Origin of the sequence: Cyanobium sp. Cruz CV13-4-11, from assembly GCF_024346055.1 — a bacterium.
Lineage (GTDB): Bacteria > Cyanobacteriota > Cyanobacteriia > PCC-6307 > Cyanobiaceae > Cyanobium.
In genome coordinates, this window is the sequence record NZ_JAGQCH010000020.1 from 1 (window position 1) to 55,297 (window position 55,297).

The 55,297-nt window shown below is 63.5% G+C and carries 62 protein-coding genes (1 of these 62 cut by a window edge); 37 read left to right on the forward strand and 25 right to left on the reverse strand.

Annotated features, from left to right (window positions below; translation table 11 throughout):
- From KBZ12_RS13845 to KBZ12_RS13860, 4 genes are all read right to left on the reverse strand, one after another.
- Positions 1-469: DUF6444 domain-containing protein (locus KBZ12_RS13845; RefSeq protein ID WP_254958570.1), on the reverse strand; the 469-nt coding region annotated here is incomplete at its 3' end.
- Positions 470-503: 34 nt separating this feature from the next.
- Positions 504-1,037: a DapH/DapD/GlmU-related protein gene (locus KBZ12_RS13850; RefSeq protein ID WP_254958571.1), complete on the reverse strand. Its 534-nt coding sequence runs from the start codon at positions 1,035-1,037 to the stop codon at positions 504-506.
- Positions 1,038-1,254: 217 nt separating this feature from the next.
- The gene (locus KBZ12_RS13855) at positions 1,255-2,229 is read right to left on the reverse strand and encodes a hypothetical protein (RefSeq protein ID WP_254958572.1); all 975 of its coding nucleotides are present in this window, start codon (positions 2,227-2,229) and stop codon (positions 1,255-1,257) included.
- A 180-nt stretch (positions 2,230-2,409) separates the two neighbouring features.
- Entirely contained in the window at positions 2,410-3,351 is a 942-nt protein-coding gene (locus tag KBZ12_RS13860) for an FkbM family methyltransferase (protein ID WP_254958573.1), read from the reverse strand.
- Positions 3,352-3,701: 350 nt separating this feature from the next.
- On the opposite strand from KBZ12_RS13860, the gene KBZ12_RS13865 reads away from it, so the two are divergent.
- From KBZ12_RS13865 to KBZ12_RS18550, 3 genes are all read left to right on the forward strand, one after another.
- Positions 3,702-3,854, forward strand: coding sequence for a transposase (locus KBZ12_RS13865; protein ID WP_254958574.1), 153 nt, complete (start codon positions 3,702-3,704; stop codon positions 3,852-3,854).
- On the forward strand, positions 3,851-4,063 hold the full coding sequence (locus tag KBZ12_RS13870) for a hypothetical protein (protein WP_254958575.1): 213 nt from the start codon (positions 3,851-3,853) through the stop codon (positions 4,061-4,063). Before KBZ12_RS13865 ends, KBZ12_RS13870 begins: the two co-directional genes overlap by 4 nt.
- A gap of 94 nt (positions 4,064-4,157) precedes the next feature.
- Positions 4,158-4,337: an IS3 family transposase gene (locus KBZ12_RS18550; protein WP_315859429.1), complete on the forward strand. Its 180-nt coding sequence runs from the start codon at positions 4,158-4,160 to the stop codon at positions 4,335-4,337.
- Here KBZ12_RS18550 and KBZ12_RS13875 read toward each other — a convergent pair.
- The 13 genes from KBZ12_RS13875 to tig all read right to left on the reverse strand — a co-directional run bounded on the left by KBZ12_RS13875 (position 4,270) and on the right by tig (position 13,431).
- Positions 4,270-5,058: a DegT/DnrJ/EryC1/StrS family aminotransferase gene (locus tag KBZ12_RS13875; RefSeq protein WP_254958576.1), complete on the reverse strand. Its 789-nt coding sequence runs from the start codon at positions 5,056-5,058 to the stop codon at positions 4,270-4,272. The genes KBZ12_RS18550 and KBZ12_RS13875 overlap by 68 nt on opposite strands.
- Entirely contained in the window at positions 5,055-5,261 is a 207-nt protein-coding gene (locus tag KBZ12_RS13880; RefSeq protein ID WP_254958578.1) for a hypothetical protein, read from the reverse strand. The genes KBZ12_RS13875 and KBZ12_RS13880 overlap by 4 nt, the downstream gene beginning before the upstream one ends.
- Before the next feature lie 646 nt (positions 5,262-5,907).
- Positions 5,908-6,138 (reverse strand): FitA-like ribbon-helix-helix domain-containing protein, encoded by a 231-nt coding sequence (locus KBZ12_RS18720; RefSeq protein WP_396101259.1) that lies wholly within the window; start codon positions 6,136-6,138, stop codon positions 5,908-5,910.
- 21 nt (positions 6,139-6,159) lie between these two features.
- Positions 6,160-6,498, reverse strand: a complete 339-nt coding sequence (locus KBZ12_RS13885) for a hypothetical protein (RefSeq protein ID WP_254958644.1) — start codon at positions 6,496-6,498, stop codon at positions 6,160-6,162.
- On the reverse strand, positions 6,471-6,662 hold the full coding sequence (locus KBZ12_RS13890; RefSeq protein WP_315859428.1) for a type II toxin-antitoxin system YhaV family toxin: 192 nt from the start codon (positions 6,660-6,662) through the stop codon (positions 6,471-6,473). Before KBZ12_RS13890 ends, KBZ12_RS13885 begins: the two co-directional genes overlap by 28 nt.
- 152 nt (positions 6,663-6,814) lie before the next feature.
- Positions 6,815-7,717: a DUF2887 domain-containing protein gene (locus KBZ12_RS13895; RefSeq protein WP_254958580.1), complete on the reverse strand. Its 903-nt coding sequence runs from the start codon at positions 7,715-7,717 to the stop codon at positions 6,815-6,817.
- Between the two features lie 144 nt (positions 7,718-7,861).
- Positions 7,862-8,155 carry a FitA-like ribbon-helix-helix domain-containing protein gene (locus tag KBZ12_RS18725; protein WP_396101262.1) on the reverse strand — a complete coding sequence of 98 codons (294 nt, stop codon included), beginning with the start codon at positions 8,153-8,155 and terminating at the stop codon, positions 7,862-7,864.
- 70 nt (positions 8,156-8,225) lie between these two features.
- Positions 8,226-8,348, reverse strand: coding sequence for a hypothetical protein (locus KBZ12_RS13905; protein WP_254958583.1), 123 nt, complete (start codon positions 8,346-8,348; stop codon positions 8,226-8,228).
- Between the two features lie 6 nt (positions 8,349-8,354).
- Entirely contained in the window at positions 8,355-8,693 is a 339-nt protein-coding gene (locus KBZ12_RS13910; RefSeq protein ID WP_254958584.1) for a hypothetical protein, read from the reverse strand.
- Positions 8,694-8,894: 201 nt separating this feature from the next.
- Positions 8,895-9,629: a lecithin retinol acyltransferase family protein gene (locus KBZ12_RS13915; RefSeq protein WP_254958585.1), complete on the reverse strand. Its 735-nt coding sequence runs from the start codon at positions 9,627-9,629 to the stop codon at positions 8,895-8,897.
- Positions 9,630-9,730: 101 nt separating this feature from the next.
- Positions 9,731-11,104, reverse strand: coding sequence for an ATP-dependent protease ATP-binding subunit ClpX (gene clpX, locus KBZ12_RS13920; protein ID WP_254958586.1), 1,374 nt, complete (start codon positions 11,102-11,104; stop codon positions 9,731-9,733).
- Between the two features lie 62 nt (positions 11,105-11,166).
- The gene (gene clpP, locus KBZ12_RS13925) at positions 11,167-11,793 is read right to left on the reverse strand and encodes an ATP-dependent Clp endopeptidase proteolytic subunit ClpP (protein ID WP_254958641.1); all 627 of its coding nucleotides are present in this window, start codon (positions 11,791-11,793) and stop codon (positions 11,167-11,169) included.
- Positions 11,794-11,949: 156 nt separating this feature from the next.
- Positions 11,950-13,431, reverse strand: coding sequence for a trigger factor (gene tig, locus KBZ12_RS13930; RefSeq protein WP_254958587.1), 1,482 nt, complete (start codon positions 13,429-13,431; stop codon positions 11,950-11,952).
- 205 nt (positions 13,432-13,636) lie between these two features.
- Here tig and KBZ12_RS13935 point away from each other — a divergent pair, with 205 nt between their 5' ends.
- The 3 genes from KBZ12_RS13935 (at position 13,637) to KBZ12_RS13945 (ending at position 17,735) form a co-directional block, all read left to right on the forward strand.
- Positions 13,637-14,719 (forward strand): aspartate-semialdehyde dehydrogenase, encoded by a 1,083-nt coding sequence (locus KBZ12_RS13935; RefSeq protein WP_254958588.1) that lies wholly within the window; start codon positions 13,637-13,639, stop codon positions 14,717-14,719.
- Complete coding sequence (gene dapA / locus KBZ12_RS13940; protein ID WP_396101266.1) at positions 14,716-15,645, forward strand: 4-hydroxy-tetrahydrodipicolinate synthase; 930 nt, start codon at positions 14,716-14,718, stop codon at positions 15,643-15,645. The genes KBZ12_RS13935 and dapA overlap by 4 nt, the downstream gene beginning before the upstream one ends.
- A 77-nt stretch (positions 15,646-15,722) precedes the next feature.
- Positions 15,723-17,735, forward strand: coding sequence for a ribonuclease J (locus KBZ12_RS13945; RefSeq protein WP_254958589.1), 2,013 nt, complete (start codon positions 15,723-15,725; stop codon positions 17,733-17,735).
- A 60-nt stretch (positions 17,736-17,795) separates the two neighbouring features.
- Here KBZ12_RS13945 and KBZ12_RS13950 read toward each other — a convergent pair whose 3' ends face one another.
- Positions 17,796-18,482 carry a hypothetical protein gene (locus KBZ12_RS13950; protein WP_254958590.1) on the reverse strand — a complete coding sequence of 229 codons (687 nt, stop codon included), beginning with the start codon at positions 18,480-18,482 and terminating at the stop codon, positions 17,796-17,798.
- Positions 18,475-19,506, reverse strand: a complete 1,032-nt coding sequence (tilS, locus tag KBZ12_RS13955) for a tRNA lysidine(34) synthetase TilS (RefSeq protein WP_254958591.1) — start codon at positions 19,504-19,506, stop codon at positions 18,475-18,477. The genes KBZ12_RS13950 and tilS overlap by 8 nt, the downstream gene beginning before the upstream one ends.
- Positions 19,507-19,529: 23 nt before the next feature.
- Here tilS and KBZ12_RS13960 point away from each other — a divergent pair, with 23 nt between their 5' ends.
- From KBZ12_RS13960 to uvrB, 3 genes are read left to right on the forward strand one after another with little or no spacing between them, the layout of a single operon-like run.
- The gene (locus KBZ12_RS13960; RefSeq protein WP_254958592.1) at positions 19,530-20,300 is read left to right on the forward strand and encodes a DUF561 domain-containing protein; all 771 of its coding nucleotides are present in this window, start codon (positions 19,530-19,532) and stop codon (positions 20,298-20,300) included.
- Positions 20,301-20,327: 27 nt separating this feature from the next.
- Entirely contained in the window at positions 20,328-20,750 is a 423-nt protein-coding gene (locus tag KBZ12_RS13965) for a phage holin family protein (RefSeq protein WP_254958593.1), read from the forward strand.
- Between the two features lie 51 nt (positions 20,751-20,801).
- Positions 20,802-22,811 (forward strand): excinuclease ABC subunit UvrB, encoded by a 2,010-nt coding sequence (uvrB, locus tag KBZ12_RS13970; protein ID WP_254958594.1) that lies wholly within the window; start codon positions 20,802-20,804, stop codon positions 22,809-22,811.
- Here the strand turns inward: uvrB and mscL are convergent.
- From mscL to KBZ12_RS13995, 5 genes are read right to left on the reverse strand one after another with little or no spacing between them, the layout of a single operon-like run.
- Positions 22,808-23,209: a large conductance mechanosensitive channel protein MscL gene (gene mscL / locus KBZ12_RS13975; protein WP_396101283.1), complete on the reverse strand. Its 402-nt coding sequence runs from the start codon at positions 23,207-23,209 to the stop codon at positions 22,808-22,810. The two genes, uvrB and mscL, sit on opposite strands and share 4 nt — an antisense overlap.
- 23 nt (positions 23,210-23,232) lie before the next feature.
- Entirely contained in the window at positions 23,233-25,044 is a 1,812-nt protein-coding gene (locus tag KBZ12_RS13980; protein WP_254958597.1) for an MBL fold metallo-hydrolase, read from the reverse strand.
- Between the two features lie 26 nt (positions 25,045-25,070).
- Complete coding sequence (locus tag KBZ12_RS13985) at positions 25,071-26,882, reverse strand: aspartate kinase (RefSeq protein ID WP_254958598.1); 1,812 nt, start codon at positions 26,880-26,882, stop codon at positions 25,071-25,073.
- Between the two features lie 28 nt (positions 26,883-26,910).
- Positions 26,911-27,921, reverse strand: a complete 1,011-nt coding sequence (holA, locus tag KBZ12_RS13990; RefSeq protein ID WP_254958599.1) for a DNA polymerase III subunit delta — start codon at positions 27,919-27,921, stop codon at positions 26,911-26,913.
- Positions 27,921-28,577, reverse strand: coding sequence for a type II toxin-antitoxin system prevent-host-death family antitoxin (locus KBZ12_RS13995; protein WP_254958600.1), 657 nt, complete (start codon positions 28,575-28,577; stop codon positions 27,921-27,923). The genes holA and KBZ12_RS13995 overlap by 1 nt, the downstream gene beginning before the upstream one ends.
- Positions 28,578-28,702: 125 nt before the next feature.
- Between KBZ12_RS13995 and KBZ12_RS14000 the strand changes: the two genes are divergently transcribed.
- Positions 28,703-29,380: a precorrin-8X methylmutase gene (locus tag KBZ12_RS14000; RefSeq protein ID WP_254958601.1), complete on the forward strand. Its 678-nt coding sequence runs from the start codon at positions 28,703-28,705 to the stop codon at positions 29,378-29,380.
- On the opposite strand, the gene mutS is transcribed toward KBZ12_RS14000, so the two are convergent.
- Positions 29,356-32,088, reverse strand: a complete 2,733-nt coding sequence (gene mutS, locus KBZ12_RS14005) for a DNA mismatch repair protein MutS (protein WP_254958602.1) — start codon at positions 32,086-32,088, stop codon at positions 29,356-29,358. The genes KBZ12_RS14000 and mutS overlap by 25 nt on opposite strands.
- A gap of 120 nt (positions 32,089-32,208) precedes the next feature.
- Here mutS and ribH point away from each other — a divergent pair, with 120 nt between their 5' ends.
- The 27 genes from ribH to KBZ12_RS14140 all read left to right on the forward strand — a co-directional run.
- Complete coding sequence (gene ribH / locus KBZ12_RS14010; protein WP_254958603.1) at positions 32,209-32,697, forward strand: 6,7-dimethyl-8-ribityllumazine synthase; 489 nt, start codon at positions 32,209-32,211, stop codon at positions 32,695-32,697.
- Positions 32,694-33,602, forward strand: coding sequence for a glucose-1-phosphate thymidylyltransferase RfbA (rfbA, locus tag KBZ12_RS14015; RefSeq protein WP_254958605.1), 909 nt, complete (start codon positions 32,694-32,696; stop codon positions 33,600-33,602). The genes ribH and rfbA overlap by 4 nt, the downstream gene beginning before the upstream one ends.
- On the forward strand, positions 33,599-34,198 hold the full coding sequence (gene rfbC / locus KBZ12_RS14020) for a dTDP-4-dehydrorhamnose 3,5-epimerase (RefSeq protein ID WP_254958606.1): 600 nt from the start codon (positions 33,599-33,601) through the stop codon (positions 34,196-34,198). Before rfbA ends, rfbC begins: the two co-directional genes overlap by 4 nt.
- A gap of 86 nt (positions 34,199-34,284) precedes the next feature.
- A complete protein-coding gene (gene psbZ / locus KBZ12_RS14025) occupies positions 34,285-34,473 on the forward strand; it encodes a photosystem II reaction center protein PsbZ (protein ID WP_094584244.1) in 189 nt (62 codons plus the stop codon).
- Between the two features lie 53 nt (positions 34,474-34,526).
- Positions 34,527-34,718, forward strand: coding sequence for a hypothetical protein (locus tag KBZ12_RS14030; RefSeq protein ID WP_254958607.1), 192 nt, complete (start codon positions 34,527-34,529; stop codon positions 34,716-34,718).
- Positions 34,718-35,041, forward strand: coding sequence for an ABC transporter permease (locus KBZ12_RS14035; protein WP_254958608.1), 324 nt, complete (start codon positions 34,718-34,720; stop codon positions 35,039-35,041). Before KBZ12_RS14030 ends, KBZ12_RS14035 begins: the two co-directional genes overlap by 1 nt.
- Positions 35,042-35,146: 105 nt before the next feature.
- On the forward strand, positions 35,147-35,536 hold the full coding sequence (locus KBZ12_RS14040; RefSeq protein ID WP_396101274.1) for an ABC transporter ATP-binding protein: 390 nt from the start codon (positions 35,147-35,149) through the stop codon (positions 35,534-35,536).
- A gap of 15 nt (positions 35,537-35,551) precedes the next feature.
- Positions 35,552-36,193 (forward strand): hypothetical protein, encoded by a 642-nt coding sequence (locus KBZ12_RS14045; protein ID WP_254958611.1) that lies wholly within the window; start codon positions 35,552-35,554, stop codon positions 36,191-36,193.
- Between the two features lie 64 nt (positions 36,194-36,257).
- A complete protein-coding gene (locus KBZ12_RS14050) occupies positions 36,258-37,244 on the forward strand; it encodes a class I SAM-dependent methyltransferase (protein ID WP_254958613.1) in 987 nt (328 codons plus the stop codon).
- Between the two features lie 39 nt (positions 37,245-37,283).
- Positions 37,284-37,718 (forward strand): dTDP-4-dehydrorhamnose 3,5-epimerase family protein, encoded by a 435-nt coding sequence (locus KBZ12_RS14055; protein WP_254958614.1) that lies wholly within the window; start codon positions 37,284-37,286, stop codon positions 37,716-37,718.
- Positions 37,719-38,096: 378 nt separating this feature from the next.
- Positions 38,097-38,375 (forward strand): hypothetical protein, encoded by a 279-nt coding sequence (locus KBZ12_RS14060; protein ID WP_254958616.1) that lies wholly within the window; start codon positions 38,097-38,099, stop codon positions 38,373-38,375.
- A gap of 563 nt (positions 38,376-38,938) precedes the next feature.
- Positions 38,939-39,748, forward strand: coding sequence for an ABC transporter permease (locus KBZ12_RS14065; RefSeq protein ID WP_254958617.1), 810 nt, complete (start codon positions 38,939-38,941; stop codon positions 39,746-39,748).
- A 1-nt stretch (position 39,749) separates the two neighbouring features.
- The gene (locus KBZ12_RS14070) at positions 39,750-41,153 is read left to right on the forward strand and encodes an ABC transporter ATP-binding protein (protein WP_254958619.1); all 1,404 of its coding nucleotides are present in this window, start codon (positions 39,750-39,752) and stop codon (positions 41,151-41,153) included.
- Between the two features lie 133 nt (positions 41,154-41,286).
- Positions 41,287-42,039 (forward strand): class I SAM-dependent methyltransferase, encoded by a 753-nt coding sequence (locus KBZ12_RS14075; protein WP_254958621.1) that lies wholly within the window; start codon positions 41,287-41,289, stop codon positions 42,037-42,039.
- 8 nt (positions 42,040-42,047) lie between these two features.
- On the forward strand, positions 42,048-42,989 hold the full coding sequence (locus tag KBZ12_RS14080; protein ID WP_254958643.1) for a Gfo/Idh/MocA family oxidoreductase: 942 nt from the start codon (positions 42,048-42,050) through the stop codon (positions 42,987-42,989).
- Positions 42,990-42,996: 7 nt separating this feature from the next.
- Positions 42,997-44,121: an SGNH/GDSL hydrolase family protein gene (locus tag KBZ12_RS14085; RefSeq protein ID WP_254958622.1), complete on the forward strand. Its 1,125-nt coding sequence runs from the start codon at positions 42,997-42,999 to the stop codon at positions 44,119-44,121.
- Positions 44,118-46,112 carry a hypothetical protein gene (locus KBZ12_RS14090; RefSeq protein WP_254958623.1) on the forward strand — a complete coding sequence of 665 codons (1,995 nt, stop codon included), beginning with the start codon at positions 44,118-44,120 and terminating at the stop codon, positions 46,110-46,112. Before KBZ12_RS14085 ends, KBZ12_RS14090 begins: the two co-directional genes overlap by 4 nt.
- A 9-nt stretch (positions 46,113-46,121) precedes the next feature.
- Positions 46,122-47,084, forward strand: coding sequence for a Gfo/Idh/MocA family protein (locus tag KBZ12_RS14095; RefSeq protein WP_254958624.1), 963 nt, complete (start codon positions 46,122-46,124; stop codon positions 47,082-47,084).
- Between the two features lie 108 nt (positions 47,085-47,192).
- Complete coding sequence (locus KBZ12_RS14100) at positions 47,193-47,909, forward strand: sugar phosphate nucleotidyltransferase (protein WP_254958625.1); 717 nt, start codon at positions 47,193-47,195, stop codon at positions 47,907-47,909.
- Complete coding sequence (locus tag KBZ12_RS14105; RefSeq protein ID WP_254958626.1) at positions 47,906-49,288, forward strand: CBS domain-containing protein; 1,383 nt, start codon at positions 47,906-47,908, stop codon at positions 49,286-49,288. Before KBZ12_RS14100 ends, KBZ12_RS14105 begins: the two co-directional genes overlap by 4 nt.
- The gene (locus KBZ12_RS14110; protein ID WP_254958627.1) at positions 49,285-51,171 is read left to right on the forward strand and encodes an N-acetylneuraminate synthase family protein; all 1,887 of its coding nucleotides are present in this window, start codon (positions 49,285-49,287) and stop codon (positions 51,169-51,171) included. The genes KBZ12_RS14105 and KBZ12_RS14110 overlap by 4 nt, the downstream gene beginning before the upstream one ends.
- Positions 51,168-51,758, forward strand: a complete 591-nt coding sequence (locus KBZ12_RS14115) for an SIS domain-containing protein (RefSeq protein ID WP_254958628.1) — start codon at positions 51,168-51,170, stop codon at positions 51,756-51,758. Before KBZ12_RS14110 ends, KBZ12_RS14115 begins: the two co-directional genes overlap by 4 nt.
- Before the next feature lie 5 nt (positions 51,759-51,763).
- Positions 51,764-52,489: a cytidylyltransferase domain-containing protein gene (locus KBZ12_RS14120; RefSeq protein ID WP_254958629.1), complete on the forward strand. Its 726-nt coding sequence runs from the start codon at positions 51,764-51,766 to the stop codon at positions 52,487-52,489.
- Positions 52,490-52,542: 53 nt separating this feature from the next.
- Positions 52,543-53,874 carry an aminotransferase class III-fold pyridoxal phosphate-dependent enzyme gene (locus KBZ12_RS14125; protein ID WP_254958630.1) on the forward strand — a complete coding sequence of 444 codons (1,332 nt, stop codon included), beginning with the start codon at positions 52,543-52,545 and terminating at the stop codon, positions 53,872-53,874.
- A complete protein-coding gene (locus KBZ12_RS14130) occupies positions 53,871-54,308 on the forward strand; it encodes a VOC family protein (RefSeq protein ID WP_254958632.1) in 438 nt (145 codons plus the stop codon). Before KBZ12_RS14125 ends, KBZ12_RS14130 begins: the two co-directional genes overlap by 4 nt.
- Positions 54,305-54,994, forward strand: a complete 690-nt coding sequence (locus KBZ12_RS14135; protein WP_254958634.1) for a class I SAM-dependent methyltransferase — start codon at positions 54,305-54,307, stop codon at positions 54,992-54,994. Before KBZ12_RS14130 ends, KBZ12_RS14135 begins: the two co-directional genes overlap by 4 nt.
- A 58-nt stretch (positions 54,995-55,052) precedes the next feature.
- On the forward strand, positions 55,053-55,297 hold the 5' portion of the coding sequence (locus KBZ12_RS14140; protein ID WP_254958635.1) for a sugar phosphate isomerase/epimerase. The gene runs 544 nt beyond the window's last position; the window shows 245 of its 789 coding nt (coding positions 1-245); it begins with the start codon at positions 55,053-55,055; its stop codon lies beyond the right edge, outside the window.

A 55,297-nucleotide genomic window follows, 5' to 3' on the forward strand; every position in this document is an offset into this window, starting at 1 on the left:
GGCGATGCAGACGGTGCTCGATCACCAGCGGCGTGATCGGCGGGATCTCGATCACCTGATGGCGCACGGGCGCTGGATCCTCTCCCTGCAGCAGGGTTCCGCAGCGGCGGCAGGCCTCCGGGTGGTGTTCCACCACCTCATCCACCCGCTCGATCGGCAGCAGCTCCGGCCCTGATCCAGGATGACCCGGCTGGCCGCCGAGCTTGCGGCCACTGCCCTTCCGCCGCACGGGTGGTTTAAAGCCAGGCCCATCACTGGAGGGCGGTTTGGAGGAGTTGCGCGAGCTGCGGCCGATCCGCTCCCGCAGGCTGGCCAGTTCGCTGGCCAGGGCGGTGAGTTGGCTGCGGAGCTCATCGTTCTCCTGTCTGAGAGCCTGAATCTCTTGCTGTTGAGCGAGGATCAGCGTTCTGACGCTGGCTGGTGTTGCCAGCCAATCCGCTTCTGGTATCCCGGAAGGAGGGGTGCTCATCACAGGCGGTCTCTGCCTGAGATGCAACCGGGAATCAAGCTCCCGTCAAGGGTTCAGCAGGGCTGAAGTTCGCAATGAGCCGTCCCGACCCCTGAACGGTTACGCTGATCCATACATCGTCCTCAATAATCACTGGTGCGCTGCGAACCCCGGGGAGATCCGCCCATGTTTGCGGGTGACCTGTTTCCAAAATCGCCTTGTAATGGGCAGCTCTCTTCTCTGGATCCAAGCTGTGGGCCGTTCCATCGTGGATTTGGCAGTCATGGCTGATCAGCACACGGTCTCCGATGATCACGGAGTCCATCGACCAAATGTCACTGCGATGACCTAAGTAACAGTTGTCGCCAATCACGATTTTACCGCCGTGGCGGTAGACGAGTAATTTGCCCTTAATAAAGCTGTTTTTTCCAATATCGATGGCTTCAGGATTTGATGAGAGGTTTTCAATGCAACCCTCAGCTGATATTTTTGCATTATTAGCCATGATGCAGCATTGTTCAGGCGCCACGCGTGGAACAGCCTTCTTGGGGCCGTATTTGTTGCGAATTTTTAGATACAAACTAATCATGCTCCAATTTAAGAATGGGTTTTGCAGTTGTGAATAAATCTACCACATTTTCATAGGGACAAGCCGTTGTCGTGAATTGCAAATGACGGCTAAGGCTGGCGCCAAATGAGCATAACTGAGCGCATTGCGCGCGCAAGCAACAAGTGTTAAATAGTGCTCAGCCCATGTTCGTTTTGCGTTGGCGTGTAGTTGGAACTAATGTGACCTAATCTTATGATCAGCCAAAGATGCCTTGGCTTGCCCTCTGAGCAATGCCCATAAATGTAAAATATGTTTTGAGCCAGAATTTTCTTGGAATGCTGATGGGGGTCTGGGATTCCGCGTATACTCTGGAAAATAATTTATGATCTGCTTGGCGATCTTGCAAAATGTATGATGGATGTTTGATTTCTTGGCCAATATCTTGAGTGGGAATATTGGCCATCGGTGAGTCTTGATTAAGTGTATGCACTCCTCCTTCTCCAAAGCCTATATTTTCAACTAAATTAGACTTGGGCAGGATTGCTAGTCCGCCGTTGAGAATGCAGGCATACATCCATTGGTAGGCCCACGCCGTCACGGAGTGATCAATAGAAACCTCATCCCAGCGTTTGCTCCAGTAGTTCCATTCTTCTTCAGATGCAAATACTTCCTTCAGCAGATGACCATTCTTCATTAGAGGCCAACTTTGCATTTCTGGATCGTACTGATTCCAGCAGCGCCGCCAAGAAGCCCATCCCCAGATAAATGTGAACTTACTAAAAAAGTAGCTGTAATCAGACGGCGATTCATCGCCAAGAAAGTTGTTGCCGCTGATGTGCCAAATGCGCTGATCATCTCTATAGCGTTCAAGTAAATTTTCGCAATAGCCAAAGAAGCTCGGGTGCGGCAGGCAATCATCTTCAAGGATGATTCCCTCTTCCACATGGCTGAAAAACCAGGTGATGGCGTTGGCAGGTCCGTACTTGCAGCCTTGGTTGCTATCGCTGTATCGCTTCGTTATTTCGCATGGCCAATCGATTGTTTGTTCTGCTAATAAGCGTGCTTGGGCAACTTGCTCAGCTTCTAAGCTGTTGCCTTCCCTTGGACCATCAGATGCCAAAAATATTTGGACTGGTGCGATCACGCGTAAGCTGTCCAGCACTATCTTGAGGCTGGTGCTTCGCCGCCAAAAGATAATTAATATTGGAGTGTCGAAATTATTTTTACTCATCAATGGCGCCCCCTGGCTTGACCCAGTAATCTTAGGCGATTTTTATGAAATGTCAACAAAAGTTCACCGCTCTAGAGCGCTATTCGTCTCTAGTTGCCAGATATCTTGGACCCTGCCAGAAGCTTGAGCATCTGATGAGTTTATGACTAAGTCACTTTGTTGAGATTTGTCTAGTCCTGCTTAGGCATCCCGTAAAACCGAGGTTTCACGACGCATAAAAGCTATATTCTGGAATGCATAAATTTCGGTTTCCACGATCGGTAGGCTTTTGAGTGGCAGAAGATCTCCGCCTGGCAGCAAGCGAAATGGTTCATAATCAGGGCCAATCTCGCGAGATATATTGTAAAAGGATGAGCCTGAGACTGCATTCATTTCATTGAATTCAATGAGAATGGCTTTTGGCTTGTGTCTGCGGATTGTTTCCCTTGAGCCTTGAAGCGCGCTTAATTCATGCCCTTCTATGTCTATCTTAATTAAAGTTACTTCGGAGTTAGTGCTTGCTAGTTCAGTGTCGATTGTCGTTTGGTAGATTCTGATTGCTTTGGCATCAGCACCGTGGATGTTTTCTAGAACTTCTTTGTATAAGCTTGCATGGGAGCTTCCGGATTCTTCGGCATAATCCCAGATAACTGCTTCTTTGCATTCATTCCCGACTGCCTTCTCAATCAAAGACCATCGTTCTCTGTAATCGCGCAAGTTGGTTCGGCATTCAACACACGCAGATGGATTTGGCTCAAATGAAATTACTTTTGAATATTTTGTAGAGCTAAGGGCCCATAAAGAAAAATTTCCTATATTTGCTCCGGCGTCAATGATTAAGTGGTTTTCAGCGTCATTGCCTTCCATCAGCGTTTTAATAAAGCCTAGCTCGCCAGAGTCTTCGGGGTTTTTGTAGTTGAGTATTCCCAGTCCTCTTAAGCTTGTTATGAGTAAAAAGCGGTGTTTGTTGGCGTTGCGGAGTCCGCCATATTTTCTGGCGTAACGATCAAAGCCATCATCCCCATTCCCTATGCTTAAAAATGCAAGCCTGACAAAAAATGGCATCGCTCTTAATGCTTTTATGTAGAATGATATTTGTTGCATCAATTTTAACTGCTTTTTGGTGTTTGTTTTGGCAATCATTTTAAGACCTAGGGCTAGGAAATGAGATTTTTTTGGCCGTGAAGTTATGTCGAAAGCGTGTGCAAAATCGCATTAGCATTTCTAAATTGACTGGCGACGAAGTCTCGGTGTTCATGAAGGTCATGATCTGTTTTAAATTGTGGAATTTTTGCATTGCGCACCTACGCAATGCAAGCGGGTGAGGAATCCGCTTCAAGTTGCGTGCAGTGCTTTGGTAGATTTTTCAATTCTATTATGATTTTACAAGATTGGTGCCCAGTGTCAACTACACGAGGTGGTCTGGCTTTTCTGGACAGCCCCCATCGTTAACCTCTGAGGCGGGGCACCGTCCCTGAAAGGGGCTCCCACCGATGAGCAAGCGCCGCACCCACAGTCCCGTGTTCAAGGCCAGGGTCGCCATGGAGGCGATCAGTGGCCGCAAGACGATCCAGGAGATCGCCGCCGACCATGCCATCGGGGTTGCGCAATGCAGCGCACCTTCCGGTGCGACCCAATCCAGGTGAGCCAGTGGAAGCGGCAGCTGCTCGATGGAGCCAGCGAGCTGTTCATCAGGGGCAAGCAAACTAAGGACAAGGACGCGGGGCAGGCCAAGGAGGCTGAGCTGTTCCAGCAGATCGGCCGGCTCCAGATTGAGCTGGAGTGGCTCAAAAAAAGTCTCAGCTGCTCTGATGCCCGTGAACCTGCGCAAGCTGGTCGATCACGACCACCCTGATCTCAGCGTCAGCCGCCAATGCGTGTTGCTGGGTCTGGCTCGATCCACGCTGTACTACCGGCCCATACCGGTGCGGGAATACACACTGCAGATCATGGCAAGAATCGATGTTCTCTACCTGAAATATCCCTGCAGCGGCAGCCGCCGGATGGTGGACTATCTGGCCATAGATGGGATCCCGATCAGCCGTGACCGAGTGCGAAACCTCATGCAGCGCATGGGTTTACGGACGATCTACCAGAAACCGCGCACCACGGTCCCTGGTCATCCATGAACATCGGCACCGCGCCCACCTGCACGATCGGCGCCACGGTGGTGGGGAAGCCTGCCGCCACCGTGATCACCTCATCGCCGGGCCGGATCCGCTTGGCTTCCGGCAGCTTTGGCGAGGTGAGTGCCGAGATCGCCACCAGGTTGGCGCTGGAGCCGGAATTCACCAACAGGCTGTGGCGCACCCCCAGGAAGGCGGCCAGCTCCTTCTCCATGGCGGCACCTTCGGAGCCGAGGGTGAGCCAGAAATCGAGAGTGGCGGACACCGCTGCCTCCACCTCCTCTTCGCCGAAAACCCGTCCGGCATAAGGGATGGTGCTGCCCTCCTGCCACGAAGTCCGTGCCGGATCGGCGGCGGGGCGGAAGGAGCCATGGCGCAGCCTGGAAAACTGGCGTGTGTTGGCCAGGGCCAAGGCTCTGTGCACCTCCGCCAGCTTGTGCGTGGACAGACGTACCCCCACAGGCCTCAACAGCGACTCATGGATCATCAGGCTGTGCCCGAGACGCAAATAAGAGGTTGTCTTGAGCTGGCCTTCTGAAAGATCGGCCGACGTAACGGAAACCGCCAACTCGGAAGGGCCGCGGCTGGTGACCTTCAGAACACGGAGATCACCCTGAGCATCTGGCTCCTGCAGCACCAGAGCTGGCCGGCGCTTGCTGCTCGAGCGGTCGGTAAACGGCCAGTCGATCACCACGAACTGACCGCTCCAGGCGGGGGAACTCATAGGTGGAACAGTTCCTCTGCGTCTTCGTCCTCGGCGCCGCGCAGGAAGGAAGGCATCTGCAGATCCACCTCCTCACGGCGCTCGCGATCCAGATTGATCAGATCTGAGGCAGTGAACAGCACGATCTCCTCACCCTCAGGCAGGGAGCTCGCGCCCTGCAGCACCTCCACGGCTTCGCCAACGCGCTTCACAGTGACACTCATGGGGTAGGAATCTTCTGGTAGAGGGCCAAGTCTGCCTCGCACCATTCAAGGGCAAAACTCGCCCCCTCCTGCACCTGCCTGTACCAGCCCACGGTGCGTTCCACGGTGGTGGCGAAACCCTAGCGGGGGGATCCAGCCCAGTTGGTGGTGGGCCTTGTCGACCACCAGGTTGAGCAGGCTGGCCTCGTGGGGGGGGCAACTTTCCTGCGCCTCCCCCTGCCATCTCAGCGGGCACGGTCCTCACGGATCAGCTCCTCAGGGCTTGGATCGAAGACAGTGGCGCCCGCCGCAATGGCATGTGCCTGAAGATCGGCGAGGGCCTGCCGGCGACGCTCGTGGCCATCGCCGCCATCGGAAGGAGCAAACTCCCTCCCACCAGATTGAATGAATGCGGCCGATGCGGCCCTCTCGGCGTAGGGCGGCGGGATCGGTCATGGACACAGCTTGAGGGATTCTTTGCTTCGGCGGCAGGGATGGCCGATGCAATCAGCCAATCAATCTTGGCTCTGCCAGACAGCCAAGCAACGCGGCTGCCTTGGCGAGTTGCTTGGCTGCAGTGATCAACCGAGCACCATGCTTTAGCGCGAGAGCAAGGTAACTTGCGTCATACACACTCACCGACAGGACCAGGGCTTGATCAAGCGCTTCAGCGGTTGCGGACGCCCTGAATGTCGTCAGCTAGATCAGAAAAATTGCGCCCGGCAAGGACTGAGCGCCATTGCCGGGCCCGCTCTACAGCACCCACCTGGGAGTAACGCACCTCCCGCTCAATCAGGAGCCTCACCTGCTCTTGCATGCTGCGGTGGTTGCGGATGGCGAGCTGCCGCAAGCCCTCATAGACCTGATCCGACAGCCCTCGAAGGCTCAGTGATGGCATGCAGCTCCTATTGGACTGATCTCAGTATGCCATCGAAAAACAGGATGGGCCGGTACCCGGGTGGGGTGCTACGGCCGGTTGATTCAGGCCCGCAGCCTCTGGCCGGCAGCGCGGTGGCTGTGGGCGAACCTGCGGCAACGCTGCAGGGTGCGCCTGATTGTGTTCAGGCTGAAATCGTGCAGGCGATCCATTGGAGTGAGGGGTCGGACATGCAGGAGTGGTGGGCTGCGGGGGCAGGTAGAAGAGTTCTTCCGCGTCTTCGTCTTCATCACCACGGATGAAGGTCGGCATCTGTAGATCCAGCATGGTGCGGCGCTCCTGATTGTCTTCCTTCAGCTCATCGCTGGATAACATCTGCATCCCCCTTCTGCTTCAAACGGCCGGAAGAACAGGCGGTAGCGATTCGGCAGCCCCATGCCCTTCAGGCGCCCACAACGTCGCAGGGGTCCGCTGAGAGCAAATCGGCTGGCATAAGGATCAACGGCGATCGTCTCCTTGCTGCGGGCGGGAGCGGCGCTCACCACCGCGACCGGTGAGATGACACGGTTGGCGGCAGGAGGCTGAGCGGCTCGTTCGGGCTGGAGCTATTGGCGGCTCAGGTCCAAGTCAGTCGTGTTGCCTCAGGCCATTGTTCGCTTTAGAGGCATTGGCGGTACCCGATGTGGTGTGGTGGGGCTCAGGCGTTGGCTGCCAGCCAGCTGCTCAGGTCGGCCGGGCCCTGGAAGTCGAGCAGGGCGTCGGCCAGGGCTTCCAACTTATCCCCTGGTAAGGCCTGGATCTGGGCGGTGGTGGCGCCAGTGAGGTGGCCGCAGCGGCGGTTGAGTTGGCGGAGGGTGACCGCTGCTTCGCCCTCAAGGCGGCCCTCTTGGCGGCCCTCCTGGCGACCCTCGGCCAGCCAGTCCTGCACGGCGCGGGTGTGGCGGATTTCTTCTCGGGGGATACCGACGATCACCATGATTTCTGCCTCACTGAGTTGGGGAAACCGTTGAACCAGCATAGGCAGCACAACCGTGTCCAGATCCGGGCGGCTGGCGAGGATCTGCTGACAGCAAGCCGGCAGCTCGCTCTCAGGTCGCACTGGCAGAGTGAGCAGGTTGAGCAGCGGGTCGAGATCCGCCTGCTGGCTCAGGGCCTCCAGGCTGATGGAGCGCACCTCTTCCAAAAACATCCGCAGATGTCGCGGCGGCTGGACTGGCCCCAGCGTGTGCCGCTGGTGCCGCGTGATCACCACCACCTCCAGGTGCACGACCTGCGGGTGTCGCTGCAGAAAGCGGTAGGTCTGCGCTGCCAGCCGGTGGTGGAAACCTGAATCCGGGTGCATCTGCACCTCCAGCAGCACCACGGGGAATTCAGGGCTGCCGGTTTCGGCGCAGCCGGTGCTTTCCCTCGGCCAGAGCACGCCGTCGAGGCGGTGGCTCAGCTCTTTGATTTCGAGGGCCTCAAAGCGATAGAGCCGATCCCCGGGAGCGGCAGGATCGAGGCTGAATGCGGTAGCCGCGGCGGCTGAGCCGGGTAGAAGCGCGCGAATCAGGTCGGGGGCGCTCTGGAAGACGCGGTAGTACCAGCGGTCAGTGTTCAAGAGCAGCAACCCTGGCTGGCGAAAAGGTAGCTGTGGCTTGGGGTTGGGGCTGCAGCCCGTGCGGGGCCTGGTGCAAGTGGAGCCTCGATGGCGGCAGGAGGCTCAGCGGCTTGTTCGGGCTGGGGTTCCTGGCTGCTCATCATCTCAGCGCGCACGGTCCTCACGGATCAGCTCTTCAGGGCTTGGATCGAAGACAGGGGTGCCCGCCGCAAGGGCAAGGGCCTGAAGATCGACGATGGCCTGCCGGCGACGCTCGCGGCCATCGCCGCCACAAGCCTGCTGCAGATCACTAAGCGCCTGCTGGCTAAGGCTGCGATGGTTCTGGCGGGCCCTGAGTTGCAGCATCTGGTGCAGAGGATCAGGAAGATCGCGGATCTGAAGGATTGCCATCCGAAAACCTGTGTGTGGAACGATCCGGTGCATGCGGTTTACCTGCATTTCGCCTGCTCAAAACGCCTCCAGATCCGCTAGGCAGGCCGCCATCGTCGACGCCTGCCCCTCCTGCCCCTCAATCCCTCACCAACAAAAACCCCTCCAACTCCCGCCCGATCACCTCCCGATTCAGCTCCGCCTGCACCCGGAAAAGCACCTGGCGGCCTTCGCTCTGCTCGATCGGGCAGAACTCCTCCACCAGGTGTTAGGGGGGGCGGTTGGTGTAGTCGTCGAACAGGATGGGGGTGCCGGTTTCGGCGGCCAGCTGGGAGTGCAGGAAGCAGGCCACCCGGAAGCGGCCATCGATCAGCACCAGATTGGGTTTCACCGAGCCGTGCCGCCAGGGGGAGTGCACGTAGTCGCCGAAGCGGTGGCGGTGGCGGTGGCGGTAGGTGGTGGGATAGCCCCAGTCGCCGAGTTCGCCGAGATCGATCGCTTCGATCGTGATCCGTTCGGCCTGGTCGGCCGTGGCCTCGCGCACCTTCGCGATCCAAGCGGGTGAGGAATCCACGGCCAGGATGCGGGCCTTGCTGTGGTGGGCCACCCAGATCGTGGAGCTGCCGCTGCCGTATTCGCCATAGACGCTGCAAGCGGCGAGCTCCTGGCGGAACAGCCTGTCGTCGCCCTCGAACAGGGGGGTGGTGGGTGCCTGCTGGGCGACGTGCTCATGCTGTTAAGGATCGGGTTGGGAGAAGGATTCGGCCGCATGGGCTGTCGCCCGCGCCTTGCCGGCTTGCAGAGGATGTCAGAGCTCGGGACCCTGCAGCCGCACCTGGCTCAACCCCGGCAGGTTGGGTGTTGGGCCGGCGCCCTCCTTGCCCTTCAGCATCCCCTCCAGCCGGGCCTCCAGCTCCTCCACCTGGCTGAGCTGGTCCGCCAGCTTCTGGGCGGCGAGGCGCAGCTGCACGAACTGATCACTCGGTTGCTCGTTGCTGCCCCAGCGCAGTTCGGCCTTGGCCAGTTCCTCCTCCAGCTTGCCCTGCAGCTTGGCGCGCAGACCATCGAGCTGCTCGAGGGTCTTCAGGGCCAGATCCTTTCCCTTCTCGATATGGTCCGGCTCCAGGGTGATGCTCTGGCGCAGCAGCATTCGCACACCGGTGAGCAGGGCCGCCGGCACGAACTGGCCGAAGGCCAGGGCGCCGAGGCTGCCGGTGTGAAGCCAGTCCTCCACCTGGGAGCTGCGGTGGCGGCCGGTCTTGCACCAGTGGGCGAAGTGCTCGCAGTTGTTGAACAGCAGGTTGTAGTTCTGCTCGCCCAGGCGGCCCATCGCCCGCCGCACGGTGACCCCCGGCGCTGAGACCTCCTCCTCCGGGTACGCCACCACCGTGATCGGCTGGCTGCGGCTGAACTCTTCGAGCGGACTGCGCAGGATGGCGCGCCCTTCCAGGTAGTGGGCCACCGTGCCGTCGCCCAGGTCGATGCCGTGGTGGTTGAACAGGCCGTGCTGGCGGGGGGCCTGCAGGTGGTCGGCGAGGGCCAAGGCGTGGCAACAACAGAATCTTCAGCTTCGCGCCGCCGTGGTGCTGCTACGCGATGGCGCCGGGTACGGATGGCCGCTCCGGGGCGCCTGCAGGGGGCAGCTCAGGCCGTGGCCTGTTCCCCCCGGTGGCCGTCGAGGTCGGCGGCGGCACTGATCGGCAGCACCTTGGCCTTGCTGCGTTGCTCCACCAGCTCCCGGGTGATGGTGAAGGTCTGCACATCGCGGCGGGAGGGCAGGTCGTACATGACGTCGAGCATCAGTTCCTCGACGATGCCCCGCAGGGCCCGGGCGCCGGTCTTGCGGCGGTGGGCTTCGGCGGCGATGGCCTCGACGGCGCCCGGTTCGAACTCAAGCCGCACGTTGTCCATGCTCAGCAGGGTCTGGAACTGCTTGACCAGGGCGTCGCGCGGTTCGGTGAGGATCGCCTCCAGGGCGCTGGTGTCGAGGGGTTCGAGCACCGCGCTCACCGGCAACCGGCCGATGAACTCGGGAATCAGGCCATAGCGGACCAGATCCTCCGGTTCGAGGTGGCGCATCACTTCACTCGACTGCTTGTCCTTGCCGGTTCGCACCCGGCTGCGGCCGTCGGCGGGCAGGAAGCCGATGGCGTTGCGGCCCATCCGCTTCTGGACCAGGTCGTCCAGACCCACGAAGGCGCCACCGCAGATGAACAGCACCTGGCTGGTGTCGATCTGAATGCAGTCCTGGTAGGGGTGCTTGCGGCCGCCCTGGGGGGGCACGTTGGCGACGGTGCCCTCCAGCATCTTGAGCAGGGCCTGCTGCACCCCCTCTCCGGAGACATCGCGGGTGATCGAGGGGTTTTCGCTCTTGCGGGCGATCTTGTCGATCTCGTCGATGTAGATGATGCCGCGCTGGGCCTGTTCGACGTCGAGGTCGGCCTTCTGGAGCAGGCGCAGCAGGATATTCTCCACGTCTTCGCCCACATAGCCGGCTTCGGTGAGGGTGGTGGCATCGGCCACGGCGAAGGGCACGTCGAGCATCTCCGCCAGGGACTGGGCCAGGAGCGTCTTGCCGCACCCCGTCGGCCCGATCAGCAGGATGTTCGACTTGTGCAGCCGGGTGGCGGTCTGGTCGGTTTCCCCCTTGCCGTCCCCTTGCCAGGCCAGGCGTTTGTAGTGGTTGTAGACGGCCACGGCCAGCACCTTCTTGGCCTCTTCCTGGCCCACGACCTGCTGGTCGAGGAAGGTCTTGATCTCCTGGGGCCTGGGGATGGTGGCCAGGGTTGGGGCGGGTTTGGCCGATTTCTTCGCCGGGGCCTTGCGGCCACCATCGGCGGCGGGCCTGCCCTGGGGCCCGGGCCCGTGGTGTTCAACGAGTTCCTCATCGAGGATCTCGTTGCAGAGATCAATGCATTCGTCGCAGATGTAGACGCCCGGCCCGGCGATCAGCTTGCGCACCTGTTCCTGGGACTTGCCGCAGAAGGAGCACTTCAGGTGGGCGTCGAACTTGGCCATCGGCGAGGAGGCAGCGGGAGCGGCGGTGGTCGCCCAGGAGGAGGCTGTGGTGGGGCGACGTCCTAGGGGACGGCAGGGGCTGGGGCGTCATCGACCACCCGGTCGATGAGTCCGTATTCAACCGCTTCCGCCGGGGAAAGGAAGTAGTCGCGGTCGGTATCTTCAGCGATCTTGTCGAGCGGCTGGCCGGTGTGCTCGGCCATCAGTCCGTTGAGCGTGTCCTTGAGGAACAGGATCTCGCGGGCCTGGATCTCGATGTCCACCGCCTGGCCCTGGGCACCCCCGAGGGGCTGGTGGATCATGATCCGGGCATTGGGCAGGGCCATCCGCTTGCCGGGAGCCCCGCCGGTGAGCAGGAAGGCCCCCATGCTGGCGGCAAGGCCGTAACAGATGGTCACCACATCCGGGGCCACCTGCTGCATGGTGTCGTAGATCGCCAGGCCGGAGGTGACCGAACCGCCCGGGGAGTTGATGTAAATCTGGATGTCCTTCTCGGGATCCTCGGCTTCCAGGAACAGCAGCTGGGCCACCAGGGAATCGGCCACCTGATCGTCGATGCCGGTGCCCAGAAAGATGATCCGCTCCCGCAGCAGCCGGGAATAGATGTCGAAGGCCCGGTCGCCGCGGCCGGACTGCTCCACCACTGTGGGCAGCACCCCGGGAGCGGCGGAGGGGCTCGGAGCGACCATGCCATTCCAGGGAAGTGGCCCCTGCCAGAGGTTGCTCACGGGGTGGGGCCGTGACCCCGACGGGCCCGCCAGGTCGGCAGGCAGCCAGTCGGGGATCAGGGGCGAGGGGGCGTCGATCACGCGGATTCGCTGGCGGACGTGGGGAGTGGCTTCAATCTATGGCTGGGTGTCTTCCTCCTGAGCCTTGCTGCCCCCGGCAGCGGCGGCGCCCTTCTTCGCTTTGGCCGCGGCCTTCGTGGCTTTTGGCTGCTTCTCCGTGGCGGATTCGCTGGAGCTGTCGCTGGGGTCTGGGGCCTCGTCAACCGCCGGGGCCTTGTCGGTGATCGTGCTGTTGGCCTCGAGCCACTCCAGCAGCTTCTCCTTCAGCAGGTCCTCGGCCACGGCCAGCCGCAGCCGCTCGGGGTCGATGGCGGCACTGTCGCTCAGGCCCTTGCGGATCTCGGCCAGCCTGGCCTCCAGGTCGGCGGCGGCCACCTCGATCTTCTCGGCCGCGGCCAGGGCCTTGAGCGCCAGGCTGCGCCGCAGGCGCTGCTCGGCTTCGGGCCGGGAGGTGTCCATGAGACTGCGCACCAGATCGGGCGTGAACAGCTTCTTGACGTCCATGCCCTGCTGGGAGATCTGACCGGCGGTCTGCTCGATCAGGTTGCGCACCTCCTGCTGGATCAGGGTCTCGGGCAGCTCCACCTCCAGCTCCTCCACCAGGACCGCCAGCAGGGCCTCGTGGCGGTTGGCGCGATGGCGGCGCTCAGCGTCGTCCCGCAGGCGCTGCTCCAGGTCGGCGCGCAGTTCGGCCAGGGTCGGCTTGTCGCTGGCCTGCTGGGCGAAGGCATCGTCGAGGGCGGGGAGTTCCCGGGTCTTGAGTTCCAGCAGGGTGATGGCGAAGCGGGCCTCCCGGCCGGCCGCCTGCTCCTGGGGGTAGCTGTCGGGGAAGCGGCAGCTCACGTCGCGGCTGTCGCCGACGGCCATGCCGACGATGCCGGCCACGAAGCCGGGGATCATGCGGCCCTCCTCCAGTTCCACTTCCATCCCCTCGCTGCTGCCGCCCTCGATGGCCTCGCCGTTGTCGACGAAGCTGCCGCTGAAGGCGATCTGGGCCACGTCACCGTCGGCGGCGGCCCGATCCTCCACCGGCACCAGGGTGGCCAGCTGGCGGCGCGACTGCTCGATCAGCTCGTCGACCCGGGCGGGGTCGAAGGGAACCGGCTCGGCTTCGGCCGTGAAGCCCTTGGTGCTGCGGAGGGTGGGGATGGGCTCCACGTCCATCTCCAGGGTGATCGTGAGCTCCTCGCCCGGGTTGAAGCGCTGCAGGACCAGCTCGAAGGCCTCGTTCAGTTCGGGCCGGCCGATGGCCTCGATGGCCTCCTGCTGCATCGCCTCCCGCACGACGGCGTCCACCAGGTCCTCGAGGGCGGTGGCGCGGATGCGCAGCGGTCCGATCTGCTGCAGGAGCACCGGCCGGGGCACCCGTCCCTTGCGGAAGCCGGGCAGCTTGACGCTGCGGCTCAGCTTCTCCAGGGCGGCGTCGTAGCTCTTCTGGCTGCGCCCCGCAGGCACGGCGACCTCCAGCGCCAGACGGCTTCCGGGGCGCGGGGAGGTGGTCACCCGGAGGTTGGCTTCGGTGCTGGCGGCAGGACTCATGAAACGGGGCTCGCTTCGGGCAGCCCCCCATCCTAGAAACTGGCCGTTTCGGACCTCTGCCACGTATTGTGCGATCGACGCAACGGCGCGCCCATATCTCCAACTGAACACTCCTTTCCGGCCTCAGGCCGGTGGTTTTGTTTCAGGGTCCCGTTTCCGCAGTCCCCTTCCCGACCCCGTCCCGCCACCTGTTCCTTTCCCCCCGTTGACCGTCTCAGCGACCCTGTCTTCCCTTTCGCGCCAGCTGCCTTCCAGGCCGCTGCGCATCGCCATCCTCGGCGCCACGGGAGCCGTGGGCCAGGAGCTCCTGGCCCTGCTGCAGGAACGGGGCTTCCCGGTGGCGGAACTGCTGCCACTGGCTTCCCCCCGTTCCGCCGGCCAGGAACTCGACTGGCGGGGTGACCGCCTCCAGGTGCGGCCCGTCGGGCCCGGGGCCTTCGAGGGCATCGACCTGGTGCTGGCCTCGGCCGGGGGTTCGGTGTCCCGGCAGTGGGCTCCGGTGGCGGTGGCGGCCGGCGCCGTGGTGATCGACAACTCCAGTGCCTTCCGCATGGATCCGGCGGTGCCCCTGGTGGTGCCTGAGGTGAATCCCCAGGCCGCCTTCACCCATGACGGCATCATCGCCAATCCCAACTGCACCACGATCCTGCTGACGCTGGCCCTGGCGCCCCTGGCGGCCCGGCGCCCGATCCGCCGGGTCGTGATCAGCACCTACCAGTCGGCCAGCGGCGCCGGCGCCCGCGCCATGGAGGAACTGCGCCAGCTGAGCCGCACGGTGCTCGATGGCGGCGAGCCGGTGAGCGCCGTGCTGCCCCATTCGTTGGCCTTCAACCTCTTCCTGCACAATTCGCCCCTGGAGCCCAGCGGCTACTGCGAGGAGGAGCTCAAGATGCTCCACGAAACCCGCAAAATCATGGGGCTCCCTCAGCTGCGCCTGACGGCCACCTGCGTGCGGGTGCCTGTCCTGCGGGCCCATTCCGAAGCCGTCAACATCGAATTCGAGGAGCCCTTTCCCGTGGCGGAGGCCCGCAAGCTGTTGGCGGCCGCCCCTGGCGTGGAGCTGATCGAGAACTTCGAGACCAACCGCTTCCCCATGCCCACCGACGTCACCGGTCGGGATGCGGTGGCCGTGGGCCGCATCCGCCAGGACCTCAGCGATCCCCGGGCCCTGGAGCTGTGGCTCTGCGGTGACCAGATCCGCAAGGGGGCGGCCCTCAACGCCATCCAGATCGCCGAACTGCTGCGCGAACCCGCCGCGGCGGCTCCGGGCCCAGGAGGTGCCGTTTGAGCACGGCCACCCTGCTGGCGCCAAGCACGGCCCCCTCGCCCGAGGCCCCCTTCGGCCGCCTGCTCACCGCCATGGTGACCCCCTTCCAACCGGACGGTGCCGTCGATCTCGAGCTGGCGGCCCGGCTGGCGGACCATCTGGTCAGCAACGGATCCGATGGGCTGGTGCTGTGTGGCACCACCGGCGAATCACCCACCCTCTCCTGGCAGGAGCAGCACGCGTTGTTCGCCGCCGTGAAGGGTGCCGTTGGCACGCGCGCCCGCCTGCTGGCGGGCAGCGGCAGCAACTGCACGGCCGAGGCGGTGGAAGCCACCGCTGAGGCGGCCGCCCTCGGCGCCGATGGCGCCCTGGTGGTGGTGCCCTACTACAACAAGCCTCCCCAGGAGGGCCTGGAAGCCCATTTCCGGGCCGTGGCCCAGGCCGCTCCTGAGCTGCCCCTGATGCTTTACAACATTCCTGGCCGCACCGGTTGCAGCCTGGCACCGGACACCACAGCCCGCCTGCTGGATCAGACCAACGTGGTGGGTTTCAAGGCCGCCAGCGGCACCACCGAAGAGGTCAGCAGGCTGCGGGAGCTCTGCGGCGACCGCCTGGCGATCTACAGCGGCGATGACGCCCTCACCCTGCCGATGCTGGCGGTGGGCGCCGTGGGTGTGGTGAGCGTGGCCAGCCATCTGGTGGGCCCCCAGATCCGGGCCATGCTCCTGGCCTACCTGAGCGGCGATGTCGCCGCAGCCCAGGACGCGCACCAGCAGCTGCTGCCCCTGTGCCGGGCGTTGTTCTGCACCACCAATCCGATCCCCGTCAAAGCCGCCCTTGAGATCAGCGGCTGGCCGGTGGGTGCCCCCCGACTTCCCCTTCTTTCCGCCGATACCGACGTGCGACAGCGCCTTTCCTCGATCCTGGCCGCCCTGCGTCCCACCTGACGCCAAGGCTGATTTCCAGAGTCACATCCGCTTCCGCTTCCCGTTCCTTTCCATCGCCACCCTGAGTCCCTAACTACATGTCCAGTCAGAACGTCAATCCCATCGTCCGCTCCGGCAACGGCGCCAAAGCCAAGCATCAGGGCCTGCGCGTCATTCCGCTGGGCGGCCTGCACGAGATTGGCAAGAACACCTGCGTCTTCGAATACGGCGATGAGCTGATGCTCGTCGATGCCGGCCTCGCCTTCCCCAGCGACGGCATGCACGGCGTCAATGTGGTGATGCCCGACACCAGCTATCTGCGCGAGAACCAGAAGCGCATCCGCGGCATGGTGGTCACCCATGGCCACGAAGATCACATCGGCGGCATTCCCCACCACCTCAAGAACTTCAACATCCCGATCATCTACGGCCCCCGGCTGGCGATGTCGATGTTGCAGGGGAAGATGGAGGAGGCGGGCGTCACGGACCGCACCACGATCCAGACGGTTGGCCCGCGGGATGTGGTGCACGTCGGCCAGCACTTCAAGGTCGAATTCATCCGTAACACCCACTCGATGGCCGACAGCTTCACGCTGGCCATCACCACGCCCGTTGGCGTGATCGTCTTCACCGGCGACTTCAAGTTCGACCACACCCCCGTCGATGGCGAGACCTTCGACATCCAGCGCCTGGCCCATTACGGCGAGCAGGGTGTGCTGTGCCTGTTCAGCGATTCCACCAACGCCGAGATCCCTGGTTTCACCCCACCGGAACGGTCCGTGTTCCCGAACCTGGATCGCCACATCAGCCAGGCGGAAGGCCGGGTGATCATCACCACCTTCGCCAGTTCGATTCATCGGGTTTCGATGATTCTCGAACTGGCGATGAAGAATGGCCGCAAGGTTGGTCTGCTGGGCCGCTCGATGCTCAACGTGATCGCCAAGGCCCGGGAGCTCGGCTACATGCGTGCCCCTGATGATCTGTTCGTTCCCATCAAGCAGATCCGCGACCTGCCCGACCGCGAAACCCTCCTCCTGATGACCGGCAGCCAGGGCGAACCGCTGGCGGCCCTCAGCCGCATCTCCCGCGGCGAGCACCCCCAGGTTCAGGTCAAGTCCACCGACACGATCATTTTTTCTGCCAGCCCCATCCCCGGCAACACCATCTCGGTGGTGAACACCATCGACCGACTGATGATGATGGGCGCCAAGGTGGTCTACGGCAAGGGCGAGGGCATCCACGTCTCCGGACACGGTTGCCAGGAGGACCACAAGCTGATGCTGGCGCTGGCCAAGCCGAAATTCTTCGTGCCCGTGCATGGCGAGCACCGCATGCTCGTCTGCCATTCCAAGACGGCGCAGTCGATGGGTGTGCCGGCCGATCACATCCTGATCATCGACAACGGCGACGTGGTGGAACTCACCTCCGACACCATCAACAAGGGCGAGCCTGTCAAGGCCGGCATCGAGCTGCTGGATGCTTCGCGCAACGGCATCGTCGATGCTCGGGTGCTCAAGGAACGCCAGCAACTGGCTGAGGACGGTGTGATCACCCTGCTGGCGGTGATCACCACCGATGGCGTGATGGCGGCACCGCCACGGGTGAATCTGCGCGGTGTGGTCACCGCCGCCGATGCCCGCAAGCTCTCCGTCTGGGCCGAACGGGAAATCACCTGGGTGCTGGAGAATCGCTGGAACCAGCTCGCCCGTAACACCGGTGGCAAGGCTCCGGACGTCGACTGGGTGGGTGTGCAACGGGAGGTGGAGCTGGGCCTGCAGCGCCGCCTGCGCCGCGAGCTGCAGGTGGATCCGCTGATCATCTGCCTGGTGCAGCCCGCTCCGGCCGGCACCCCGGCCTACAAGGGCCGGGCCGATGCCGAGCCCGACACCCGTCCGGCGACCCGCGGCGGACGCAGGGATGGCGGTGGCCGTCAGGCGGCCGCCGCCGTGCCCCAGCGCCAGCTGGTGACGGCCGCCGCCGCTGCGGCTCCGGCGGCCACCATGGCGGCGCCGGTCCCGGCACCTGCAACGGTTGTCACCAAGGCCCCCCCTGAGGAGCCGGAACCCACCGGTCGCGTTCGCCGCCGTCGCTCCGCCGCCTCGGCGGGCTGATCGCCGGTCTCCCTCTGGCTGGGGCCCGCCCGGGGCCCCGGCTGCGGGGTTGCCTGGGCCTCAGCCGATGCTGACCAGCATCAGGCCTCGGAGCAGGTCCTCATCGGCCTTGTCCTGGGACGCCGTGGCACTGATGGGTTCCTGCCAGGCGAGCTCCACGTCCTCGGCAAGGGATGGATCGGCCTGGAGCAGTTCGATCAGTTCGGGCTCCTCAACCACGTCCGGAATCAACGAGGGCTCGCTCCAGGGGGCGGCCGGTGTCACTGCCGGAACCTCCCCGGTGGGCACCACCGTCTCCAGATCGCCGCTGGGGGCTGGTGTGGCCGGCGATTGGCTCAGCCATGGGGCCGCGGCGCCGCTCACCGCCTGGGCGGGGGAGGTGGAGCTGGGCGCGATCAGGGCTGTCGCGGCTGCCTCCGTGGCCTGCACGGCGGGCGTCTCTGCAATGGCGCACTGTTTCAAGCCCTGCTCGGCGATCCTGATGAGGGCGGCTTCGCTGCTCTGGGCCGCCACGGCTGCGTAGTAGCCGACGGCTGCGGTCCTTTCTGTGTAGCCGTAGAGCTGGGTATGACCCAGCAGCAGCTGCAGCCGCATCTGCAACCCGACGACCTGGGTGTTGTCCGATGCCTGGAGCTGCTGCAGCAGCTCCTCACCGTCCTGCAGCACGGTGGCCCATTGTTCTTTTGAGTAGGCCTGCTCGATCACCGCGTAGCGCTGGGCGGCTTCGTTGGCGGTGGTCTCAGCCATGGAGCGCGTCAGGAGTTCGGACCCACAGTGTGCTGCGATCCCAGTGCAGTTGCCATCCTCTGGCCAGATCCAGACGGCCTGGATCCCCCCCGCGGCCCAACCGGCTCACCAGGGTGTCGAGGTTTTTCGCACCCGGGTCGCTGCCCAGGTGGCGATGCAGCCAGTGCTGCAGCAGCCGGCGCTGGCTGGCCGGGGCCAGGCTGAGCAGCCGACCGCGCTGCAGCCCACCGGGTGTCCCTTCGGCCTCCAGGGCCCCCAGGGCCAGCTCCAGCAGCTCCGTTTCCGCTTCAAACTGCTGCTCCAGCCGCTCCGCCTGGGCACTGATCCGCCGGCTGGCTCCCGGGTGGAGGGCCTCCAGCACCGGCATCACCTCGGCGCGCAGTCGGTTGCGGGCGAAGCGCAGGTCGGCGTTGCTGCTGTCCTCCCAGACCGGCAGATGGCGTTCCCGGCAGAGGCGGCCGGTGTCGGCGCGGTCAAACACCAGCAGGGGGCGGGCCAGCCGCAGGGCGCCGGCCTCCGGGCCCAGGGGGCGGCTGGCCCGCAGGCTGGAGAGGCCCCGCAGGTGGCTGCCCCGGGCCAGGTTGAGCAGCACCGTTTCGGCCCGGTCGCTGGCGGTGTGGCCCGTGACCACGTGGGTGCAGTGCCAGCGGAGCGCCGCCTCGGCCAGGCGGCCGTAGCGCCAGTCCCGGGCCTCGGCTTCGCTGAGCGGCACCGGATCGGCCTGATCGAGCTGCAGGGCCAGTCCCTGGCTCCGGGCCCATTGCTGCAGTTCCCAGGCCTGGTGTGCGGCGTCGGGGCGCCAGCCGTGGTCTCCGTGCCATAGCTGCAGACGCCAGCCATGCAGAGGTTGCAGGTCGTGCAGGAGGGTGGTCAGGGCCATCGAATCCTGCCCGCCGGACACGGCCAGCAGCAGGGACGCCCCCGCCGGCAGCAGGCAGGGGTGCCGCAGCAGGTGGCGGTGCAGGCGCGTCTGGTCGCTGCCCCAGGGCCGCCGCGGCTGACTTGGGTCGGGTGGGAGAATCACGTCACGCTTCCATTCGTCCGCCGATGTCCCGTCTCTCCAGCCTGCCCACCGCCCTGCAGCAGGCGATTCGCCAGGGGCGGGCGCTGAAGGTCATCGCTGGACTGGATAACTTCGACGCGGCCCGTGTGCAGCAGGTGGTCAGGGCCGCTGCCGCCGGTGGCGCCGACCTGGTGGATCTGGCCTGTGACCCCACCCTGGTGCGCCTGGCCGTGGCGCTGGCTCCGCAGCTGCCGATCTGCGTCTCGGCGGTGGATCCGGCCCTGTTCCCCCCAGCCGTGGCGGCCGGAGCGGCCATGGTGGAGATCGGCAACTACGACAGCTTCTATCCCCAGGGGCGTGTCTTCGGTGCCGAGGAGGTGCTGGGGCTCACCCGCCGCACCCGGGAGCTGCTGCCGGAAACGGTGCTCTCGGTCACCGTGCCCCACACCATGCCCCTTGACGGCCAGGAACGGCTGGCGGTGGAGCTGGTGGCCGCGGGCGCAGATCTGATTCAGACCGAGGGCGGAACCAGCTCCCGTCCCCTCAGCGCCGGCGCCCTGGGCCTGATCGAAAAGGCCGCCCCGACCCTGGCGGCCGCCCATGCCATCAGCCGGGCGGTGGCCGTGCCGGTGCTGTGTGCCTCCGGCCTGTCTGCCGTCACGGTGCCGATGGCCCTGGCCGCCGGTGCCGCCGGTGTCGGGGTCGGCTCCGCCGTCAACCGCCTCGATGACGAACTCGCCATGGTGGCCGTGGTGCGTGCCCTGCGGGAAGCGTTGCCCGCGGCGGTTGTTGTTCATGGCGAACGGCTTCAGTAATCTGGTTGAGCTTCTGCTCTACCTCCCATGGGCTCGCTTGTCTGGCTTCTGCAATGGCCGATCCGGGCCCTCATTCTGCTCCTGGTGTCCTGGTTGCCCCTGGGGGTGGAGATGGCCAGCTTCCCGGTCGCCCTCCTGTCGGCCGTCGTCATCGGTCTGCTGGGCACGCTGCTGATCTGGCCGCTGAAGCTGATTCTTGGGCCGATCTGGGCTGTCACCTCCCTGGGGGGCCTCATCAGCCCGGTGTCGTTCCTGTTCAACTGGCTGATCACGATCATCCTGTTCGGCCTGGCCGCCTGGTTGATCAAGGGCTTCCAGCTCAAGAACGGTCTGGTCAGCGCCATCCTCGGGGCCTTGGTCTACAGCGTTCTGAGCACAGTCGTGCTGCGCTTTCTCGGCCTGGAGATTCCCTTCACCCGGGCGATGGCGGCCACCACCGGCCTGGGCTGATCGGTTTTCCCCGCCGAGCCGTTCCCCGGGGGTGAACGCCAGAATGGCCTGATGCCATTTCAGCTTCACGCCCCCTACGTGCCCAAGGGTGACCAACCCACCGCCATCGAAGCGATGGTGAAGGGCGTTGACGACGGGGAACGCTTCCAGACCCTGCTGGGGGCCACCGGCACCGGCAAGACCTTCTCGATCGCCAACGTGATCGCCCGCACGGGGCGTCCCACCCTGGTGCTGGCCCACAACAAGACGCTGGCGGCCCAGCTCTGCAACGAGCTGCGGGAATTTTTCCCCCACAATGCCGTCGAATACTTCATCTCCTATTACGACTACTACCAGCCCGAGGCCTACGTTCCCGTCTCGGACACCTACATCGCCAAGACCGCCTCGATCAACGAGGAGATCGACATGTTGCGGCACTCGGCCACCCGGTCGCTGTTCGAGCGCCGCGATGTGATCGTCGTGGCCTCGATCAGCTGCATCTACGGCCTGGGCATCCCTTCGGAATACCTCAAGGCCGCCGTCAAGTTCGAGGTGGGCGACAAGTTGGATCTGCGCGGCTCCCTGCGGGATCTGGTCAACAACCAGTACTCCCGCAACGACATCGAGATCAGCCGCGGTCGCTTCCGGGTGCGGGGCGATGTGCTCGAGATCGGACCCGCCTACGAAGACCGGCTGGTGCGGATCGAGCTGTTCGGCGATGAGGTGGAGGCGATCCGCTACGTGGATCCCACCACCGGCGAAATCCTCCAGAGCCTGGAGACCATCAACATCTACCCGGCCAAGCACTTCGTGACGCCCAAGGAGCGGCTGCAGGGGGCGATCCAGGCGATCCGGGCCGAACTGCGCGAACGCCTGGATGTGCTCAACGGCCAGGGTCGGCTGCTGGAGGCCCAGCGCCTGGAGCAGCGCACCACCTACGACCTGGAGATGCTGGAGCAGGTGGGCTACTGCAACGGGGTCGAGAACTACGCCCGGCACCTGGCCGGTCGGGAGGCCGGCACCCCGCCCGAGTGCCTGATCGATTACTTCCCCGACGACTGGCTGCTGGTGGTGGATGAGAGCCACGTGACCTGCTCCCAGCTGCAGGCCATGTACAACGGCGACCAGAGCCGCAAGCAGGTGCTGATCGAGCACGGCTTCCGGCTGCCCAGCGCGGCCGACAACCGGCCCCTCAAGGGGGACGAGTTCTGGACCAAGGCCCGCCAGACCATCTTCGTCTCGGCCACCCCCGGCGCCTGGGAGCTGGCCCAGAGCCAGGGCCAGGTGGTGCAGCAGGTCATCCGCCCCACCGGCGTTCTCGACCCGATCGTGGAGGTGCGCCCCTCCGAGGGCCAGATCGATGATCTGCTCGGCGAGATCCGGGTGCGGGCCGATCGCCAGGAGCGGGTGCTGGTCACCACCCTCACCAAGCGCATGGCGGAGGACCTCACCGATTACCTGGCCGAGAACGGGGTGCGGGTGCGCTATCTGCACTCGGAGATCCATTCGATCGAGCGGATCGAGATCATCCAGGATCTGCGCAACGGCGCCTACGACGTGCTCGTGGGCGTCAACCTGCTGCGGGAGGGTCTCGACCTGCCCGAGGTGTCCCTGGTGGCGATCCTCGACGCTGACAAGGAGGGCTTCCTGCGGGCGGAACGCTCCCTCATCCAGACGATCGGCCGGGCGGCGCGCCACATCGATGGGGTGGCCCTCCTCTATGCCGACAACCTCACCGACTCGATGGCCAAGGCGATCTCCGAGACGGAGCGGCGCCGGGTGATTCAGCACGCCTACAACGAGCGCCACGGAATCACGCCCACCCCCGCCGGCAAGCGGGCGGGCAACTCGATCCTCACCTTCCTCGAGCTCTCACGCCGACTCAGTGACGACCAGCTGGAAGAGGCGGCCGACCAGGCCGAGCACAACGCGGTCTCCCTCGATGCGTTGCCCGAACTGATCAGGCAGCTGGAGGAGAAGATGAAGGTGGCGGCGAAGAGCCTGGAGTTCGAGGAGGCCGCCAACCTGCGCGACCGGATCAAGAACCTGCGCCAGAAGCTGGTGGGACGCCCCGCGGCCTAGAGCGCCCGCCGTTCCAGGGCTTCGGCCAGGCGGTTGGCGGCGGCCGCCAGCTCGGCCTGGGGGTCGGGCCCGGCATCGGCGGCCTTGATCTCCTCCTGGCGTTTCATCGCCTCGATGGCCCGCACGATCAGGAACACCACGAAGGCGATCACCAGGAAGTTGATCAGGGCCACGATCACCGCCCCGGCAGGCCAGGCACTGATCGAATTCACCTGCGCCGCCTTCAGGGCCGGCTCCAGCAAGCTCGTCATCACCAGACTGACGATGGCATCGACCACCTTGCCGAAGGCACCGCCGATCACCACGGCCACCGCCAGATCGACCACGTTGCCCTTGTTGATGAAATCCTTGAAGTCGCTCAGAAAGGAGGCGGTGGCGCGCCGGGCCATGGGAATGATTCAACAATGCCGCCCTTTCTACTTCATGGTTGAGGGGAGATCTCCAGCAGCACCAGGTCGCGCAGGTCGTGGAGCAGGGAGAGCTCGGTGCCGCTGAGCTGACGCGGGCGGGTGTCGATCAGGCACAGCGTGCCCAGGCAGGTGCCGTCCGCGAGGATCAGGGGCGAGCCGGCGTAGAAGCGGATCCGGGGCTCACCGAGCACCAGCGGATTCTCGGCGAAGCGCTCGTCGAGCCAGGTGTCCGCCACCAGCAGGTCCGAGCGCTGGAGGACCGCATGGGTGCAGAAGGCCAGGTCGCGGGAGGTCTGGCAGGTGGCCAGGCCATGGCAGGACTTGAACCACTGCCGCTCGGCATCGATCAGGCTGATCAGGGCGATCGGCACATCGAAGGCGGCCGCGGCGATCCGGGTGAGCCGGTCGAAGCGCTCCTCCCGCTCCGTGTCCAGCAGGCCCAGCTCCGCCAGCCGCCGCAGGCGCCGTTCTTCGTCCTGCGGGGGCCGGGCCCGCTGCCAGCGGCAGGGGGTGCGCAGGCTCCAGGCCCGGATCCTGGCCCGCAGGAAGCTCTCGGAGACGGGCAGCACCAGCCACTCGCTGACCAGGGGATCGTCGTAGCGGGCCTGCTCCTGGATGGCCGCCAGCATCACGACGGGGATCTCGGCCATCGCCGTGGCCGGGGACTCCTGAAGCCTGCGGACCAGCCCGGGGCCATCGCGGACGGGGAGCGCCTGCTCCAGCAGCAGCAGGGACGCCCCGTCGCGCTCGAGACGCTGCTTCAGGTCGGCTTCGCCGCTGGCCACTTGGAAGGGCAGGCCCTCGAGGCGCAGGGCGGTGGTGAGGGCCGCCTCCAGATCCCTGTCCGTCACCCAGACCAGGGCCGGAGGACCGCCGGGATCGCCGCTGTGTGCTCCGGGGCTGGACTCGGCCCCCGCTTCAGCTGAAGGGGCGCCGGCTGTGGCGTCCGGGGTGCGGGGGGTGGTGCGCAGCACCAGCCCCTCCGAAGCCGCCATCACCTCCAGGGGGGAGCCCCGGTCGGCCAGATCGGCGCGCACCCGGGCCAGGATCAGATCGATGGCTGCATCGTTGCGCAGGGGATCGTGGTGGGTGAGCACCAGCCGGGCCACCCCGGCCTCCTCGCAGAGGCGCACGGCGTACTCCACCGAGCTGTGGCCCCAGCCGAGCTTGGCGGGGAACTCCAGGGCCGTGTACTGGGCGTCGTGGATCACCAGGTCGGCCCCCTCGATGAACTCGGCGTAGTGCAGGTCCTGGCCGGAGAGCGGACCGATGCCGCTGGCCAGTTCGGGCGCGTGGGGTTCGTGGTCGCAGCAGTAAATGACCGTGGCCCCGTCCGCCTGCAGCCGGTAGGCCAGGGTGAGGGCGGGATGGTTGAGGTGGTGGGTCGTCACCGTCACCTCGCCGATGCGGAAGGTGCCGACGCCCAGATCGTGGTAGCGGATCGAGGCGGCGAACTGGTCGAGGGTGACCGGGAAGTAGGCGTGCTGCATCTGGCCGGAGAGCACGCTGCGCAGGCTGCCCGAGAGGCCGCTGGGTCCGTAGACGTCCCAGGCGTGGCCGGGGGAGAAGAAGGGGGCGAAGAAGGGAAAGCCCTGGATGTGGTCCCAGTGGGTGTGGCTGATCAGCAGCGACCCCTCCATGCCGTCGGGACGCTCCTGCATCAGGGCCTGCCCCAGGCCGTGGGCGCCGGTGCCGCAGTCGATCACCAGCAGGGTGCCGGCGCCGGAGCGGACCTCCACACAGGAGGTATTGCCGCCGAAGCGGAGGGTGTCCGGGCCGGGCTTGGCGATCGACCCGCGGGTTCCCCAGAACCGGACCAACATGCCCCGTTCCTGGCGCAGCCCCAAGCCTAGGGAGCTTCTGTCCCCTGGGCAGCGTGCCGTTTTGCCCCGCCGAGGCCGAAGGCCTGGTGCACCGCCTGCAGGGCCCGCACGCCATCGGCCTCCGCCACCACGCAGCTGGTGCGGATCTCGCTGGTGGCGATCAGGGAGATGTTGATGCCCGCATCGGCCAGGGAACGGAACATCCGTGCCGCCGTGCCGGCGGTGCAGGCCATCCCGGCGCCCACGGCGCTGACCCTGGCGATGGCCGGGCCCTCCTCGAAGCAGGCACCGTCCCACTGGCGCAGGATCGGGGCCAGGGTCCGTTCGGCCCCCGGCCGGTCGTCGCGGCGCAGGGTGAAGCTCATGTCCCGCCGCCGGTCCTCCGGGCCGCCGTGGGTGCGCTCCGACTGCACGATCGCGTCCAGGCTGATGCCGGCATCGGCCAGGGCCCGGCAGATGGCCGCGGCGGCCCCCGGCCGATCGGGCACCCGTCGCACCGACACCTGCACCTGGTCGCGGTCGAGGGCCACCCCCCGCACCGCCGGATCGCCCAGGTGGCAAGGGGGCGGATCGTGGCGCAGCTGCTGGTCGGCCAGCTCGAACGCTTCCCCGGCGGCCCGCAGCGCCCGGGCCCCCAGCTGGCCATCCACCACGCAGCTCACCTTCACCTCGCTGGTGGCGATCAGGCGCAGGTTGATGCCGAGGCGGGCCATGGTGTCGAACAGGCGGGCCGCCACGCCGGGGCGGCCCAGGATGCCGGCGCCGGCGATGCTCAGCTTGGCCATGCCCGCTTCGGCCGAGAGCTGGGCCCCATCGGCCCCCATGGCCGCCAGCACCTCCTGGCACACGCGGCGGGCCGCTTCCATTTCCGAGGCCGCCAGGGTGAAGGCGATGTCGTTGCTTGCCCCCTCGTGGATCGCCTGCACGATCAGGTCCACGTTCAGCCCGGCGGCGCCGAGGGCCTCAAACAGGGTGGCGGCCACGCCCGGCCTGTCAGGCACGTGGGACAGGGCCAGCACGGCCTGGTCGGCCTCCAGTTCGGCGCCGTCCACGGGCCGGCCCAGCTCCAGCCCCTCACTGCCGATCGGGCGGGCCGGACCGCTGGTGAGCCGGGTGCCGGGGGCCTGGCTCCAGCTGGAGCGCACCGTCAGGGGCACGCCGTAGTTGCGGGCGATCTCCACGGCCCGGGGGTGGAGCACCGCGGCCCCGAGGCTCGCCAGCTCCAGCATTTCGTCGCAGCTGACGCTGGCCATCAGCTGGGCGTCGCTCACCTTGCGGGGATCGGTGGTCAGCACCCCGGGCACATCGGTGTAGATCTCGCAGCCGTCGGCGCCGAGGGCGGCCGCCAGCGCCACCGCTGAGGTGTCGGAGCCGCCCCGCCCCAGGGTGGTGATCTCCGGGGTGCCGGCATGGCCGCTGCTGGTGCCCTGGAAGCCGGCCACCACCACCACGTGGCCGTCCTCCAGCAGGCGGCGCAGCCGTTCGGTGCGCACCTCCAGGATGCGGGCCCGGCCGTGGGCCGATTCGGTGATGATGCCCGCCTGGGTGCCGGTCATCGAGACGGCGGGGACGCCTTCCGCATGCAGGGCCATCGACAGCAGGGCGATCGACACCTGCTCGCCCGTGGCCAGCAGCATGTCCATCTCCCGCCGCGGCGGGTCGCTGCAGAGGCTGGCGGCCATGCCGGTCAGCTGGTCGGTGGTGTGCCCCATGGCCGACACCACGATCACCAGTTCGTGACCCTCCTCGCGGCTGGCGGCGATGCGGCGCGCCACCGCCTGGATCCGCTCGGTGTCGGCCACCGACGTCCCCCCGAACTTCTGTATCAGCAGGCCCATGGGCTCGTCGCCGGCGCTTCCGGCCCGATTATCGACGCGGGGCGCTCCCGGGCTGGTCGTGCCAGCCCTGGGCGGCGGCCAGCAGGAAGCCGTCCCGGAAGGCGTCGCCAGGGTCGGCGCCGCGCTTGAGGGCGGCCTCCACGTCGAGCAGGCGGCGCAGCAGGGCCAGCAGCTGCTCGGGGGTGCGGCCGCGGATCTGTTTGCGCATCACGTAGATCCGCTTGGGATTGCCGATCCCCGCGGCCTTGGCGATCACGGCCACGTCCTGTTCGCCGCTGCGCTCCAGCAGGCACACCCAGAGCCAACCCCGGATCTGGCTGGCCAGGGCCGCCACGATGCGCAGGGCGGGTTCGTTGGCCTCCAGCAGGGCCTCCACCAGGGCGATCGCTTCGGCCGGGTGCTGGGCCAGCAGGGCATCCCCCACGGCCAGGCTGCTGGTGACCTGGCCACCGATCAGGGCGGCCACCGCCTCGGCCGTGATGGGGCCCGCGGCACTGCCGGCGTGGAGCGCCAGCTTCTCCAGCTCGCTGGCGAGCCGCAGGCCGTCGCTGCCGATTGCTTCAGCCAGGGCTTCGGCCGCCTCCGGTGCCAGGGCCAGCCCCCGTTCCCGGGCGGCGCTCTCCACCCGTTCGATCTGGCCGGCCCCGTCCCAGATCGGCGGCAGGGTGAAGGACCGCTCCTCCGCGACGGCCCGCAGCCGCTTGGTGGTGCGCAGCCGGGCGTCAGGCTTGCCCTCACTGACCAGGAACAGGTGGCCATCGGCGGGGATCAGCTCGAGGGCGGCCTCCAGCTGGGCGGCCAGCTCCGCTGGATGGGCCTGGCAGAAGGGACTGCGCTGCAGCACCACCACCCGGGCCCCGGCACCGAAGGGGGGCGTGCGGGCCTCCTCCAGGGCTTGGGCCGCCTGGCCGGAATCGGCCCCGTCGAGGCGGCTGAGGTTGATCGTGGCCCAGGCCGGATCCACCAGGGCCTCGATCTGGGCCGCCAGGGCCCGCTGGCGGGCGGCTTCATCGTCGCCCCAGTAGAGGTGAATCGGCATCAGGGCAGGGGTGGCGCCGGCAGGGGCAGGGCGGTGAGCAGGCGGGGGTCCCGGCTGATCATCGCCGTGGCGCCCCCCTGCAGGGCCGAGGCCAGCTCCAGGGCGACCTCGGGAGCCATCTCGCGCTGCAGGCGCGCCGCCGCCAAGGCGACCTGGGGCGTGAGACTCACCAGGGTCCAGGCCGTCGGGTCGCTGAACACCGCTTCGTAGCGGGCCGCCAGGGCGTCGTCCCCCAGGCGCAGGGGCCCTTCCATCAGCGTCATCAAGGTGGCCATGCTGAGCACGCCGCGCCAGCGCCCGGCCGCGATCGCGGCGATCAGGGGCTCCGAGTGGCGGCTGGAGGCGTCGCCGCGCAGGTAGGGAATCAGCACCGTGGCGTCGACGGCCACAGCCGAGCCGAGGGTCAGGTGGGCGGCGCTATCCAGGGGCTGGATCGGCCCGGGTTGGCTCGGCTGGAGCGGGTCGGGCCAGCAGACGCGGCCGCTGCCCTTGAGGGCGATCAGGGCCTGGCGCTGGGGACGGTGGCGGCGCCAGAGCGGGACCAGGGCCGCCACCGGGTGGCCGTGACGCGCGATCAGGGTCTCTTCGCCCCCATGGGCCCGATCAAGCAGCTCGGCGAAGCGCTTCCTGGCCTCCAGGACGCCGAGGGTGTCCATGGTGTGTCGGGCGAAAACGGAATCTGTACACAATGTACAGATTTTGATTTTGCTTGCGAGCGCACCCCGCCAGGGGCAAGGCCGGCGCCTCCCCTAACCTCGCCCCTTCCCGTCCCGGTGCCCCCATGCCGCGCCAGGCGAGCAACAGCCTCGAGGCTTCCCTCGATCACCCGATCTTCCAGGAGAGCGTGCGGCGCATCCGCCTCTGGCTGGGTTCGACGGGTCTGCAGGGGGTGGAGCAGGAGCTGCTGGAGCGCCTGGTGCACAGCAGCGGCGACCTGGGCCTGGCGCCGGATCTGCGCCTCGGGCCGGGGGCCTGCGCCGCCGGCCTCAACGCCCTGGCGGCCGGCGCGCCGATCCTCACCGACACGGCGATGGCCGCGGCGGCCGTGGCGCCCATGGCCCGGCGCACCTTCGCCAATCCGGTCCATTCGGTGCTGGCCTGGGCCCCCGCCGTCGCCCCCGCCGGCGGCACCCGGGCGGCGGCGGGCATGGAGCGGGCCCTGCTGGAGCACCCGCGGGCGGTGGTGCTGGTGGGCAGCGCCCCCACGGCCCTGGAGCGGCTGCTGGAGCTGGTCGAGGCCGGAACCATCGCCGCCCCGGCCCTGGTGATCGGCATGCCGGTGGGGTTCGTGGGGGTGGCCGAGAGCAAGCGCCACCTGGCCGCCAGCGCCCTCCCCCAGATCCGCCTGGAGGGCAGCAAGGGCGGCGCCGGCCTGGTGGGTGCCGCCGCCAATGCCCTGCTGCGCCGGGCCTGGCTGGATCAGGCGGCCCAGGATCAGGCGGCTCTCGATCCCGCCTGAAGACCCACCGCCACATGGCTGTTGGCTTCGATGCGGCCCAGCACCTGGCGGGCCCGCAGCACCACCGAGGCGGGGACGCCCGCCAGCCGGGCCGCCTCGATGCCGTAGCTGCGACTGGCGCCCCCCCGGCAGACCCGGTGCAGGAAGACCAGGTCGTTGCCGGTCTCCTCCACCAGCACCTGGGCGTTGCCGACGTTGGGCAGCAGCTCGGCGAGCTCGTTGAGCTCGTGGTAATGGGTGGCGAAGATCGTGCGGGCCCCGATGCCCTCGGCCAGGTGCTCGGCCACGGCCCAGGCGATCGAGAGGCCGTCGAAGGTGGCCGTGCCGCGGCCGATCTCGTCGAGCAGCACCAGGGAGCGGGGGCTGGCGTGGTGAAGGATGTTGGCGGTCTCGGCCATCTCCACCATGAAGGTGGACTGGCCGCTGGCCAGGTCGTCCACCGCGCCCACCCGGGTGAAGATGCGATCGGCGATGCCGAGCCGGGCGGAGCGGGCCGGGATCCAGCTACCGATCTGGGCCATCAGCTGCAGCAGGCCGCTCTGGCGCAGATAGCAGCTCTTGCCGCTGGCATTGGGGCCCGTGAGCACGATCAGGTCCGGCGCCGGGGCGCCCAGCTGCAGGTCGTTGGCGGTGAAGGACGCATCGACCAGTAGCTGCTCCACCACCGGATGGCGCCCCGCCTCGATCACCAGCTCGCGGCCCTCGCTGAGTTCGGGCCGGCAGTAGCCGCCGGTGGCCGCCACCTCCGCCAGGGAGGCCAGGGCATCGAGTTCCGCCACCCGCCGCGCGGCCGCCCGCACGGGGCCGGCCGCCTCCCCCACCCGGCGGCGCAGGTCGCAGAAGAGGTCGTATTCCCGCTGGCAGGCCCGGGCCCGCAGCTGCAGGATCCGGCCTTCGCGGCCCTTGAGCTCCGGGGTGACGAAGCGCTCCTCGTTGGCCAGGGTCTGGCGGCGGATCCAGTGGTCCGGAACGGCGGCGGCCCGGGCACGGCTCACGGCCAGGAAGTAGCCGAAGGTGCGGTGGTACTGCAGGCGCAGGTTGGGGTTGCCGCTGGCCCGCCGTTCGATCGCCTCCTGCCGCGAAAGCCAGGCCTCCTGGTCGTCGAGCTGGTTGCGCAGGCCGTCGAGCACCGGATCGACCCCGTCATGGAGCAGCCCGCCTTCACTCAGCGATAGGGGCGGCGTGTTGACCAGGTGGTGGCGCACCTCCTCGGCCAGGCCGGCCAGCTCGGGCCAGGGACCCTTCAGGGCCGCCAGGGGGCCGCTGCGGCAGGGGGCCACCAGGGCCGCCAGGCGCGGCAGCCGCTCGAGGCCGTCGGCCAGGGACACCAGGTCGCGGGCGGAGGCGCTGCCGGCGCCGGCCCGCCCCGCCAGCCGCTCCAGATCCCCCATGGGCCGCAGCAGCCGGCGCAGTCCCAGCCGCAGGGGCCGCTGCTCCACCAGCTCGCTCACCGCCTCCTGCCGCTCCAGGATCGCGGCCCGGTCCACCAGGGGGGCCTCGATCCAGCGCCGCAGACAGCGACCGCCCATGGCGGTGGCGGTGCGGTCGAGGGCCCAGAGCAGGGAGCCCTGCAGGGCGCCGCCCAGCTGGGTGCGGGTGAGCTCCAGGTTGCGGCGGGTCTGGGCGTCGAGCACCAGCTGGTCGCCGGCCTGCCAGAGCCGCGGCATCTCCAGCGGGATGGCCGCGGGTTCGGCCTGGGTCGTGTCCAGGTAGGCCAGCAGGCCCCCGGCGGCCCGCAGCGCCAGGGGCGCCTCCCCCAGCCCCAGGCCATCGAGGCTGGCCAGGCGGAAGCGGCGGCGCAGCAGGGCGGCGGCTTCGGTGGCGTCGAAGGGGGTGCGGGCCAGGGGGGTGAGCCGCAGACCCTCGGGGCACCAGGCAGGCGCCTCCGCCGGGCCAGGCCACACCACCTCGGCGGGCTCCAGCTGCAGCAGCTCCTGGTGCAGGCTGCCGCTGCCCGTGCGCTCGGTCACCCGGAACTCGCCGGTGCTGACGTCGGCGACGGCCAGACCCCAGCGACCGGCGTGGCTGCCGTCCCCGTCGAGCACCACGGCGCAGAGCCAGTTGTTGCGCCGGGCCGCCAGCATGCCCTCCTCCAGCACCGTGCCGGGGGTGAGCACCCGGGTGATGCCGCGGCGCAGCAGGGCCCCCTTGGCGGGGGTGGCCTCCAGCTGGTCGCAGAGGGCCACGCTGAGGCCGCGGCGCACCAGGTCGGCGCAGTAGCGCTCGGCGGCGTGGTGGGGGATGCCCGCCATCGGCACCCGGCCCAGGGCCTTGCCGGCGTCCTTGCCGGTGAGGGTGAGCTCCAGCAGGCGCGAGAGCAGGATCGCGTCCTCGAAGAAGAACTCGTAGAAGTCGCCGAGGCGGTAAAGCAGCACCCGGTCGGGATGGGCCGCCTTGAGCTCCACGTAGTGCCGTAGCACCGGCGTGAGCGCCGCCGGCTCCACCAGGGAATGGTGGTGCCAGCGGGGCAGGTCGTCGTCGGGCTCAGGGGTCTGGCCGCCGCGCTCGGGCTCGGGCTCGGCCGGTTTCGGCACGGAGGGCCGCCGCCGGGCCCGGGGCCGGGCGCTGGCATCGGCCAGCAGGGTCTGGTCGTCCAGGCCGCCCTCGCCGTCGGGCTCGGGCGCCGGCGCCACCTCACCCCCGAATAGGTCGCCCTGCAGGCTGGCGTCGTCCGTGAGCGGGAGCTGCTGCTGCACTTCCCTGGCCATGGGCCCGCCGCCTGGAGCGCTTCGATCGTAGGGGCCCTGCCAGGGAGATCCTCACGACGCTGGCGTAGGAGGCCCGGATGCTGCTCAACTGGGTTGTGAGTTTCTTCGTGGTCTGATCCCTTGACGGTTTTCGAAGGTCGTTTCACCGATGTCGCCGATCTGCGGATCGGCCTGGTGATCGCCCGCTTCAACGATCTGGTGACCGGCAAGCTGCTGAGCGGCTGCCTCGATTCCCTCTGCCGCCACGGCATTGATGTGGGCCCCGGGAGCAGCCAGCTCGACGTGGCCTGGGTGCCGGGCAGCTTCGAGATCCCCCTGGTGGCCCAGCGGCTGGCCGCCAGCGGCCGCTACCAGGTGGTCATCACCCTGGGGGCGGTGATCCGGGGCGACACGCCCCACTTCGACGTGGTGGTGGCCGAGGTGAGCAAGGGTGTGGCCGCCGTGGCCCGCGACACCGGCGTTCCGGTGATCTTCGGGGTGCTCACCACCGACACCCTGCAGCAGGCCCTGGAGCGGGCCGGCATCAAGAGCAACCTGGGCTGGAGCTACGGCCTCCAGGCCCTGGAGATGGGCAGCCTGATGGCGGCCCTGCCCAAGCAACAGCCATGAACCGCAAGGGACTCATTCTGGCGGGGGGCAGTGGCACGCGCCTGGCGCCTCTCACCGCTGCCGTCAGCAAGCAGCTGGTGCCGGTGTACGACAAGCCGATGATCTACTACCCGCTCAGCACGCTGATGTTGGCGGGCATCCGCGAGGTGCTGGTGATCACCACCCCCACCGACCAACCCGCCTTCGAACGCTTGCTGGGGGACGGCTCGGCCTGGGGCATGGAGATCCGCTACGCGGTGCAGCCCAGCCCCGACGGGCTGGCCCAGGCGTTCCTGATCGGTGCCGATTTCCTTGACGGCGCCCCGGCGGCCCTGGTGCTGGGCGACAATCTGTTCCACGGCCACGACCTGATCCCCCAGCTGCAGGGGGCCAATGGCGAGGAGCCGGGGGCCACCGTGTTTGCCTATCCGGTGAGCGACCCGGAGCGCTACGGGGTGGTGGAGTTCAGCGCTGACGGCCGGGTGCTGAGCATCGACGAGAAGCCCTCCGAGCCCCGCAGCCGCTACGCCGTGACGGGTCTGTACTTCTACGACCACACGGTGGTGGAGCGGGCCCACCAGGTGCGTCCCTCGCCGCGGGGCGAACTGGAGATCACCGACCTCAACCAGCTCTACCTCGATGAGGGCCTGCTGCGGGTGGAGCTGATGGGCCGCGGCATGGCCTGGCTGGACACCGGCACCCCCGACTCCCTGCACGAGGCCGCCAGCTACATCCGCACCCTGGAGAAGCGCCAGGGCCTCAAGGTGGGCTGCCCCGAGGAGGTGGCCTGGCGTCTGGGCTGGATCGACCACCTCCAGCTGGAACGGCTGGCCCTGCCCCTGAAGAAATCCGGCTACGGCGACTACCTGCTGCGCCTGCTGCAGGAGGCCGCCAGCGACCACCTGGCCCTGGAGCCCCAACGATGAACGTGCAGTTCCTGGCCATCGACGGCCCCCTGCTGCTCACCCCGGCGGTGTATGCCGATGAGCGGGGCTGGTTCAGCGAGAGCTGGAACCGGCGCCGCTTCGCCGATGCCCTCGGCAAGGAGGACGCGGACGCCCCCGCGTTCGTGCAGGACAACCACTCCCGCTCTGTGCAGGGGGTGCTGCGGGGCCTGCATTTCCAGCGGGACCCCCACCCCCAGGGCAAGCTCGTGCGCTGCACGGTCGGGGAGGTGTTTGATGTGGCCGTCGACCTGCGCCAGGACTCCCCCACCCTGGGCCAGTGGGTGGGCGAGCGGCTCAGCGCCGAGAACCAGCGCCAACTGTGGGTGCCGGTGGGCTTCGCCCATGGCTTCCTGACCCTCAGCCCGGTGGCCGAGGTGCAGTACAAGACCGCCGGCTACTGGAGCCGGGAGTGCGAGCGCTCCCTGGCCTGGAACGACCCGGCGATCGGCATCGACTGGCCCCTGGGGGAGCTGCCTGCGCCGCACCAGCCCCTGCTGGCTCCCAAGGACGCCGCCGCCCCCGGCCTGGGGGCTCTGGCGGCCGCCGGCGATCTGTTTGCGCCCGACAACGTGTGAAGGATGGCTCCAGCGGCGGCCAGGGCCCCGCTCTGCATGGCAGGATCCCCCACGCTGCCTGATCCGGCCTCGCGCCTTCCTGCCCCATGCAGATCCTCAACACCCTCACCGTTCTGGCCCTGGTGGTGATGTCCTTCGCCCTGATCGTGGCGGTGCCGGTGCTCTACGCGAGCACCGAGGACAGCGGCCGCTCCAACCGCCTGATCCTGATCGGCGGTGCCGCCTGGGTGGCTCTGGTGCTGGTGAACTGGGGCATGAGCCTGCTGGTGGTCTGAGGTCGACAGGGTGACGGCGTGACAGCCTGCCCGGAGCACCCCAGTCCCGCCGTATGAGCGTCACTCGCATTCAGCCCAGGCGTCGCTTTTCTCTCTTTGAGTGGAAGGAGATCGTTGAATATCGCGACCTCCTGTATTACCTGTCGCTTCGCGACATCAAGCTGCGCTACAAGCAGACGAGTCTTGGAGCGGTCTGGGTTGGCATCTGCTGGCCGCGCCGTTCTTTTTGCAGGCGGCGTTCCTGATGGGCCTGGGCCTGACGCTGATCGTGGCCTCGCTCACTGTTTATCATCGCGACTTCGGCTATGCAGTGCCCTTTGTTCTGCAGGCCTGGAATTATCTGACTCCGATTGTCTACTCGTCTTCCTTGAGTCCTGAGCGATGGCAGTTCTTGTATTCCCTCAACCCAACGGTGGGGTTGATTGAGGGATTCCGCTGGTCAGTGCTTGGTGGTGTCCCTATCACCTTCACCATGATGGCCAGCATGGTGTCTGGGCTGGTCGCCTCCCTGGTGATCGGCATGGCCGTGTTCCAGAAGATTGAAAGGGGCTTTGCGGATATCGTATGACTTCCACATCAGAGATTGCTGTCACGGTTCGTTCCCTGGGTAAGTCCTATAGGATTGATCTTCTGGGCCCTGCGGGACATTGATTTCAAGGTTCCCCGCGGCAAGGTGTTTGGGGTGATCGGCCGGAATGGGGCGGGCAAGAGTATCCTGTTGAAGATCCTGTCCCGGATCACGGAGCCCACCACCGGTATGGCCGAGATTCGCGGCCGGGTGGGGTCGCTGCTGGAGATGGGTACCGGTTTTCACCCCGAGCTCAGCGGCCGCGAGAACATCTACCTCAATGGCACGCTGCTGGGAATGCGACGCCGGCAGATCGATCGGGTCTTCGATGCGATCGTTGATTTTGCCGAAGTGCACCGTTTCATCGACACCCCGGTGAAGCGCTATTCCAGCGGCATGTTCGTCCGATTGGCGTTTGCCGTCGCCGCCCACCTGGAGCCGGACATCCTGATCATCGATGAAGTGCTGGCGGTGGGCGATCTTCAGTTTCAATAAAAATGCCTCGGCAAGATGAAGGATGTCACCGGGCAGGGTCGAACGATTCTTTTTGTCAGCCACAGTCTCAGCACGGTCAACAGCCTCTGCGATTCATGCATGCTGCTGGAGAATGGCAGGGTCACGCAGATCGGCCCCACGGAATCCGTCACGGCCTCCTATCTCGCCAGCAGCGAGGAGACGGCCGGCTCGCTGCTCGATCTCACGGAGGAGCCTCCGGGGGATTCCTCCTGTTGCATGCTCGGGGCCCGGCTGGTCGATCGGGCGGGGGAAAGCCCTAGCTATGCCTCCATCGACCATGAATTGTGCCTGGAAATGACTTATGAGGTCCTTGAAGTTCTTGCCTCGCCAGTGATTCCAAACTTCCATTTCTTCATTGGAGGGCAATGTGCCTTCATCATGGGTCCGCGCCAGCCGTCTCCGGTGTCCACCGGTCGTCATGTGGCGACGGTCTGGGTGCCTGCTGGGTTGTTCAATGAAGGGACCTACTCCGTGAACTTTGCGGCCACCTCGATGGCGCCCCAGTGCGTTCACTTCCACGTTCAGGACAGCTTCTGCTTTCAGGTGATTGAGGATCTCCACGATGAGGCGCGGCATGGTTATGTCCATCAGGTGCCCGGGGCGGTAAGACCACAACTCAACTGGAATCTGGAGTGAACGATGCCACTGGTGATCGGGGTGGCTTCGTGGGACAATCAGGCTTGGATCTGGAGATGACAGGATGCGCTCCCTTCTCGGCAGAATCAGGAGAAAGCTCTCAAGGGTCCGTAGCCAGATCACCAGCCCGCCATCGACGACGGAGAAGCAGGCTATTCGCCGCCTCAGGGATCATCCTCGCAGCCTGGTGCTCTGGTTGGATCTGATTGGTCTGAGCGCGCCCGGGATGCCGGAGGCCGTCCGTGATCAGATTCGATCCCATGACCTGACACGAACGGGAATCATCCTTGGTTTCAAGGATGAACTGGAAAGTCGTATGGGTGCTGATCTTGAAGCTGCCTACAAGCGACTGGAGGCTGAGTCGGCGGCATTGGTCTGTGCCGATGTTGTGGCGGAGATGATTCGTCTCAAGACGATTGCCCAGTGCCGGGATGCCCATGCTGAAGGGAACTATTACAGGGATGCCGAGCCCTTCATGCAGAAACAGTGGGATGGGATGATCTGGCCCATCATCCAGAACCTCGACTTCCAGCATGTGCTTGAGCTGGCGCCGGGCCATGGCCGAAACACAGAGTTTCTTCGTCGTCTAGCCTCATGCATCACCCTGGTCGATGTGAATCCCAATTGCATCGAGGCCTGCCGGAAGCGTTTTGGTGAGCGTGTCGACGGATGCCAGTTCCGGTACTTCGTGACCGACGGTGATTCCCTGGCCATGATCGACTCCGAATCCCAGACTCTGGTGTATTCCTTTGATTCCATGGTTCATTTCGATTCGTCTGTGGTCAAGGCCTATCTGCATGAGATTGTGCGCGTCTTGCGCCCCGGTGGAAGTGCTTTTCTTCACCATTCCAACTACGGAACAGTCGCTCCCAACAGCGACTGGGCGCACAACCACGGCAACCGAAGCGACATGACAGCCGAGCGGATGCGGGCGTTCGCCTCCGAGGCGGGGCTGGAGGTGACGTTCCAGAGACTCAGCGGTCTGGCCGATGGCTGGGGCCTGGAGGATCTCGATGCCTTCAGTGTGCTGCGGCGTCCCGACGGCCCCTGAGATGGAAGGCCCAGCATCCAAGCCAGTGCCATCGAGGGTGTGCTGGAGATCAAGCGGATCCCCTTCACGGATCAGCGGGGGCACTTCCTCAATCTGTTCCGAAGGAACGATGGGTCGGAGATCTGGGGGGATCGGCCGATCGAGCAGGTCAACCTCAGCCACAACATCCGACGGGGAACCATCCGTGGCCTGCACCTGCAGCGGGGCCAACCTCCGGAAGTGCGTCTGGTCACCTGCGTGAAGGGGCGGGTCTGGGATGTGGCCGCCGACCTCCGGGAGGCGTCGACAACCCGTGGCGAGTGGCATGGGGTAGACAGCGCCGAGGCGGGCAACTCCCTGCTGATCCCCACGGGATGTGCCCATGGCTTCCAGGTCCTGGAGCCGGACAGCACCGCCAGCAGCAGCAGCGATACCAGGCCGGAAAGTGAAAGCCTCGCCATATCCGGGCATCCGGAATCGCCTGGAGGTGGCTGATCAGGTCGAGATCGCTTGAGGCGTCAGGGGTTTCAGGTACAGGGTTGAGGCCAGGCCGCCGACCTCATCCCTTCCTGACAACCCAGGCAAGAGACCATGGGACTGAGTTAAATCAGTCCTCGCCTGAAGAGGATCTCGGGTCTGACATGATGCTGAAGGCGCTGACGTGGCACTGCAGCTCAGCTCGTGCTCGCCGCCCGCGATCGCTGGATTGTTGTGACTGCATCAAGTTCCTCTGCCGCCCCCAGCCCTCGCAGCAGGCGCCGATCCCGCAAACGGCAGCTGTTCTGCCCTGCCCATGCCGATCATTTGCTGGCGGGGGGCGGCAAACGCTATTTCTTGCACCTGCTCAGTGCCGAGGAGCTCACCCAGAGGGGCATGAAAGCCGCCAAGGCCAAACTGCTGATCAGCGCCTACCCCGTCTTCACCCTCAGCGACGAGTGGCTGGAGGAACTGTTCTGCCCCCAGTGCGGCCTGGCTCGATGGTGCCATGTGGTGCGCCATAACCGGGTGCACCACACGGTGCGCTGGGCGCCTCGTGAGCTGTGGGAGCAGGTGGCCCATGTTGATCCTCTACAGGCCAACCCAAGCGTGAGCGACTACAGCCGGCGTGAGGCCCGGCGCGCCAACAGCAACACACGCTACTGGGACCCTTAAGACTCAAGCCCCTTTCCCCAATATCGATCAATTCAGCCGCCCGTCGTCCATGCCATTCAGTCCAGCTCCCGCATCTTCATCACCGGCGGCACCGGTTGCTTCGGCAAGGCCTTCATTACCGAACATCTCTGCTTCTACTTCTGGTGCATGCACAGCATCGAATGCGCTCTATGAGGGGCAGAATCAGGCCGTACCTCCGCTATGACTTCCACGACGACCAGCGGATCCTGGGGACTGAGAATTGGTGAGTGGCCTCTCCAGAGATGAACAGATCGACTGCATCAAGTGGGGCCGGGTCATGCGCGACTGGCTCCTCGGCGACGATCCGCTCCTGTTCAGGGTTCTGTACCGCAAGTACGCTCTTGCGGCGGTGTTCCGGGGCGAGCTTCCCTCTGAACCGTCCGGTCGCCCAGCCGGAAGGAACCCCGAAGCCGCCGCCACCCGCCAACATCCTGCGCAACCAGCCCCCGCATGACAGCTAGCCCACTCCCATTGGAGGTTTGATGCCCACCACCCGCGCCCGCCGCGCCACCAGCAGCCGCGACCCCGCCAACCAATGGCTGGTGCTCGAGCCCAACGGGATCGAGGAGCAATACTGGAAAGACCTTTGGCGCTACAGGGAGCTGTTCGCAATCCTGGCTTGGCGCGACATCGCCGTGCGCTACAAGCAGACCTTCATCGGTGTGGGCTGGGCGCTGATCCGCCCGTTCCTCACGATGGTGGTATTCACGGTGATCTTTGGCCGGCTGGCCAGGTTGCCCAGCCAGGGGGATGCCCCCTATGCGTTGCTGGTGTTTGCCGGCGTTCTGCCCTGGCAGTTCTTCAGCACGGCATTGAGCAGCTGCTCCGAGAGCCTGACTTCCAATGTAAACCTGCTTTCCAAGGTGTATTTCCCGCGGTTGATTGTGCCGGCGGCAGCGGTGATCACCAGCTTCGTGGATTTCCTTTTCTCGTTTGGCATCCTGTTGGTGCTGATGCTGTGGTTTCAGTGGTGGCCCAGCTGGCGGCTGCTCACCTTGCCGCTATGGGTGGCCGTGGCTTTCGCGGCCAGCATGGGAGCCGGGCTGTTGCTGGCCAGCCTGAATGTGCAATACCGCGACTTCCGCTATTTGGTGCCGTTTCTGGTGCAATTCGGCTTCTATATAAGCCCTGTGGGCTTCTCCAGCGCGATCGTGCCCGCCAAATGGCAGCTGCTCTATGCGCTCAACCCGATGGTGGGGGTGATTGAGGGGTTCCGCTGGGCGATCATCGGCCAAGGTGCGCTGATCAACCCGATCGGCTTCTGGCTGTCGATGGGTGTCACGGCGCTGCTTCTGGTGATGGGCATTCGCCAGTTCCGGCAGATGGAAAAACGTTTTGCGGATGTGATCTGAGATGAGCAGCTCAGATGTGGTGATCCGTGTTGAGGGTGTGGGCAAGAAATACGCCCTCCATCACGAGAAGGCTAAGAGCTACACCGCCCTGCGCGATGTGGCGGCGCGTCAGGCCCAGTCATTGGGCCGGTGGCTGAATCCCTTCACTCTGGCGGGGCAACTGCGCAAAGCCCAGGGCCAGGCCGCTCTTGAGCGCGCCGATAGCGAGGAAGACTTCTGGGCTCTTAAGGATGTGAGCTTCGAGGTCCGGCGCGGCGAGCGGGTGGGGATCATCGGCCGTAATGGGGCAGGCAAGAGCACCCTGCTCAAGATCCTGAGCCGCATCACCGAACCCACCAAGGGCCGTGTGGAGATCAGGGGCCGGGTGGCGAGCCTGCTGGAGGTGGGCACGGGCTTTCATCCCGAGCTCACAGGCAGGGAGAACATCTATCTGAATGGCGCCATCCTGGGGATGAGCAGGCAAATGATCCGATCAAAGTTTGATGAGATCATTGATTTCGCTGAAGTTGAGCGATTTCTTGATACACCTGTCAAACGCTATTCGTCCGGAATGTATGTGCGCCTCGCCTTTGCTGTCGCGGCTCACCTCGAGCCGGAAATCTTGATTCTCGACGAGGTGTTGGCGGTCGGCGATATCGGTTTTCAGAAGAAGTGTCTTGCGCGCATGGAGAAAACGGCGGAAAGTGGCCGTACGATCCTTTTCGTAAGTCACTCCATGGCAGCTGTCAAGACGCTATGTGACAAGTCTATGTATCTCAATCGGGGCGTGGTCGCAGGTTTCGGGGAAACATCGAAAATGATTAGCCACTACATTGCTGACGCCTTACCAACAGACGACAATGATTTTCCTGTCAGACTTTTCCCTGATGCCCCGGAAAAGCCAGCGGTTATCAGGCGGGTGGCTGTTGTCGATGATGCCGGTCTGCCGGAACGCTCCTTTGGGATGGACGCCCAGATCTGGCTTGAAATCGATTACGAGTTAAAGCGCGATGCACGGGACTGCATGGTGATCTTTTCCGTCAGTCGGGATGGTGTCTATATTTATCAGTCGCACGATACTGATCGAAATGAGTCCTTACTTGATGGTCGGGTTGCGGGGTGCTATCGGGCAAGAGTCCCTTTGCCGAAGAGACTCCTCACGGCTGGTACCTATCTGGTCTATCCGGCGATTACCATCGGACACAGTGGTCAGTACGGCCACGACGGACGTCCAGATGCCCTTTCCTTCGAGATATCGGAGGATGACCAACCGATGGGAATTGAACGCAAGGGTTACTCGTATGCGCGCGGCGCATTGATCGTTGCCGAACCCGCTTGGGAGGTTGGTACCATAGATGCAGCCCTATGGCGCAATCCAACGACCCAGTTGCCATCGCCAGCAGGGTACAAACATGGCCAAGCCTGACATTCCAACGGATCATCAGGGATTGGGGCGATGCCGACTGTGTGGCGGCGCGGTCGCTCCCACTGGACATGCCTCTGGGGACCGCCCTAACCTGCCCGTCGGAAAATGCAACGATTGCGGGCTGATCCAGTTGATGAACTTTGATCATGTCTGTCTTGATCATTACCGCGATGATTGCTATTTCCCCGAAGACTTGGCCAAAGCTTATGCCAGGGAGGCCCACTGGAATATCAATCGCATAGGAAGGATCAAGACTGAGCTACCTGATCATCGGCGCAGGCGGGCACTTGACTTTGGCTGTGGCGTCGGCGGTTTCCTGCTCCGTGCAGGCCCCGAGTTCGAGTATTTGGTTGGATTCGATCTCAGCGCCAGAATGTCGGCAAATCATCGGGACTCCGGTGCGAACTGCGTTAGCTGCCTTGATGATGTTCCGAGCGACATAGATACGCTGATTCTGTTTCATGTCCTTGAGCACGTCATCGACCCTTGGGATCTTCTCGCCAATCTTGTCCAGCGATTCACGGCTGTCGATCGTGTGGTTGTGGAGGTTCCAAATGGCGCTGAACTTCTGATTGAATCTTTTGAACTTCCTCCCTATAGAGAGACGCATTTCAGTTCTGATCACCTGTACTATTTCACCAATCGCACACTCGGCATGGTTATGGAAAGGGCTGGACTACGCGTTCTGGTCGATACCCAATTGCAGCGCTATACGCTGGGTAACACACTTGGCTGGCTTGCCGAAGGCAAGGGCGGCGGGCAGAACCGTAGGCCATTGTTTAACGGTGCAGAGTTTCATCGCGCCTATGAGTCGGCACTCGCAGAGGCCGGCCTGGCCGACTCTGTATTGATGATCTGCGAGCCATTGCGGGGACACGGAAACTGAAACTCCTCATCGTTGGTGGTGGACGCATGGGTCAACGGCACCTCATAGGAGCGTTGGGCCTCGTCCAGGAGATCAGCCTCGTCGAGCCGGTTTCTGAGGCACGTGAGGCGTGCCGCAAGCTTGCCGACAATAGGGTTGTCGTTTACGACTCGCTTGCAGCCATCGTTGATGGTGTGCGATTTGACCTGATCATCCTGAGCGCGACAGCTGCGGACCGCTTTGCGCAGTTCGAGTGGGCGTGTAGCCGGACAAGGAAAATATTGGTCGAGAAGCCGCTCGAACAGTCCCGCGCGCGCTGCCGCGATATCTTCGCCCTGGCCGATGTCCCGGGCCTTGAGGTTTGGATAAACCATTACCGGCGCAGCCTTCGTGGATATGACACGCTCAGAGCAGCCGGTGGGCCCTACATGATCACCGTGTCTTCAGGCGCGATGGGGCTCGGCTGTAATGGCATCCACTGGATCGACTTCGCGCTTCACTTGACGGGACAGTCCACCGGTAAGCTGCTCTTTGGCGAGATTGATCCGGAAGAGATACGCAGCGGACGGGGCACACAATTCCGGGACTATGGCGGGCGTGGCCTGTTTGCTTTTCCGGATGGCTCCCGCCTCGTTTTGTCGTCGATGGCGGCAAGCTCAGCACCCACCACGCTGTCGATCATTACACCGAACAGCCATTGGCTCATTGACCAGACAACGGACCGTGCTTTCGTGCATGAGAGGCCTGAGGCCGTCACCCACCCAACCTATCTATACGGTAAGGACTACGCGACGACGGAGCGAAGCGAATTGGAGTACTTCGACCTTTCGGCATTCACGCGGGTCTTCATCGACTCCCTGCAGCAAGGCAGAGAGCCGCCGCAGCCCCGGCTCTTGGAAGTGGCTGGTGCCTACGATATGCTTTTCGACCTGCTCGAATGCAGCAGTCAGCATAAGTTCGACTTCACATGATTAAGATATGACAATCGGTTGGGTGGTTGCAGGGCTTGTTGTTCTTGCTCTCGGGATTGTCGAAGCTGCATTTCGCCTTTGGCATCGCCGCGCTTACGGTCGCAATTATCCAGTGGCTCTAAGGTTTAGGTGGCGTGAGAACCACGTCGTCCCTCACCCGTTCCTGACTTTTGCCTACCGCAAGAACTTCGTCATTGACAAGAATCAGCGGCTGCCATACGTGCTGCACCCAAATCGCTATTGGTCATTTCGGAAGCCTCTGCGACTCAACAGCATTGGCCATTTTGGCGACGACTTGAGCGTCGGCCGACCCGACGACGTACTGCGAATTGCTTGTCTTGGGTCGTCGGGAACTGCCAACAACATTGCAGACGAGCACCGAGACTACAACTACCCAGATCTTTTACGGGAGAAGCTTGCGTCGAGCCCTGAGGTTCGGCAGCACTATCGGGCGGTCGAGGTGATGAACTGCGGAATTGGGGGCTGGACGACGCTTGATGTGTTCGTCGACTTCGCCCTGAATGTCATCCATTACCGTCCCCAGTATGTGATCTTCTACCAAGGGCTCAACGACCTTCCACTGCATCTCATGGACGGATACGCCTTTGACTACTCGCACGGTCGGCGCAACCTTGGCGAGGCGATGCAAGAAATAAAGCGCGGCTATTATTTCCCGAAGTTACGTTGGTGGCATAGCTACGAATTCGCGCGAGACAAGATATTTGGCACGGGAAACATTCGCAACGAGGTTCTTGCCCGGGTTGACACCCAATCTCCCGATTACCATCGCTCCTATCGTCCGCTAGTCGCGGAAGAAATGGCGCTTCGCAACCTTGTACTCCTTTGCCGAGCGCATGGCATAGGCATTCTTGTCGGCAGCTACGTATTCCACCTACACAACGATTCGCTGCGTAACCGTAAGCTTCGCGAGGGTGTTGATCTCGAAAACAAGTTGTATCGCAGTGTCGCTGATGAATATGGCCTGCCTTTTGTTGATCTCGACGGTGAAATACCGCGCGACAACTCCTATTTTGTCGATGCGGTGCATTTTACGCCAGTGGGTATCGATTTCGTGGCCGAGCGCTTTGCTCGTCGCATCGACGAGTTGCTTGCCGGTGCGCTCCCGAAATGATTGCAGCCACCGGAGTGAGTGCATGTTTTGCAGAAACACCCTCTCAGGCGGAGGCGTTGCGCTCCTGCGGGCTGCCGGTAATGATCGTTGCGACCTCCCCGATCACTGACTACTGGGCAGAACAGGCCGCCTGTCCAGTTATCGGCATTGAGGATCTGTTTAACGAGCGTGCCCATCGCGACCTGGGCGCCGCGGTGATCGACCGTACGGAAGCCCTCGTTGCGGCCATCGACACGGTCTTGCATCGGATAGCCCCTGAGTGGCCCTTCGCCGACACCATCTCCTTTGCAGCTTTTTTTCATTATGCGAATGGCACGCTTGATTCCATTGTTCTAAGGCTCGAGCAAGTATTGAAAGCCTGTGATGTTCTTGGGGCTACATCACTTGTGGTGTTCAGCCCACGACGGAACTATCAATATACGGGTATTACATCACTTGATCATGCACCTTGGGGTCTGATTACGCAGCTCGTGCCGCTGGTCGCGGCGGCACAAAATCTCGACGTGCACTGGATCGACGAGCCAGTTGCGGATCCGAGTCTTTTCAACCCCGTGCGCGACTCTCCCCAGCCGGTTGCTACGCCAATCCCCGAGTCCATTTCCTCATTTCGAGCTCGTTCTCAACGGCTTCGTGCCTGGATTCGCAGGGCCATATGTCGCTCGGCTGGAGCGCCCGCAGTGGAGCGAGAGTCGTCTCAGCCCAGCGTTGGGGATGGACCGTTGCTGATCTCGTCGCTGTTTTCGGATCTCGGCGATGACGTTGTCGAATGCTGGACTCGGCGGGGTGGCCATGTCATGGACATGAACCAGGCTTTTCCGCTCGCTGGCACGGAGGATACCGGGGTGCAGGCTGCAGCCAGCTGTGAGTTGCTTTGGGAGCAAATGACGCAAGAGCCGCGGGTACGCGAACTGTTGGTCTGGAATGGAGTCGATCTTTGGCCGCTTTTTGCTCCATGGCTGCAGCAGGTGATTCGAGAGGCCTTGCCGCTGTTGTTTCGGCGAGCGGAGACAACCTGGAATCGTCTGATGACGGAGAGGGCTTTCGGTAATGCGGCATTTGTGGCCGGCGGTTGGGTCGCCGACCATTATGTCGTTGCCCGTATTGCGCGTCGCGTCGGCCTGCCAACGGTCTCCTACCACTATGGCGGTTTTCTTGGGTTCTCCTTGTTGCCCAAGCACGAGCGTTTCGATTTCGCAGAGTGCGACTACTTCCTCTGCGGAGGGTTCGGAGCGGAACATACATTTCGGCAACCGTCGTCGCAGACGCGGTGGAATCCAGCCGTTGGGCGGGCGCTGCCCGTAGCGACCGGCGTGCCATGGGCCGCCCGGCTTATGGCGTCGCGGCACGAGATGCACGTGAAGCAAGACCGTCGCCGGGTCATGCTGGTCCTGAATGCTTTGGTCGGCGATTGCCGTGATCTTGGTTTCGTTTTTCCCCCGGAGACGGAGTATTGGCGATGGACGCGAAAAGTCATCGAATGTCTAGCCAGGTGGGACCATATCGAAATTGTCATCAAGCCCCCGCTCAGAGCCCGTTACCCGCAAATGCCCAATCCGTTACTCGACTGGATTCGTCATCGGGGTATGTCCTCAATCTCGGTTGTCGATGATGTGCCACTCAAGGACTGCCTCCATCTGGCTGACGCGTTTATCCTGGAAAGCCCGAGTACGCCCCTCCTCCACGTGGCTGCCGGCAACAAGCCGATACTGCTTTACATCAACTCGCAAGACTATCTCCTCGAACCCAAGGCGGCCTCAGCGCTTCGCGACCGGGCAACCGTTTTTGCGCAAACGGAGGTTGAATTTCTTGCAGGACTTGAGCGCTTCCTCGCTGCGCCGGATTGGTCGTGCGATCATGTCGATGACCGGTTTATGCGCGACTATGTCGTCGGTGAGCCTGGAGCGATGCCAGCCGACCGGATCGCTGACTTCCTCCAACGTGTGATCACAGAGCGAACCGTTGCCTCATGTTCCACCAGTAGCCCAGAATAAGGTCTCCTTATGGAAAGACCATCTGTTCCCATCGTCGTAGTCGGCAGCGGCCGAATGTCGAGAGAATATGTGCGCACCCTGCGGCATGCTGGGTTTACTGGGGAGCAGATTAGGGTTCGCAGCTCGCACGAGGATCGTGCGCGAGTTTTTGCCGAAGAGTGCGGCATCGCTTGCTGGCAAGAAGGCATCGTCGCTCCGTTGGCGATCATCGCCGTCGCGCCTGACAAGACACCGGATGCTGTGCGTCGCCAGGTCGCCGACGGGGCTCGCTACGTTTTAGTGGAGAAGCCCGGTGCCCTAAGCTCGGCCGCCCTGCGCCAGCTCGATAAAGACCTCGAGTCTTTCGGCGCCATCGCCTATCTCGCTCTCAATAGACGCTTTTACCCTTCGGTCATGGAGGCGCGCCGTCTTCTTGAGAGCGATGGGGGCGTAATCAATTGCCACGTCGAGTTCACCGATCTCGAAGCCCACGTCAAAGCTTTGATGGCGGAGGGCTTTTGGGCCTCGGAGAACTTTCAGCGCTGGGGTCTGATTAATCCTGTGCATCCGCTTGACCTGACATTCTTTTTGGCAGGTGCTCCGGTAACGTTGTCGAGCTATAGGACCGGATCGCTTGAATGGCACTCTGCGGGCTCCGAATTCTCTGGTAGTGGCCGTACCGCTTCCGGCGCGTTGTTCTCGTACTCCGCATCGTTCGGCGGTGCGGGCCGCTGGCGTGTTGAATTGACCAGCCGCCGTCGCCGCTTGCTTTTCTGCCCACTTGAGGAGCTGCGGCAACAGGGCAAGGATGGATTCTCACTCGATCTGTTGTCGATTGCCACAGAGCCAGCCACCATCAAACCCGGACTGGCTGCGCTGATCGACGCCTTCCTCCACGCTTCTGGTTCTGGCATCGAGCATCCGAACTTGGTTCGTCTTGAGGAAGGCGCAAGCATTCTTGAACAGGTCGAGTCCATCTTTGGCTACGCCTGACCCCGGATATTCAATGACTGGTCGGCCCAAACTTCAACCGAGATACAGCTTTCCTCGATCGCTCATGGCCAGGACAATGCAGAGTATCCAATCTGGTTTGGTGACGCCATGAAGATGCTGGTCTTGGCGGGAGGATTCGGGACTCGCCTCCAATCGGCGGTGCCAGGTATCCCCAAGCCGCTTGCGCCCGTCAATGATGTGCCATTCCTGCGTTTGCAGATTGAGCACTGGGTTGAACAGGGAGTTCGGTCGTTCGTCTTCCTCTTGCACCACCAAGCCAGCATGATCATTGATTTTCTCCAGGCGGAGCAATCTGCTTCACTCAGTGGCATCGACGTCCAGTGGTTGGTTGAACCCGATCCATTGGGCACGGGTGGCGCGTTAGCCCATGCAGTAAACGAACTGAAACTGACCGATGACTTTTTGGCGACCAATGCCGATACCTGGCTCGGTGCTGGCATCAAGGAAGTGATGCTTGCCGGAGCATCCGGGATGGCGGTGGTCAGGGTACCGAACGCCGGTCGCTATGGGCGCGTGGAGCTTAACAATGAAGATTACGGAATTGACTACTTTGCAGAAAAGAGTGCTACGGACTCGGCTGGCTGGATCAATGCCGGTTTGTGCTGCCTGACTCCTACCCACTTCTTGAACTGGAACCGCTTGCCCTTTTCACTGGAAACCGACCTGTTCCCAGCGCTCGTGGCTAAAGGCAAGCTGTATGCGGTACCTTTGGAAACCGACTTCATCGATATCGGCGTTCCTGAGGATTACTTTCGCTTCTGTAGCTGGATGAATGGTGGTCGAGGAGGTTCTTTGTGCAGTTGAAGCACTTTTCCATTCCTGAAGGTGCTTCTCTTAGGGATGCACTGGCGAAAATCGAGGCCAATCAGCACGGATTCATACTGACCACCGTTGCCACCGGTCGCGTGGTCGGGCTTGCCACGGATGGCGATATTCGCAGGAAACTGCTTGCCGGATCGTCATTGACCGACACGATCGCATCCTGCGCGAATGCGGACTTCGTTTGGGCGAATCAAGACACCCCACGCGAGTTATTGCTGAAAAAGTTCGAGCAGCGCATCCGGATAATCCCGCTGCTCGACGAGCATCGCTGTTTGACGGGCATTGTCAGTCGCGACCATCTGCCGTTACAGGCTGAAGAGCCTGTCTATGCACGAGCACGCGCTCCGGTTCGTATCAGTTTTGGCGGCGGTGGCTCGGACCTCACCCATTACTTTTCTGGTGAAAATGGTGCCGTTATCAATACGACGATCTCATTGTATAGCCATGCTACATTGCGGGTAAGGGACGATGAGAAAATCCTCGTTCATTCCTACGATCTGGGCGATTCCCTGAATGCTGATGACCTACCGGGTGCGTTGCGTCAGAAGGGACGTTTCGGACTCATTCAGGCCCTTCTCAAATCCGTCAATCCGGATTTCGGCTTTGAACTGTACCTGCATTCAGATTTTCCGATGAACTCGGGGCTGGGCGGGTCGGCTGTGGTGTCGGCGGCCGTGCTGGGGTGCTTCAACCAGTTTCGTCGCGATCAGTGGGATCTGCACGAACTCGCCGAACTTGCGTTCCAGGCCGAGCGCGTCTATCTCGGGGTGGCGGGAGGCTGGCAAGACCAGTACGCTACCGTATTCGGTGGCTTCAATTTCATGGAATTCCGGATGGACCAGAACATTGTCCATCCCTTGCGCATCCATCCGGACACCATTCTTGAGCTAGAGGAAAGCCTGATCCTCTGCGACACGGGCATTGCCCATGATTCCGGTGATATTCATCAGGACCAACGGCAGCAGATGCAACAACCGAACGTGCGCCACCATGTGCAGGCCAACGTCGATCTTTCGTATCAAATGCGCAATCATTTGCTGCGCGGCCGGCTGCTACAGTTCGGGCTGTCATTGCATGAAGCCTGGCAATCCAAGCGAGAGCTTAGCAGCAAGATTTCTACAAGACATCTTGATCAGATTTACGAAAGCGCACTGTGTCACGGCGCCCTGGGGGGGAAGCTTCTGGGTGCCGGAGGGGGCGGGTTCTTCCTTTTTTATGTTCCACCGTTCCGCAAGAATGAATTGATGACGAATCTTGAAGCGCTAGGGCTCAAGATTCGGCCTTTCCGCTTTGAACAAGAGGGGTTGCGGGCTTGGATGGCACGGGAACGCAAGAATCACATGGAAGTCGAGTGCGTATGAGAATAGGGAATTACGAGATCGGCAACGGCCGCACCTACGTCATTGCCGAGATTGGTAACAATCACAATGGCATTCTGGAACGTGCGTTTGAGCTTATTGATCTCGCCCTGGATGCGGGCGCGGATGCTGTCAAGTTTCAGATGCGGCACCTGGACCAGGTCTACCGCCAACGCACCTTGCGCAAGGACGGCGAGGATCTGGGGACTGAATACGTTCTCGATCTGCTGCGCAGGTTCGAGCTCACGGTCGACGAGCACCGACAACTTGCCGACTATTGCCGAAAGAGAGCCGCGCTTTATCTCTGTACGCCATGGGATGCGCTCAGCGTGGACGTGCTCGAATCCTTTGGAGTCCCTGCCTACAAGGTGGCATCGGCCGACCTCACGAACCTCCCCTTGCTTGACCATCTGGCGCAGACTGGTAAGCCACTGATTCTGTCCACCGGGATGAGCATGCTGGAGGAAGTGAACAGTACGATCGCCTTCCTTGGTAAACGCAACGTGCAGTTTGTGCTTCTGCATTGCAACAGCACCTATCCGGCGCCCCTGCACGACATCAACCTGAAGTGGATAGAGTCCTTGCGCGATATCCATCCGCTAGTTGGCTATTCGGGCCACGAACGGGGGATCAATGTCTCCCTCGCGGCGGTGGCGTTGGGGGCCGTCATCATCGAACGCCATTTCACTCTGGACCGCTCGATGGAGGGGCCAGATCATGCGGCGAGCTTGACTCACCCCGAATTCAAGCGCATGGTCGATGGGATCAGGGAGATCGAGGTGGCCCTCGGCGAGGGGCGAAGCCGGAGCCTGTCCCAAGGTGAAATGATCAACCGGGAAAACCTTGGCAAAAGCCTGGTTGCGGCCACGGACCTGACCAAAGGTACCAAGATCGATTCTGCGCACATCAAGGTCCGCAGCCCTGGCCAAGGCCTCTCACCACAGCGTTACGAGGAACTCCTGGGCCGTACTTTGCAGCACGACATGAGAGAGGAGGACTTCTTCTATCTGTCAGACTTGATGGAGACAAGAATCACTCCACGCTCCTACCGTTTTAATAGACCTTGGGGCGTGCCAGTCAGATATCACGACTTCGCAGAGTATGCGGGAATGATCAATCCGGATGTTTGGGAATTCCACTTATCATACTCAGATATGGACCTTGACCCATCGGCTTTTCTTCAGGGTACTTATGGGGCGAACTTCGTAGTGCATGCACCGGAACTGTTCGCTGGCAGTCGACTGATGGACCTAGCAACTCCGGATGAAAAATACCGCAAAGAATCCCTGCGGGAGACCCAGCGGGTGATCGATATCACAAGGACTCTGAAGCGCTTTTTCCCTGGCACATCAAGGCCTCTGATTGTCGCCAATATCGGCGGATTCACGATGGATGAGTTGCTCCCCCCAGAAGTGATTCCCAGCTACTACGAGCGCTTTGCTTGCAGTCTGTCGGAGCTTGATCTGGAAGGTGTCGAGCTGATTCCGCAGACCATGGCGCCATTCCCTTGGCACTTTGGTGGCCAGCGCTACCAGAACCTGTTCATCAAGATCGAGGAGATCGTCCATTGGTGCACGAAGTTGCAGTTGCGAATGTGCTACGACGTTTCTCATAGCGCCCTGACCTGCAAACACCTCGGCTACGATCTCTACGAGTTCAGCCGGCAGATTGCGCCTTGGACGGCCCACCTGCATCTGGGCGATGCGAAGGGCCTCAATGGCGAGGGCTTGCAGGTAGGTGAAGGCGACATTGATTTCGATCGCCTGAGCGTCATCCTCAGGCAAGGCTGTCCGGACGCCTCGTTCATCCCGGAGATCTGGCAAGGCCACAAGAACAGGGGCGAGGGCTTTTGGGTCGCCCTTGAACGCTTGGAGGGCAGGCTGTGACACCCGTTATCCAGACGATCCGCGCCCAGCTGGCCGAGTCAATCGCCGTCAAACAGCTGCTTCTTCAAGATGACAAACTCCTCAGTCAGATCGAGGAAATCGCTCACTCGTGCGTTTCATCTCTTCGCGCCGGTGGCAAGATCATCTTCGCCGGCAACGGTGGCAGCTTTGCCGATGCGCAGCACTTGTCAGCAGAAATTGTTTCCAGATTCACGTTCGACCGTGCGCCGCTTGCATCGATTGCTCTCGGATCGAATAACTCCGCCATCAGCGCGATTGGCAACGACTACGGATACGATCAGGTGTTTTCACGGGAGCTGGAAGCGGTCTCAAAGGCGGGCGACATTTTTGTCGGCATCAGCACCAGCGGCAATAGCCCGAATATCCTCGCTGCAGTTAATAAGGCCACCGAGCTCGGCATCCAAGTCGTTTGCTTCACAGGACGCACAGGTGGGAAACTGGCCAGTATCTGTGGATGCTTGCACATGCCTTCGGATGAAACCGCTCGTGTCCAGGAGTGTCACATCACCATCGGCCACGTCATCTGCGGGCTCGTGGAGCAGATGTACTTTATGGAGGTGGGATAATGGCCGTGAGGAATGTTGTCGCCCTGATCCCCGCCCGCTCCGGGTCCAAGGGGGTTCCGCACAAGAACATCAAATCCCTGGGCGGGCATCCCTTGATCGAGTGGTCGATCAAGGGATGCCTGAAATCCGGGCTGATCGACCGCGTCATCGTCTCGACCGATTCTCCGGAGTATGCGGACCTCGCCGTCAATCTCGGCGCCGAGGCGCCGTTCCTGCGCCCTGCGGAAATCGCAGACGACCTCTCGACGGACTATGACTTCGTGCTCCATGCGCTCGACTGGTTTGCTTCCCACGGGGGCGAACCCGAGTTCCTGGTCCATATCCGCCCGACCACTCCCTATCGGGCCCCCGCCCTGATCGACGAGGCGATCGAGGCCTTCCGGGATGAGCCCCGGGCGACCGCACTGCGCTCCGTGCATGAAATGTCCGAGTCCGCCTACAAGACGTTCGAACTTGCCCCGGCAGGCCAATTGAAGCGGCTTGGGGCCGACAGTACCGCACTCGATGCGGCCAACAACGCGCGCCAGCAGTTTCCCGCCACTTATCAGGCCAATGGCTATGTCGATGTGCTGTCATCCCGCTTTGTCAGAAGCCATGGACTGATTCATGGTGACTGGGTCATGCCTTTCATCACGCCTGCCGTGGTCGAAGTGGATACCGAGGATGATTTCGCTCATCTCGAATTCCTGCTTGCTCGCAATCCTCGAATCGCCCACCAACTTTTTACCTGAGGTCAGTCATGGCTGGACACGAGTTTTCCCGTAGCCCTCAGCAAGTGCCCTTTGTGAGCACTGTGCACCGGAGCATCAAGACGGCGATTCCTGCGCCGGGGACCGAGGAGATTCTCGCCAGCCTGGATTGCTACGAATCCCGTTCGATGCATGGGCAGTTCCCCCTGATCTGGGACCGCGCAGTGGACGCAAGCGTGTTTGACATCGCCGGCAATTGCTGGATCGATTTCACCTCCACGATCTTCGTCGCCAACGTGGGTCATTCCAATGCCCGGGTAACGGCGGCCATTCAGGGCATGATGGATGCGCCCATCTACAGCTGCTACGCCTACCCGAATCGCAAGCGAGCCGAGTATCTGCAAAGGTTGCTTGAATTCGCCGGCAAACCTTTTGAAAAGGCCTTCCTGCTGTCGGCTGGAACCGAGGCCACCGAAGCTGCCCTGAAGCTGATGCGCATGCAAGGCCAGAAGCTGGGCAAGCGCCGCCTCGGCATCGTCTGCATCGAAGGCAACTGGCATGGCCGCACCATGGGAGCGCAGATGATGAGTAGCAACCTGGCGCAGCGGGACTGGATCGGCTTTCAGGATGCCGACATCCATCACATTCCGTTCCCTTATCCTTGGGCACTCAACGCCGCCACCCCGGAGGCCTTCCTTGAAGCCGGCCTGGAGCGCCTGGCCACATCGGGGGTCGATCTTGACATGGATGTGTGCGGCTTCATGCTGGAAACCTTCCAGGGCTGGGGCGCAGTGTTCTATCCCAAGGAATTCGTGCAGGCTATCGAAAAGGTGTGCCGAAAGCACAGTATCCTGCTTGCCTTCGATGAGATGCAGGCAGGATTCGGCCGCACGGGCCGCCGCTTCGGTTACCAGCATTACGAGGTGACGCCGGACCTGATCGCCTGCGGTAAGGGCATGGGCGGCGGCGTGCCCCTTTCCGGCGTGATGGGTCGGGCCGAGGTCATGGATTTGCCGGATACCGGCAACATGAGTAGCACCCACTCCGCCAATCCGCTGGTGTGTGCCGCAGGCTTGGCGGTGATCGAGGAACTGGAGCAGCGCGACCTCGTCGGCGAAGCCGCCCGCAAGGGCGAGCTGCTGTTCAAGGGCCTGACCGCCCTGCAACAGCGTTTCCCCGACCGCATCTCCGACGTGCTCGGAAAGGGCCTGATTGCAGCCGTCCTGTTTCGCACCCCAGACACAGGCGCCGCCGACAGCGCCTTCACCAGCCTGGTCGCCGAGCGCTGCATGCAGAAGGGCTTGTTGGTGGTGCATACCGGACGGGAGTCGATCAAGATTGGTCCCCCCCTGACCATCGCGGATCAAGCCTTACTGGAAGGTATCGACGTGCTGGGCGAGGCCATTGCCGAAGTGGCGGCGGAATGATCAGCGCGATTCGGCATACCGGCCTGGTGGTGGCCGACCTAGAGGGGGCGCTGCATTTCTGGTGCGACGTGCTCGGTTTCAAGGTGGTGAAGCAGATGGAGGAATCGGGGCCCCATATCGACGCCATGATGGGACTCCATGATGTGCGCGTGACCACCGCCAAACTGGCGGCGCCGGACGGGAATCTGATTGAGCTGCTGCGCTTCCACTCCCATCCCGACAAGCCACGATGGGAGGGCACGCCTTCTTCGACTGGATTCACCCACATCGCCCTGACGGTGGATGATCTGGATCAGCTCGTTTTGAAGCTCACACAGGAGGGCGTCAGCTTTCCTGCACCGCCCCAGCGCTCGCCAGACGGCTACGCGAAGGTGATTTACGCCAAGGGACCCGAGGGCATTTTGTTGGAATTAGTCGAGATTCTTTTGGCATGACGAAATCGAACCGGGATTACGTGGCTGTTGTATACAATGAAAGTGATCGGCCGTTGACAACGTATCCAGACAAGCTGGCGCGCTATCTATTTCAAAGATTTGGTCTGATGCCGGGCGACCAGTTTTTGGATGTCGGCTGTGGTCGGGGAGAATTTCTGCGTGGCTTTATGCAATGCGGTGTCGCTGGCTTTGGTGTCGATCAGTCGCGGGCTGCGGAAAGCTACTGTCCCAATGCAACGCTGGTAATCTCCGACATCGAGAATGATGGCATTCCTTATGAAAACAACTTCTTCGATGTCGTGTATTCAAAGTCGGTCATCGAGCATTTCTACTATCCGGAAAGGATGGTCAAGGAGATCTTCAGGGTTCTTAGGCCAGGCGGCAAGATAATCACTCTCTGCCCTGACTGGGAGTTCAACTACCGCATCTATTTCGAGGATTACACGCATCGCACGCCCTTCATGCAATCCTCTTTGCGCGACATCTTGTTGATCCATGGCTTCGACAATGTGATGGTGGAGCGGTTTCGCCAACTGCCTATCCTTTGGGGTAGAGGTAAGCTTTTGTTGCCGTTGGCAGAACTTACGAGGTTACTGATCCCAGGCCATCTAAAGCCCTATAGCAAGTGGGTGCGGTTTTCAAAGGAAATCATGCTTCTTTCTTTCGCTACCAAGCCTCTAGAGTAATTCAGCCATGCAGACAAATACTCGCCTAGGTTTTATGCAAGGCCGCCTCTCCCCCCTGGTGGACGGGAAAATCCAGGCTTTTCCATGGGATTCCTGGCAGCAGGAGTTTCCGGCAGCCCAAGGCCTGGGTCTGGGGCTGATGGAATGGACCCTGGACCAGGATCGGCTCGATCAGAATCCCCTGTTGACGCCCCAGGGCCAGCAGGACATTCGCCGCCTATGCCACGCCCATCAGCTCACCATTCCTTCGCTGACCGGGGATTGCTTTATGCAGGCCCCCTTCTGGAAAGCCCACGGGCAGGA

Excerpts from the sequence above, each read along its gene's own strand:
- KBZ12_RS14110 (WP_254958627.1), top strand. The coding sequence starts at position 49,285 with ATGAGAATAGGGAATTACGAGATCGGCAACGGCCGCACCTACGTCATT.
- KBZ12_RS14100 (WP_254958625.1), top strand. The coding sequence starts at position 47,193 with ATGAAGATGCTGGTCTTGGCGGGAGGATTCGGGACTCGCCTCCAATCG.
- KBZ12_RS14095 (WP_254958624.1), top strand. The coding sequence starts at position 46,122 with ATGGAAAGACCATCTGTTCCCATCGTCGTAGTCGGCAGCGGCCGAATG.
- KBZ12_RS14135 (WP_254958634.1), top strand. The coding sequence starts at position 54,305 with ATGACGAAATCGAACCGGGATTACGTGGCTGTTGTATACAATGAAAGT.
- KBZ12_RS13880 (WP_254958578.1), bottom strand. The coding sequence starts at position 5,261 with ATGAGTGTCACTGTGAAGCGCGTTGGCGAAGCCGTGGAGGTGCTGCAG.
- KBZ12_RS18725 (WP_396101262.1), bottom strand. The coding sequence starts at position 8,155 with ATGCAGGTAAACCGCATGCACCGGATCGTTCCACACACAGGTTTTCGG.
- KBZ12_RS13875 (WP_254958576.1), bottom strand. The coding sequence starts at position 5,058 with ATGAGTTCCCCCGCCTGGAGCGGTCAGTTCGTGGTGATCGACTGGCCG.
- KBZ12_RS13965 (WP_254958593.1), top strand. The coding sequence starts at position 20,328 with ATGGGCTCGCTTGTCTGGCTTCTGCAATGGCCGATCCGGGCCCTCATT.
- holA (WP_254958599.1), bottom strand. The coding sequence starts at position 27,921 with ATGCCGATTCACCTCTACTGGGGCGACGATGAAGCCGCCCGCCAGCGG.
- KBZ12_RS13980 (WP_254958597.1), bottom strand. The coding sequence starts at position 25,044 with ATGTTGGTCCGGTTCTGGGGAACCCGCGGGTCGATCGCCAAGCCCGGC.
- mutS (WP_254958602.1), bottom strand. The coding sequence starts at position 32,088 with ATGGCCAGGGAAGTGCAGCAGCAGCTCCCGCTCACGGACGACGCCAGC.
- rfbA (WP_254958605.1), top strand. The coding sequence starts at position 32,694 with ATGAACCGCAAGGGACTCATTCTGGCGGGGGGCAGTGGCACGCGCCTG.
- clpP (WP_254958641.1), bottom strand. The coding sequence starts at position 11,793 with ATGGTCGCTCCGAGCCCCTCCGCCGCTCCCGGGGTGCTGCCCACAGTG.
- tig (WP_254958587.1), bottom strand. The coding sequence starts at position 13,431 with ATGAGTCCTGCCGCCAGCACCGAAGCCAACCTCCGGGTGACCACCTCC.
- KBZ12_RS13865 (WP_254958574.1), top strand. The coding sequence starts at position 3,702 with ATGAGCAAGCGCCGCACCCACAGTCCCGTGTTCAAGGCCAGGGTCGCC.
- KBZ12_RS18550 (WP_315859429.1), top strand. The coding sequence starts at position 4,158 with ATGGCAAGAATCGATGTTCTCTACCTGAAATATCCCTGCAGCGGCAGC.
- KBZ12_RS14085 (WP_254958622.1), top strand. The coding sequence starts at position 42,997 with ATGACAATCGGTTGGGTGGTTGCAGGGCTTGTTGTTCTTGCTCTCGGG.
- KBZ12_RS14075 (WP_254958621.1), top strand. The coding sequence starts at position 41,287 with ATGAACTTTGATCATGTCTGTCTTGATCATTACCGCGATGATTGCTAT.
- KBZ12_RS13885 (WP_254958644.1), bottom strand. The coding sequence starts at position 6,498 with ATGCAGATGTTATCCAGCGATGAGCTGAAGGAAGACAATCAGGAGCGC.
- KBZ12_RS13985 (WP_254958598.1), bottom strand. The coding sequence starts at position 26,882 with ATGGGCCTGCTGATACAGAAGTTCGGGGGGACGTCGGTGGCCGACACC.
- KBZ12_RS13860 (WP_254958573.1), bottom strand. The coding sequence starts at position 3,351 with ATGATTGCCAAAACAAACACCAAAAAGCAGTTAAAATTGATGCAACAA.
- clpX (WP_254958586.1), bottom strand. The coding sequence starts at position 11,104 with ATGGCCAAGTTCGACGCCCACCTGAAGTGCTCCTTCTGCGGCAAGTCC.
- KBZ12_RS14070 (WP_254958619.1), top strand. The coding sequence starts at position 39,750 with ATGAGCAGCTCAGATGTGGTGATCCGTGTTGAGGGTGTGGGCAAGAAA.
- KBZ12_RS13850 (WP_254958571.1), bottom strand. The coding sequence starts at position 1,037 with ATGATTAGTTTGTATCTAAAAATTCGCAACAAATACGGCCCCAAGAAG.
- KBZ12_RS13995 (WP_254958600.1), bottom strand. The coding sequence starts at position 28,577 with ATGGACACCCTCGGCGTCCTGGAGGCCAGGAAGCGCTTCGCCGAGCTG.
- KBZ12_RS14030 (WP_254958607.1), top strand. The coding sequence starts at position 34,527 with ATGAGCGTCACTCGCATTCAGCCCAGGCGTCGCTTTTCTCTCTTTGAG.
- KBZ12_RS13945 (WP_254958589.1), top strand. The coding sequence starts at position 15,723 with ATGTCCAGTCAGAACGTCAATCCCATCGTCCGCTCCGGCAACGGCGCC.
- KBZ12_RS13960 (WP_254958592.1), top strand. The coding sequence starts at position 19,530 with ATGTCCCGTCTCTCCAGCCTGCCCACCGCCCTGCAGCAGGCGATTCGC.
- KBZ12_RS14000 (WP_254958601.1), top strand. The coding sequence starts at position 28,703 with ATGCCGCGCCAGGCGAGCAACAGCCTCGAGGCTTCCCTCGATCACCCG.
- KBZ12_RS14060 (WP_254958616.1), top strand. The coding sequence starts at position 38,097 with ATGAAAGCCGCCAAGGCCAAACTGCTGATCAGCGCCTACCCCGTCTTC.
- KBZ12_RS13950 (WP_254958590.1), bottom strand. The coding sequence starts at position 18,482 with ATGGCTGAGACCACCGCCAACGAAGCCGCCCAGCGCTACGCGGTGATC.
- rfbC (WP_254958606.1), top strand. The coding sequence starts at position 33,599 with ATGAACGTGCAGTTCCTGGCCATCGACGGCCCCCTGCTGCTCACCCCG.
- KBZ12_RS13855 (WP_254958572.1), bottom strand. The coding sequence starts at position 2,229 with ATGAGTAAAAATAATTTCGACACTCCAATATTAATTATCTTTTGGCGG.
- KBZ12_RS18720 (WP_396101259.1), bottom strand. The coding sequence starts at position 6,138 with ATGCCATCACTGAGCCTTCGAGGGCTGTCGGATCAGGTCTATGAGGGC.
- psbZ (WP_094584244.1), top strand. The coding sequence starts at position 34,285 with ATGCAGATCCTCAACACCCTCACCGTTCTGGCCCTGGTGGTGATGTCC.
- KBZ12_RS14045 (WP_254958611.1), top strand. The coding sequence starts at position 35,552 with ATGAAGGATGTCACCGGGCAGGGTCGAACGATTCTTTTTGTCAGCCAC.
- KBZ12_RS14090 (WP_254958623.1), top strand. The coding sequence starts at position 44,118 with ATGATTGCAGCCACCGGAGTGAGTGCATGTTTTGCAGAAACACCCTCT.
- KBZ12_RS14130 (WP_254958632.1), top strand. The coding sequence starts at position 53,871 with ATGATCAGCGCGATTCGGCATACCGGCCTGGTGGTGGCCGACCTAGAG.
- KBZ12_RS14035 (WP_254958608.1), top strand. The coding sequence starts at position 34,718 with ATGGGCCTGGGCCTGACGCTGATCGTGGCCTCGCTCACTGTTTATCAT.
- KBZ12_RS14050 (WP_254958613.1), top strand. The coding sequence starts at position 36,258 with ATGCGCTCCCTTCTCGGCAGAATCAGGAGAAAGCTCTCAAGGGTCCGT.
- uvrB (WP_254958594.1), top strand. The coding sequence starts at position 20,802 with ATGCCATTTCAGCTTCACGCCCCCTACGTGCCCAAGGGTGACCAACCC.